The sequence below is a fragment of the Enterococcus sp. DIV0806c genome (genome assembly GCF_051710905.1).
Lineage (GTDB): Bacteria > Bacillota > Bacilli > Lactobacillales > Enterococcaceae > Enterococcus_B > Enterococcus_B mundtii.
Window position 1 is genome coordinate 692,057 of record NZ_JBIOLO010000001.1, and the last position, 57,671, is coordinate 749,727.

Annotated in this window: 53 protein-coding genes, 1 riboswitch and 1 other annotated feature (1 of these 55 cut by a window edge); of the genes, 39 read left to right on the top strand and 14 right to left on the bottom strand. The window is 38.9% G+C overall.

Features of this window, described 5'->3' with window-relative positions:
• Nucleotides 1–1,023: the 5' portion of a M13 family metallopeptidase gene (locus tag IGK77_RS03245; protein WP_074800582.1), read on the bottom strand. 885 nt of this gene lie to the left of the window's left edge; 1,023 of the gene's 1,908 nt are visible here — the first part of the coding sequence; its start codon is at nt 1,021–1,023; its stop codon lies beyond the left edge, outside the window.
• A 275-nt stretch (nt 1,024–1,298) separates the two neighbouring features.
• On the opposite strand from IGK77_RS03245, the gene IGK77_RS03250 reads away from it, so the two are divergent.
• The 4 genes from IGK77_RS03250 (at nt 1,299) to IGK77_RS03265 (ending at nt 4,895) form a co-directional block, all read left to right on the top strand.
• Entirely contained in the window at nt 1,299–2,114 is an 816-nt protein-coding gene (locus tag IGK77_RS03250; RefSeq protein ID WP_438712951.1) for a dihydrolipoamide dehydrogenase, read from the top strand.
• A gap of 77 nt (nt 2,115–2,191) precedes the next feature.
• Entirely contained in the window at nt 2,192–3,172 is a 981-nt protein-coding gene (locus IGK77_RS03255) for a ribose-phosphate diphosphokinase (RefSeq protein WP_074800588.1), read from the top strand.
• Nucleotides 3,173–3,332: 160 nt separating this feature from the next.
• Nucleotides 3,333–4,472, top strand: coding sequence for a cysteine desulfurase family protein (locus tag IGK77_RS03260; RefSeq protein WP_074800722.1), 1,140 nt, complete (start codon nt 3,333–3,335; stop codon nt 4,470–4,472).
• Between the two features lie 75 nt (nt 4,473–4,547).
• The gene (locus tag IGK77_RS03265) at nt 4,548–4,895 is read left to right on the top strand and encodes a DUF1831 domain-containing protein (RefSeq protein WP_010736189.1); all 348 of its coding nucleotides are present in this window, start codon (nt 4,548–4,550) and stop codon (nt 4,893–4,895) included.
• A 142-nt stretch (nt 4,896–5,037) separates the two neighbouring features.
• Here the strand turns inward: IGK77_RS03265 and IGK77_RS03270 are convergent, their stop codons facing one another.
• The gene (locus tag IGK77_RS03270) at nt 5,038–5,817 is read right to left on the bottom strand and encodes a hypothetical protein (RefSeq protein ID WP_438712954.1); all 780 of its coding nucleotides are present in this window, start codon (nt 5,815–5,817) and stop codon (nt 5,038–5,040) included.
• A 91-nt stretch (nt 5,818–5,908) separates the two neighbouring features.
• Between IGK77_RS03270 and IGK77_RS03275 the strand changes: the two genes are divergently transcribed.
• Nucleotides 5,909–7,180 carry an MFS transporter gene (locus IGK77_RS03275; protein WP_081355933.1) on the top strand — a complete coding sequence of 424 codons (1,272 nt, stop codon included), beginning with the start codon at nt 5,909–5,911 and terminating at the stop codon, nt 7,178–7,180.
• 92 nt (nt 7,181–7,272) lie between these two features.
• Nucleotides 7,273–7,884, top strand: a complete 612-nt coding sequence (locus IGK77_RS03280) for a metallophosphoesterase (RefSeq protein WP_074800599.1) — start codon at nt 7,273–7,275, stop codon at nt 7,882–7,884.
• A gap of 135 nt (nt 7,885–8,019) precedes the next feature.
• Here the strand turns inward: IGK77_RS03280 and IGK77_RS03285 are convergent, their stop codons facing one another.
• Nucleotides 8,020–9,948: a hypothetical protein gene (locus IGK77_RS03285; RefSeq protein ID WP_074800602.1), complete on the bottom strand. Its 1,929-nt coding sequence runs from the start codon at nt 9,946–9,948 to the stop codon at nt 8,020–8,022.
• A 944-nt stretch (nt 9,949–10,892) separates the two neighbouring features.
• Between IGK77_RS03285 and IGK77_RS03290 the strand changes: the two genes are divergently transcribed.
• The 3 genes from IGK77_RS03290 (at nt 10,893) to mnmA (ending at nt 13,205) form a co-directional block, all read left to right on the top strand.
• Nucleotides 10,893–11,180 carry a hypothetical protein gene (locus IGK77_RS03290; protein ID WP_074800608.1) on the top strand — a complete coding sequence of 96 codons (288 nt, stop codon included), beginning with the start codon at nt 10,893–10,895 and terminating at the stop codon, nt 11,178–11,180.
• Nucleotides 11,181–11,260: 80 nt separating this feature from the next.
• Nucleotides 11,261–11,884 (top strand): hypothetical protein, encoded by a 624-nt coding sequence (locus IGK77_RS03295; RefSeq protein WP_071866653.1) that lies wholly within the window; start codon nt 11,261–11,263, stop codon nt 11,882–11,884.
• 199 nt (nt 11,885–12,083) lie between these two features.
• Nucleotides 12,084–13,205, top strand: coding sequence for a tRNA 2-thiouridine(34) synthase MnmA (gene mnmA / locus IGK77_RS03300; protein ID WP_066025126.1), 1,122 nt, complete (start codon nt 12,084–12,086; stop codon nt 13,203–13,205).
• Nucleotides 13,206–13,256: 51 nt separating this feature from the next.
• Here the strand turns inward: mnmA and IGK77_RS03305 are convergent, their stop codons facing one another.
• Nucleotides 13,257–14,519, bottom strand: coding sequence for a multidrug efflux MFS transporter (locus IGK77_RS03305; RefSeq protein ID WP_074800615.1), 1,263 nt, complete (start codon nt 14,517–14,519; stop codon nt 13,257–13,259).
• Nucleotides 14,520–14,666: 147 nt separating this feature from the next.
• On the opposite strand from IGK77_RS03305, the gene IGK77_RS03310 reads away from it, so the two are divergent.
• From IGK77_RS03310 to IGK77_RS03320, 3 genes are all read left to right on the top strand, one after another.
• Nucleotides 14,667–15,233, top strand: a complete 567-nt coding sequence (locus IGK77_RS03310; RefSeq protein ID WP_074800618.1) for a TetR/AcrR family transcriptional regulator — start codon at nt 14,667–14,669, stop codon at nt 15,231–15,233.
• Between the two features lie 124 nt (nt 15,234–15,357).
• Nucleotides 15,358–15,735: a DUF1033 family protein gene (locus IGK77_RS03315; RefSeq protein ID WP_074800622.1), complete on the top strand. Its 378-nt coding sequence runs from the start codon at nt 15,358–15,360 to the stop codon at nt 15,733–15,735.
• Nucleotides 15,668–17,743, top strand: coding sequence for a DNA topoisomerase III (locus tag IGK77_RS03320; protein ID WP_074800625.1), 2,076 nt, complete (start codon nt 15,668–15,670; stop codon nt 17,741–17,743). Before IGK77_RS03315 ends, IGK77_RS03320 begins: the two co-directional genes overlap by 68 nt.
• 1 nt (nt 17,744) lies before the next feature.
• Here IGK77_RS03320 and IGK77_RS03325 read toward each other — a convergent pair whose 3' ends face one another.
• Nucleotides 17,745–18,230, bottom strand: a complete 486-nt coding sequence (locus IGK77_RS03325; RefSeq protein WP_074800628.1) for a prolyl-tRNA synthetase associated domain-containing protein — start codon at nt 18,228–18,230, stop codon at nt 17,745–17,747.
• Between the two features lie 92 nt (nt 18,231–18,322).
• Nucleotides 18,323–18,553 (top strand) — a binding site (T-box leader).
• A 91-nt stretch (nt 18,554–18,644) separates the two neighbouring features.
• On the opposite strand from IGK77_RS03325, the gene IGK77_RS03330 reads away from it, so the two are divergent.
• From IGK77_RS03330 to IGK77_RS03375, 10 genes are all read left to right on the top strand, one after another.
• Nucleotides 18,645–19,286 (top strand): amino acid ABC transporter permease, encoded by a 642-nt coding sequence (locus tag IGK77_RS03330; RefSeq protein ID WP_071866648.1) that lies wholly within the window; start codon nt 18,645–18,647, stop codon nt 19,284–19,286.
• Between the two features lie 20 nt (nt 19,287–19,306).
• Nucleotides 19,307–19,942, top strand: a complete 636-nt coding sequence (locus IGK77_RS03335) for an amino acid ABC transporter ATP-binding protein (protein ID WP_010736165.1) — start codon at nt 19,307–19,309, stop codon at nt 19,940–19,942.
• Between the two features lie 18 nt (nt 19,943–19,960).
• On the top strand, nt 19,961–20,773 hold the full coding sequence (locus tag IGK77_RS03340) for an amino acid ABC transporter substrate-binding protein (RefSeq protein ID WP_074800632.1): 813 nt from the start codon (nt 19,961–19,963) through the stop codon (nt 20,771–20,773).
• A 205-nt stretch (nt 20,774–20,978) separates the two neighbouring features.
• Nucleotides 20,979–22,421 (top strand): glycoside hydrolase family 1 protein, encoded by a 1,443-nt coding sequence (locus tag IGK77_RS03345; RefSeq protein ID WP_065096128.1) that lies wholly within the window; start codon nt 20,979–20,981, stop codon nt 22,419–22,421.
• Nucleotides 22,422–22,595: 174 nt separating this feature from the next.
• Nucleotides 22,596–25,034: a DNA translocase FtsK gene (locus tag IGK77_RS03350; protein WP_074800635.1), complete on the top strand. Its 2,439-nt coding sequence runs from the start codon at nt 22,596–22,598 to the stop codon at nt 25,032–25,034.
• Nucleotides 25,035–25,561: 527 nt separating this feature from the next.
• On the top strand, nt 25,562–25,972 hold the full coding sequence (locus tag IGK77_RS03355; protein ID WP_086335207.1) for a ribonuclease G: 411 nt from the start codon (nt 25,562–25,564) through the stop codon (nt 25,970–25,972).
• A gap of 15 nt (nt 25,973–25,987) precedes the next feature.
• Nucleotides 25,988–26,401, top strand: a complete 414-nt coding sequence (locus IGK77_RS03360) for a hypothetical protein (RefSeq protein ID WP_074800641.1) — start codon at nt 25,988–25,990, stop codon at nt 26,399–26,401.
• A gap of 120 nt (nt 26,402–26,521) precedes the next feature.
• Nucleotides 26,522–27,595, top strand: a complete 1,074-nt coding sequence (rlmN, locus tag IGK77_RS03365) for a 23S rRNA (adenine(2503)-C(2))-methyltransferase RlmN (RefSeq protein ID WP_010736158.1) — start codon at nt 26,522–26,524, stop codon at nt 27,593–27,595.
• 85 nt (nt 27,596–27,680) lie between these two features.
• On the top strand, nt 27,681–28,223 hold the full coding sequence (gene aac(6'), locus IGK77_RS03370) for an aminoglycoside N-acetyltransferase AAC(6')-Ii (protein WP_071866643.1): 543 nt from the start codon (nt 27,681–27,683) through the stop codon (nt 28,221–28,223).
• Nucleotides 28,224–28,556: 333 nt separating this feature from the next.
• Nucleotides 28,557–30,224: a peptide ABC transporter substrate-binding protein gene (locus IGK77_RS03375; RefSeq protein WP_010736156.1), complete on the top strand. Its 1,668-nt coding sequence runs from the start codon at nt 28,557–28,559 to the stop codon at nt 30,222–30,224.
• 92 nt (nt 30,225–30,316) lie between these two features.
• Here the strand turns inward: IGK77_RS03375 and IGK77_RS03380 are convergent, their stop codons facing one another.
• Complete coding sequence (locus IGK77_RS03380) at nt 30,317–30,661, bottom strand: DUF3899 domain-containing protein (protein ID WP_071866642.1); 345 nt, start codon at nt 30,659–30,661, stop codon at nt 30,317–30,319.
• 80 nt (nt 30,662–30,741) lie between these two features.
• Here IGK77_RS03380 and opp3b point away from each other — a divergent pair, with 80 nt between their 5' ends.
• From opp3b to IGK77_RS03405, 5 genes are read left to right on the top strand one after another with little or no spacing between them, the layout of a single operon-like run.
• Nucleotides 30,742–31,683 carry an oligopeptide ABC transporter permease gene (gene opp3b / locus IGK77_RS03385; protein WP_019722500.1) on the top strand — a complete coding sequence of 314 codons (942 nt, stop codon included), beginning with the start codon at nt 30,742–30,744 and terminating at the stop codon, nt 31,681–31,683.
• A complete protein-coding gene (locus IGK77_RS03390; RefSeq protein WP_019722499.1) occupies nt 31,684–32,727 on the top strand; it encodes an ABC transporter permease in 1,044 nt (347 codons plus the stop codon).
• Nucleotides 32,728–32,732: 5 nt separating this feature from the next.
• Entirely contained in the window at nt 32,733–33,815 is a 1,083-nt protein-coding gene (locus tag IGK77_RS03395; protein ID WP_019722498.1) for an ABC transporter ATP-binding protein, read from the top strand.
• A complete protein-coding gene (locus IGK77_RS03400) occupies nt 33,790–34,743 on the top strand; it encodes an ABC transporter ATP-binding protein (RefSeq protein WP_074800646.1) in 954 nt (317 codons plus the stop codon). Before IGK77_RS03395 ends, IGK77_RS03400 begins: the two co-directional genes overlap by 26 nt.
• 12 nt (nt 34,744–34,755) lie before the next feature.
• Nucleotides 34,756–35,763 carry an RNA-guided endonuclease TnpB family protein gene (locus IGK77_RS03405; protein ID WP_074800649.1) on the top strand — a complete coding sequence of 336 codons (1,008 nt, stop codon included), beginning with the start codon at nt 34,756–34,758 and terminating at the stop codon, nt 35,761–35,763.
• 142 nt (nt 35,764–35,905) lie between these two features.
• Here the strand turns inward: IGK77_RS03405 and IGK77_RS03410 are convergent, their stop codons facing one another.
• On the bottom strand, nt 35,906–36,727 hold the full coding sequence (locus tag IGK77_RS03410) for an NUDIX domain-containing protein (protein ID WP_074800652.1): 822 nt from the start codon (nt 36,725–36,727) through the stop codon (nt 35,906–35,908).
• Between the two features lie 91 nt (nt 36,728–36,818).
• The gene (locus IGK77_RS03415) at nt 36,819–37,097 is read right to left on the bottom strand and encodes a hypothetical protein (protein ID WP_010736143.1); all 279 of its coding nucleotides are present in this window, start codon (nt 37,095–37,097) and stop codon (nt 36,819–36,821) included.
• A gap of 277 nt (nt 37,098–37,374) precedes the next feature.
• Between IGK77_RS03415 and metG the strand changes: the two genes are divergently transcribed.
• Both metG and IGK77_RS03425 read left to right on the top strand, forming a co-directional pair.
• Nucleotides 37,375–39,384, top strand: coding sequence for a methionine--tRNA ligase (metG, locus tag IGK77_RS03420; RefSeq protein WP_010736142.1), 2,010 nt, complete (start codon nt 37,375–37,377; stop codon nt 39,382–39,384).
• Between the two features lie 339 nt (nt 39,385–39,723).
• Complete coding sequence (locus IGK77_RS03425; protein ID WP_074800657.1) at nt 39,724–40,485, top strand: Fic family protein; 762 nt, start codon at nt 39,724–39,726, stop codon at nt 40,483–40,485.
• A 41-nt stretch (nt 40,486–40,526) separates the two neighbouring features.
• Here the strand turns inward: IGK77_RS03425 and IGK77_RS03430 are convergent, their stop codons facing one another.
• Nucleotides 40,527–41,120: a hypothetical protein gene (locus IGK77_RS03430; protein WP_074800659.1), complete on the bottom strand. Its 594-nt coding sequence runs from the start codon at nt 41,118–41,120 to the stop codon at nt 40,527–40,529.
• Between the two features lie 168 nt (nt 41,121–41,288).
• On the opposite strand from IGK77_RS03430, the gene IGK77_RS03435 reads away from it, so the two are divergent.
• The 5 genes from IGK77_RS03435 to IGK77_RS03455 all read left to right on the top strand — a co-directional run bounded on the left by IGK77_RS03435 (nt 41,289) and on the right by IGK77_RS03455 (nt 45,841).
• Nucleotides 41,289–42,611, top strand: coding sequence for an APC family permease (locus tag IGK77_RS03435; protein ID WP_010736139.1), 1,323 nt, complete (start codon nt 41,289–41,291; stop codon nt 42,609–42,611).
• A 136-nt stretch (nt 42,612–42,747) separates the two neighbouring features.
• Nucleotides 42,748–43,524, top strand: a complete 777-nt coding sequence (locus IGK77_RS03440; protein ID WP_071866637.1) for a TatD family hydrolase — start codon at nt 42,748–42,750, stop codon at nt 43,522–43,524.
• On the top strand, nt 43,517–44,086 hold the full coding sequence (rnmV, locus tag IGK77_RS03445) for a ribonuclease M5 (RefSeq protein WP_071866636.1): 570 nt from the start codon (nt 43,517–43,519) through the stop codon (nt 44,084–44,086). Before IGK77_RS03440 ends, rnmV begins: the two co-directional genes overlap by 8 nt.
• On the top strand, nt 44,079–44,963 hold the full coding sequence (rsmA, locus tag IGK77_RS03450) for a 16S rRNA (adenine(1518)-N(6)/adenine(1519)-N(6))-dimethyltransferase RsmA (RefSeq protein ID WP_074800662.1): 885 nt from the start codon (nt 44,079–44,081) through the stop codon (nt 44,961–44,963). The genes rnmV and rsmA overlap by 8 nt, the downstream gene beginning before the upstream one ends.
• A gap of 251 nt (nt 44,964–45,214) precedes the next feature.
• Nucleotides 45,215–45,841, top strand: coding sequence for a hypothetical protein (locus IGK77_RS03455; protein ID WP_019722490.1), 627 nt, complete (start codon nt 45,215–45,217; stop codon nt 45,839–45,841).
• 93 nt (nt 45,842–45,934) lie between these two features.
• Here IGK77_RS03455 and IGK77_RS03460 read toward each other — a convergent pair whose 3' ends face one another.
• Nucleotides 45,935–47,044, bottom strand: a complete 1,110-nt coding sequence (locus IGK77_RS03460) for an ABC transporter ATP-binding protein (protein ID WP_010736134.1) — start codon at nt 47,042–47,044, stop codon at nt 45,935–45,937.
• A 564-nt stretch (nt 47,045–47,608) separates the two neighbouring features.
• On the opposite strand from IGK77_RS03460, the gene IGK77_RS03465 reads away from it, so the two are divergent.
• The 4 genes from IGK77_RS03465 to IGK77_RS03480 all read left to right on the top strand — a co-directional run bounded on the left by IGK77_RS03465 (nt 47,609) and on the right by IGK77_RS03480 (nt 49,484).
• On the top strand, nt 47,609–47,842 hold the full coding sequence (locus IGK77_RS03465; protein WP_074800664.1) for an AbrB/MazE/SpoVT family DNA-binding domain-containing protein: 234 nt from the start codon (nt 47,609–47,611) through the stop codon (nt 47,840–47,842).
• Nucleotides 47,843–48,169, top strand: coding sequence for a type II toxin-antitoxin system PemK/MazF family toxin (locus tag IGK77_RS03470; protein ID WP_074800667.1), 327 nt, complete (start codon nt 47,843–47,845; stop codon nt 48,167–48,169). It abuts the gene before it with no gap.
• A gap of 62 nt (nt 48,170–48,231) precedes the next feature.
• Nucleotides 48,232–48,663, top strand: a complete 432-nt coding sequence (mgsA, locus tag IGK77_RS03475) for a methylglyoxal synthase (RefSeq protein ID WP_071866633.1) — start codon at nt 48,232–48,234, stop codon at nt 48,661–48,663.
• Between the two features lie 153 nt (nt 48,664–48,816).
• A riboswitch (THF riboswitch) is annotated at nt 48,817–48,914 on the top strand.
• Nucleotides 48,915–48,950: 36 nt separating this feature from the next.
• Nucleotides 48,951–49,484 carry a folate family ECF transporter S component gene (locus tag IGK77_RS03480; RefSeq protein ID WP_071866632.1) on the top strand — a complete coding sequence of 178 codons (534 nt, stop codon included), beginning with the start codon at nt 48,951–48,953 and terminating at the stop codon, nt 49,482–49,484.
• Nucleotides 49,485–49,561: 77 nt separating this feature from the next.
• Here IGK77_RS03480 and IGK77_RS03485 read toward each other — a convergent pair whose 3' ends face one another.
• The 4 genes from IGK77_RS03485 to IGK77_RS03500 all read right to left on the bottom strand — a co-directional run bounded on the left by IGK77_RS03485 (nt 49,562) and on the right by IGK77_RS03500 (nt 55,412).
• Nucleotides 49,562–51,337 carry an ABC transporter ATP-binding protein gene (locus tag IGK77_RS03485; RefSeq protein ID WP_074800669.1) on the bottom strand — a complete coding sequence of 592 codons (1,776 nt, stop codon included), beginning with the start codon at nt 51,335–51,337 and terminating at the stop codon, nt 49,562–49,564.
• Nucleotide 51,338: 1 nt separating this feature from the next.
• Nucleotides 51,339–53,054: an ABC transporter ATP-binding protein gene (locus IGK77_RS03490; RefSeq protein ID WP_074800674.1), complete on the bottom strand. Its 1,716-nt coding sequence runs from the start codon at nt 53,052–53,054 to the stop codon at nt 51,339–51,341.
• A gap of 399 nt (nt 53,055–53,453) precedes the next feature.
• On the bottom strand, nt 53,454–54,095 hold the full coding sequence (locus IGK77_RS03495; RefSeq protein ID WP_010736127.1) for a lytic polysaccharide monooxygenase auxiliary activity family 9 protein: 642 nt from the start codon (nt 54,093–54,095) through the stop codon (nt 53,454–53,456).
• 375 nt (nt 54,096–54,470) lie between these two features.
• Entirely contained in the window at nt 54,471–55,412 is a 942-nt protein-coding gene (locus tag IGK77_RS03500; protein WP_074800677.1) for a helix-turn-helix domain-containing protein, read from the bottom strand.
• A 210-nt stretch (nt 55,413–55,622) separates the two neighbouring features.
• Here IGK77_RS03500 and IGK77_RS03505 point away from each other — a divergent pair, with 210 nt between their 5' ends.
• A complete protein-coding gene (locus tag IGK77_RS03505; protein WP_071866627.1) occupies nt 55,623–57,359 on the top strand; it encodes a fibronectin type III domain-containing protein in 1,737 nt (578 codons plus the stop codon).
• The last annotated feature ends 312 nt before the right edge of the window (nt 57,360–57,671 follow it).

Consider the following 57,671-nt stretch of genomic DNA (forward strand, 5'->3'; position numbering starts at 1 on the left):
ATCTTTTTTCGCTGCTTCGCCAAAATACTTGTTTCCGTAGTAATCGCCCAACACATGATCAAACTGTCCAGAAGCAAGGTAGTAAGCTGCTTTCTTTTGGGGCATTGCTTCATCGGTTCCTGATAAAGTCCGAGAGAAGATCCCGCTGACTTGACGGAAATCTTCAGATAGATAACTGCTTAATGAACGCACCGTTTTTACGATCATCCAGCTTTTAAGTAGTCGGAAATGTGGTGTCGTCAAAAGTTCAGCTAAATGTTCAAAGTAGACAGGGTCAGTAATGATCACTTGGTCTGGACGTGTGCCGATCAAGCCAGTAGTCAAGGTAGTTAAGTCAAGAGCATCGGTATATGCCGTAAATTCATTAAAGGCACGTGGGTTGTACATTTGGCTATAATCTGCATTTTCTTCCGCGCTTTTAACATGGGGCGCAATCAATTTATCGAATTGGATCGCTTGTTCGACGATTGCTTCTGCCTGACTTCTTTCTCTGCCTGTCATTTCTAAAAGTTGGACCATCATATCAAAAAAGACGGACAATAATTGAGCACCATTTGGATGTTCTGCTTCATAATAAGTTTTATCTGGTAAAAATAAAGAGGGTGGTGAAGCAAAAAAAGCATTGACCTGCGCATTTTTCATATCTGCATCCACATCTAAGACAACAGGCAACGGTAAGCTGTCCAATGTCCATTCGGGAAATTGCTGATTTAATTCGTCAAAGGAAGTGAGTTGCTCGATCCTTTCGAGGATTGGTTGTAAAGGTGTCGCACCTAATTGATCTCTATATTCATAATCATTTGCTAGTTGATAATAAGCAAGGAAGTGACGCATTTTATCAGATGTAACTTTTGTTGGATCAGCTAACATCTCACCTGTATCTCGCATCATTAGTTGATCAATGCCATCAACTAAATCCTGAAACCCACCAGTTGCTGGCTTATCGGCAGGAATTGTTGCTGTTTTTAACCATTCTTCATTTACTGCTTCAAAAAAATCTTGTTTCAAACGTTCTTGGTTCATTGAATCATCGCTCCTTTTTAGTTCCGTGTGCCCATTATCTAACAAAAAAGCAGAATAAACAAATGGAACGTAAAATCTATTTTCGAGTAATAAAATGTGTAATCGATTTCTTGGATGAGAGAGGTGCAAAAACACTCGACATCTGAATCAAGAAAAATGATCAGATTGAGCAATCAACCATTAGTCGATCTGATTTATTTTTTTAGGACTATCCATTATAATGAGGAAGGAGGTGATCAGTTCTGAAAAAAGCAAGTGGGAAATGGCAAGAAGTCTTGCTCAATGGAAAAACCGAGAGAATCAGTGAGTTTCGTCTGCTAAAAAGGAAACACGAAAATGGACACTATTTAGCAGTGATTTTTGAAAATGAGAGTTATTTGATTGTTGATCCTCAAGGAAAACCAGTCGAATTTATTACAGCGGTAAACGCCTATTCAAAAAGTATTTCAACATCCACTATGTGGCAAGAAGCCAGTATAAATGCAGAAGGAATTGACGATGAGCTGATCGATAAATTTTGGGCAAAGTGGGCGCAACAAGCGCCAACGACTCATTTAGTTGATTATTGGGTAGGCTTGCCAGAGCAACGTTTCTTGACTTATAAAAAGTGGCGAACAACGTCTGGTTATCTTTGTGGCACTTATGCGGCAGCAGTGTTACTTGCCTACTATCAAGATTATTGTATGCCCAATCTGATTCCTTCAGATATTCGCCGAAAAGATTCCCGCGATGCGAAAGAATTGATCCAAAAACTGCGTAAAACGATCCAACCTTTAGGCTTGCCTACCGTACCTATCCAAGTAAGTACAGGAATCTCAGCCTTTTTTAGAACACAACAGCAACCGATTTATGCCAGAAGTACAGTAGTCGGTTCTTGGCAACGAGCAACAAAGCGGATTCGCGAAGGAAAACCTGTGATGATCGGTATTTTAAGATTGCTAGGCAGTACCTACGGCAATCATTGGGTCACTGCTTATGCTTACTATGAATCAGCTTCTGGTGAGCGTTATTATAAAGTCCATGATAATTGGGGAAACACAAATAAAGTGATTCCTGCAAGTTGGGGAAATGGAACAGTCTCACTTCCTTGATTATTTTCAGAAAATACCAGAAATACGGAACAAAATATGTTAAACTATCGAAGAATAGAGAAGTTTGGGAGGATGTCATGAGTAAAAAGTATCAGGACGACACGTTGAAAATCTTTAGTTTGAATGGGAATCGACCGTTAGCAGAAAAAATCGCCAAAGTATTTGGAACAGAGTTAGGGAAAAGTGTAGTCAAACAATTTAGTGATGGAGAAATTTCAATCAACATTGAAGAAAGTATCCGTGGCGACCATGTCTACATCGTTCAATCGACCAATGCACCAGTCAATGATTACTACATGGAATTATTGATCATGATCGATGCGATGAAACGTGCAAGTGCCAAAACGATCAATGTGGTGTTGCCTTATTATGGTTATGCGAGACAAGACCGGACAGCGAAGCCCCATGAACCAATTACAGCAAAATTGATTGCGAACATGCTTGAAGAAGCAGGAGCGACTCGTGTATTGACCTTAGATCTGCATACGGTGCAAGTACAAGGATTCTTTGATATTCCAGTAGATAACTTATTTACAATGCCATTATTTGCCCATTATTACCGTGAACTTGGTCTGGTCGGTGATGACATTGTCGTTGTTTCACCAAAGAACAGTGGTGTCCAACGCGCGCGTAGCTTATCAGAGTATTTGAATAGTACGTTAGCAATCGTTGATCATGCGGACGAAGAAGTCGAAGGAACAGCAGCAAGTTACGTGATCGGAAATGTTCAAGGAAAAACGTGTATACTGGTTGATGATATTTTAAATACTGGATTGACATTCGCTCGAGCAGCCAAAGTCTTGAAAGAATATGGCGCCAAAGATATCTATGTTTGTGCTTCTCATGGCTTGTTGTCAGAGCCTGCAAAAGAGATCTTGGACGAAGCGCCAATCAAAGATATCTGTATCACTGATTCTGTCTATACACCAGAAGACCGTCACCCAGAAAACTTGACGATCGTCACTTGCTCAAACTTGATGGGTGAAGCTGTCAAACGTATCCATGAAAACACGCCAATGAGCCCATTGTTCCGTTTGGAAGAGAAGAGCTTTAGATAAAAAAGTGAAACACCATAAAATGACGGAATTTAGGTCATTTTATGGTGTTTTTTGCTAGGAACTTGGACATATCTACTAAAAAAATCCTCTTTTTGCCTAAGTTTATTTTTGGTAACTGGCTATTTCTATGCTAGAATGTGCCTAGCTCTATTTGAAAGGGATGAATACATTGGGCAATATTTATTTAGATCATGCAGCGACGACGCCGATGCATCCGTTGGTAATCAAAGAAATGATGGATATCATGGAAGGGACATTTGGCAATCCTTCGAGCATTCATGGATTTGGTCGGATGGCTCATGAAAAATTAGAAAATGCTAGACAAATCGTGGCAGATAGTTTGCACGTCCGCCCGCATGAGATTATTTTTAACAGTGGCGGAACGGAAGGTGATAATACTGCGATTCTTGAAACAGCATTCTCACGTCAAAATGAAGGGAAACATCTAATCACTACAGTTATTGAACATCCAGCAGTCTTAAATACGATGAAGTATCTTGAAAAAAAAGGTTTTGAGGTTACATATCTACCAGTTGACCAAAAAGGAAATATCTCGATTGCTGATTTCCGTTCGGCTTTAAGAGAAGACACGATTCTAGTCTCGATCATGTACGGGAACAATGAAATCGGCAATTTATTACCAATCAAAGAAATCGGTGGAATTTTACGAGAACATCCAGCCTATTTTCATACGGATGCTGTTCAAGCTTATGGTAATCAAACGATTCATCCTCAAGAGTTAGGAATCGATCTTTTGAGCATATCTGGTCATAAAATCAATGGACCGAAAGGAATCGGTTTTTTATATAAAAGAGATGGCGTAAATATCCCACCTTTGCTTTTAGGGGGAGAACAAGAAGAAAAACGCCGTGCCGGTACAGAAAACTTAGCGGGGATCTGTGGATTAGCAAAAGCGATAGAAATATTAACGCTGGAAGAAAGAGAAGCACGTAACAAAAAATGCTTGGGCTTCCAACAACTGATTTTAGATAAATTGGCAGAGAATGAGATTGAATATGCGATCAATGGTGATTTGACGAATAAATTACCTCATGTACTGAATTTACGTATTCCAGGGATCGTCAACGATCTATTATTGATGAAATTGGATCTACAAGGCTTTGCGATCTCAATCGGTTCGGCATGTACTGCTGGAAATATCGAACCTTCTCATGTACTAGAAGCCATGTATGGAAAAGGAACACCATTCTTGAAAGAATCCATCCGCATCAGTTTTGGCTATGGGAATACAGAAGAAGAAGTCCAACGATTTGCTGATGGTTTAGTCAAAGCAATCTAAGCGCTAAAAAACCTAGTAAAACGAGTTAGAAACTTTTATAATAAAGAGGAAACTAAACTTACTGAGGTGAAAAAGATGGCATTTGAACAAACAGCGTCCGTACTCGGTTCTCCAGTTAGCTACCGTTTACATCCAGATGCAAAAAGATACACATTACGCGACAATGGCTTTACAGAAACAAATGGCGGGAACTATCAATTGATTCGTCCGCTTGATGCAACACCACAAAGCAAAGAGGGTTTTAAATTAAAAATCACGGTTGCAAAAGACATCAAGACAATGAAGATGTCGATCACGACAGCCAATGGCTTGCGTGCAGTCGATATTTTTAAAGATCCAAAGCAAAAAATGAGTCAAGATAAGTTTTATTTCTTGATGGATAGCATGATCAGTCGTGGACTATTTGAAAAAGTAGAAGGCTAAGTACTCATGTGACACAACAAAGAAAAACAAAAAAGTACCCGAACACTAGGAAAACAAGTGCATGTATCGTCTTCATGTGACGGCGAGCATGCGTAACTGTCCTTCCTAGCGCTTGGGTACTTTTTTATTTATCGGTCAATGATCATTCAACTTTTGACCATTCATCTAAGGTTTTTCCTTGGGCATCTTTTAGTTCTAACCAACTATTTGTTCCGCCATAATACAGTAATAGGCTAGCTTCATTCACACTTTTGACGATGATATCCTCCACAACTTTCCCATCTTTGATCTGCTCTTGGTAGTCAGCCCGCATCTTATCTCCATATTTCGCGGCATAACTACCCGAACCATCTTTATTCAAAGGGGCATCAAGTAATAACGTAGCGCCAGCTTTGATCAACATCTCATTGCGACTGATCCAGTAAAGGGTTGCCTTGCTACCACGAAATTCCACAGTAAAAGGAATCTCGCTGATTTGTTTTGTCCACCGATGACGCGCTTTGGCAGGTTTCTTTTTCGTTGCAGTAAGCGGAGCAAATCCGTAGCCGAAGGTCGTCAACACAGTCGTTACTTTTTTAATATTTGTTGCTAATTTCTTCGTTGCTTCAACTGGGATTTTTTCTTTGAAATCTTTGTCTTTTTCTAATGTTAGACCAGCTTCGGTGGCTTGATTATTCATTAGATACATAAAATAATCTGCTTCAAGATCCCATGGTAAATGGATAGTGATGACTTGGTCAAAGGATTTTGGGCGGATCTTTGTACCAATTGCCAGACACTTTTTATCTAAGTAATAAAGATAAAAGGAATTTTCTATTTCTTTTACTGGCTTTGAACAAATAGAGAGTTGGATTTGTTCTTCCTCTAATTGGATCTGTGTTTCAGAAGCGGTGATCGTGGTGTGAAAACTAACCTTAGTCATAGGTGTATCCTCCCGTTTTTTTCTACAGTGTACCATGTTTTTCAAGCAATAATAAAATAATCATAATTATAAAAAAATATAAGACAAATGAATGGTAAAATACAGAAAGAATACAAAATTTGGAGGCGTTATGCAGAAATACTGGAAAAAGAATATTAATTTATTTTTGATGGGACAATTTTTATCAGGAATCACAAGTATGGTCGTTCAATATGCTATTATTTGGTATTTGACGCAAGAAACAGGTTCTGCAACTATTTTAAGTTTTGCCACATTATTAGGAATGCTGCCGATGGTTCTATTAAGTCCATTTGTTGGGCCGCTGATCGATCGCTGGGATAAGAAAAAATTATTGATTTATACGGATATCATTGTTGCGATATTTGCACTTATTTTATCCATTGTAGGAACAGTGATGTCGACCTTTCCGCTCTGGTTAGTGTTTGTCTCTTTATTTATTCGTTCGGTCGCACAGACATTCCAAATGCCGACGATCCAATCAATTTTACCAACAATGGTTCCAGAAGAAGAATTAACAAGGATCAACGGGCGATTGGGGATGGTGCAATCAGCGAATTATATCGTTGCTCCTGGATTAGGTGCTTTTTTATTTGCTGCGGTACCGATGAATGCTTTGATTCTTTTGGATGTATTAGGCGCCATTCTTGGTGTAGGACTGTTGATTCTTGTGGTAATTCCCAAGATGGACATCCAAGGAGAAGCGGTTCATTTGTTAGCTGATACTAAATTTGGAGTAAAGAAACTATATGAGAAGCGAGGGTTATGGCATATTATGCTCAATGGGGCAGTTTTCATGCTGTTGTTCATGCCTGCCGCAAGCTTATATCCACTGATGACGATGGGTTATTTTAATGGCACAGTTGGGCAAGCGGGATTGATCGAAGTCATTTACGCCGTTGGAATGTTAGTCGGAGGCGCAATCATTGGTTTTTCTGGTCATTTTAAGAATCGAATGCAGCTAGTGATCATCTCCTATATCGTCTTAGGGGTATCCATCACAGCGAGTGGTTTATTGCCAGCAACCTCACAAGGATTTATTTACTTTGTTCTGTTGAATGCCATTGCCGGTTTGGCTACGCCTTACTACAATACATTAGTCATGGCGATGATCCAACAAAGTTTTGAGCCAAGTATTTTAGGAAGAGTGTTGGGTGTGTTCAATTCACTGATGTCTCTGCCTGGTCCAATCGGTTTGATCTTTGCTGGACCACTAGCAGATGCCATTGGTGTGGAGAAACTATTTGTGATTGCTGGTGTCGGTACATTACTTTGCGCAATTGCACTGTACCTGGTTCCTTCAGCCAGAAACTACGATTTAGAATTACAAAGTAAACATAGCTAAGACAAAGCAATAGATTTCTTTTTTTAAGATAGGCATTGATTGCCTATTTTTTTGTTTTCACATACGATATTTATAAAGGAGAGTGAGCTTAGATGAATTATTTTATCAGCGATATGCATTTTTTCCATGAACGGTTGCTCGGTAATAGTGATTTTTCGCCGAGACCATTTAAAAATATTGCCCGCATGCATCATCAATTAATCACTAGTTGGAATGCAGTCGTAAAGGAATCCGACCATGTTTATCATCTAGGAGACCTCGCGATGCACCCTAAGTATGAAAAAGGTAGCGCAGAAATTCTTTCCTTAGTCAAAGAACTGAATGGCACGATCCACTTTATCAAAGGGAATCATGACAGTCGGGCCTTTTTCAACTACTTGGAACAACATGATCCGTGGAAAAAGGAAGGAAAGCAAAAATTTCACTTTTATGATGTAGGTGTCATCATAAAATTCAATCACCAACAATACTATCTGACCCATTATCCATTGTTGCTCGGAGGCAACGATAAAATACGCAATCTTCATGGACATATCCATCACTACAGCGTACCCATCGGCAACGACGTCAATGTAGGAGTAGATGCGCCAGAGCGAGAACTGTTGGCAAAATCATTACCTTTTGGCACTCCCTTATCTGAAAATAATATTGAAGCAATCTATCAGAAAAAACAAGAAGAACTGGAACCGTTGAAGAAAATGTAACCGCAAGTACGAGATCGTAGTAAAAGCGGTCAGTCGATAGATAGTTGAAAAAGCATTCAAATACTACTCGTAAGGAGAGTACTTGAATGCTTTTTATTGTCGGTAGATGAGTTAGCTAAAGAAATGTTACTTTTTCTATATAATACAGTTCACCCATTTTCCTTGATCATTCAGCCCTTTACCCACGGAAGCAGTCCCATCATTCAAACGTTTAAGATCATTCGTGATATTTGTTGAGTAGACGATAAGAACCTCTTCTTTTGTATATTGATTCAACCAGTCAATCGCGTAATCCACAGATTGGTTGACACCGATATGATAGTAATAGTTTTGGTAAATCGTTTTGGCTTCATCAATCATGGTAAAGTCATGGTTCAGTCCATACCCGTTTCTCTGAGAAGCAGGTGTAGTGAAAGAGCCATGGAATCGTAGATAAGTAGCGGAGCGATAGGTGCCATTTTCTAGCTTGATCAATGCATGGAAATTATTAAAGAAATAATACCAAGTCGGACGGTTCTTCGTGTAGGATACATCATAATTCAATGGATTCGGATAGGCTAGATCATAATTTTCATAGACACTTAAATTCTCCGTGTAATCAAATTTTCTTTGAGTAAATGCTGGAGGAGTATGTACTACTTGACTAACTAAATAGCCATATGAAGGATGTGCTTTTTGATCGATTTTTGAATAAGTCGGATTATAGCGTAGGTGATTACTATCCGTCGTGATATCTTTTGAATAAACAATATCAAAGCTACACTGAGTATAGCGATTGATCCAATTCATCACGTAATTTGGGATATCCGCAAGTTCAATACCATTAGGTACAACAGGGATATTTTTATCTGCATATTTTTGCTTCGCTTCATCAGTCAAAGCAAAATTGGTGAACAAATCTAATTGTGCTACGACATTTCCACTGGCATTTCTACCGAGTGTAAGAGATTTGTTGGTGTAGGGACGTTGGTTGTTTTGGTCGATTGCTAAGAAATGATAGTCGTTTTCAAGGTAATAGAGGTTAGAGTTTCTACTGAAAATAAAGTCTTCACCTTCCATTGGGGAACCGGCCCCAGTCCAAGTGATGTTTTTTGTGTAATCAATGTGTTCGGGAAACGAAGGACTAATAAATTCAACTTTATTGGAATATTTTATTTCATCTGGTGACACAACGTTCCATTCAAAAGGATAAGATTCTGCCTCTAAATCAATTCCTTTGAAATTCGGGTCAAATCTATCTGTCACTTCATCAAGCTGACCATCTGGGGTTGCGTTCATATAGCCGGCCCAGACAAGCATAGAACAGTACCAATTTTGTCTGCTAGATGTGCGATCTTTATTAGGAAGAATCATATCAAGTTCATACTCTTTTGCCAATTGATTTTTCATGAATGCAGTAGCAACTTTTTTTTGTAAATAAGTAGCCTCTGATACTCTTAATATACTAGCCTCTGTATAGGAAAAACGTTCATCGTCTATAACACCATAAACGACTCCTCCAGCCTTGTTGGCTAGATCACCATTATATTTAGTCGCTTCAATCGTACGAATATATTTGAAAGTCTCATGTTTTCCATTTATAACGTGAGTTTCTTCAACGATGTCTTCTACAATCATTACATGATGAAGGAAAATGACTCCAAAGCTTGGAACTTCAGCTCTATTTTTTTCAAAAATAATGTCTCCAGGCTGGATCGTATTCAACAAGTCATAAGTACCATATTCAGGCTTTTTTTCAAAAGTAATATTATCTAGAGAGTTTCCAATATTAAAGGACCAAAGTGGTGGGATTTTAGCTAATCGCTCTGCTTCCTCGACTAAATACATATCATTGACTGAACGTGCATATTCTTTCAATTGATTCTCATCTAAATAAGATGCTTGGTTGTAATAATCAGCTGAAAATTCCTCGAAAGTCTGCTCGAAGGAAGCGTATTCATTTTCGAAAAATTCATAATAATCCTCTAAAGACTGATAAGAGTCCGCTTCGGCATGTACCTGCATACTTGAGAATTGAAGTGAAACGATTAATAAAAAAGTTGTGAAAAAAAGTTTGATCTTCATGATATTTCCTCCTTAATTTTATGATAAAATAATAACATACAAACATTTATAAAAACACCTATTTTTTTAATTTTTTATGTTTTTTTATATGGGTTTATGGAAAAACTTTTATCTAATTATATTTGTTTTTAAAAGTTTACGTGAAGAATTTTTATTATTGATTTGTAAATTAATTTATTTATTTTAAAGTTATTTTAAATTTTATTTTAAATAACTTTTTATTGGTTTTTGATTGTTAGATGTATAATTTTTCTATTAATCCAAAAATAACTTCGATTATTTCAAATGAAGCGAAGAAAGGAGTAGCTTATGAATGGATACAAAATCGGCTTGTGTATGTCAATGTCCTTATCTATTCTGTGTATTATTGGTTCGCTGATTGATGGACGTGGACCCATTGGATTGTTGTGAGTTTTTTAACAATTATTACAGGATTTTTTGGAGTCTATGTTACAACTAAAATCACTATGGATAAACATCTAAAATCTTTTTTGTTCGTCGCGAATTATTTATTTGCAACGAATCTTAATGTCAGATATGTGTGTGTTTATAAGGTAGACATATAATTAAAAATAGTAAAAGGAGCGTATAAATGTCTTTTCTAAAAAATAAGTCTTGTACAAAAAAATCAGTAGTTCTATTGATATTGTCAATTTTTCTTGTATTTATTACGTGTATCTTTGCTAGTCCCATCTTGTTTGATTCATTTAAGTATCAACCGCATCTGTTTATAGTTATAATTTCGATTTGTTGGGTCATCAATGGAGGGAGTATCGTATTTGCGCTAGGAATCGCAGACAGATACTTGAAAAGGACGTTGATTACGTTAAATTTTGTGTTTGGCTATGTCTTTTTATCTACGATTTTCCAATTTTCTTTGAATTTTTGAAGCTATTTCTGTTTTTAGTGAGAAATATTGATGTTGATAAGGAGGAGAAAGAAGAATGAAACGTGCATTGAATCTAGTCGTTTTATGTTTGTCAATGCTTGCATGTATCAGTGGTCTATTTTATATACATATTTATTTAAGTGGAGAAATTGAAGGGATTCTTTTTGCATTAGGTTTGAGTTTTCCGGGTTTGATTGGTTTTTATTGTTCGACAAAAATAAAAAAGACGAAGTTGAAATGGTTACTGCTAGGGCTGAATTACCTTTTCGCTACTTATAGTACTGTCTTGATTATCGTAATTTATTGGTTACAAGTCTTCGGGATAGAGTTTTTTACAAGTTAGTACATTTTATTTTATGTATTAATTGAACAATTCAAAAAAATTTAGAAATTTTATCGTATGTTTTAAAAGGAGTGAGTGGAATGTTTGTAAAAAAAAGTATGCCGAATAAATATATTTCGTTCTATCTATTGGCGCTTTGTTTTCTATTAGGAAGTTTAGTTTTTGTTTTCAAATTTTTTTGGTTATTTGGAACAGTCCAATATTCTTGGTGGATCATTAGTGGAATCAGTTTGTTTTACTCAACTAGAATCCCCTCAGCATTCTTAAAAAGAGTGCTCATTGGGATTCATCTTGTTTTGATGTATGGTATTGTACTAGGAACTTTATTAGGTTTTGTCAGCTTTGGTAAGGTGGAGTATTTATTGTTCCCTGTTGCGTACGTATTGATTGTGGGCGCGCTTCATGAGTTAGAGAAAAAGAAAGCATTCTTTATCATGGGCTTGATCATCCCGATGTCTATTTCTACACTCGCATTTATTTATGCTCATTATTTGATTATTTTTCAAAGTCATTCATTCGAAAGTTATTATTTGATTCCTTTGCTTATGTTGATGGTGATCTCTGGCTTGATTGGATTATACGCCGCAACAAAGCTTGAAACTAGCCGGCGAAAATTTTACTTATTGTTTATCAATTATTTGTTTTCTACATATTTCAATGTTGTGCTGTTACTTTTGTTTTTGGTGAATGTAGTAAGAAACTAAATCATGAATAAAACGCCTCTCATAGCAAAGTTTTGGTATCTGAAAAGTACAGAATGGGCCAACTAAAAAACGTCGCTTTTTTAAATTGAATATTTAGGGGTGAAATTTTCAGAAAGATGACGTATAATGTAAAATACTGAAAAGTTGCGACCTTCAACTCGTAGATGTTTCAGAATCTAATTGAAATGATGGTGATACCATGACAGACAACAGCAAAACACGCGTTGTCGTTGGGATGAGTGGCGGTGTTGACTCATCTGTAACAGCACTTTTGTTAAAGGAACAAGGCTATGATGTAATCGGGATCTTTATGAAAAACTGGGATGATACCGATGAAAATGGTGTCTGTACGGCGACGGAAGATTATAAGGATGTAGCGAAAGTGGCTGCCCAAATCGGGATTCCTTATTACTCGGTCAATTTTGAAAAGGAATATTGGGACCGTGTATTTGAATATTTCTTAGCAGAATATCGTGCAGGACGTACCCCGAACCCAGATGTAATGTGTAATAAGGAAATCAAATTTAAAGCATTCTTAGACTATGCAATGGACTTAGGAGCGGAATATGTTGCTACTGGCCATTATGCGCAAGTCACACGTGATGAAAATGGCGTGTCACATATGTTGCGTGGGGTCGATAATAACAAAGACCAAACGTATTTCCTTAGCCAATTGTCACAAGAACAATTAGCAAAAACGATGTTTCCGTTAGGCGGTATGGAAAAATCAGAAGTACGTGCGATTGCGGAACGTGCCGGTTTAGCAACTGCGAAGAAAAAAGACTCAACTGGTATTTGTTTTATTGGCGAAAAGAACTTCAAACAATTTTTAAGTAACTATTTACCAGCTAAAAAAGGCAATATGGTGACCCTTGACGGTGAAGTCAAAGGGGAACACGCTGGTTTGATGTACTACACGATCGGACAACGTCAAGGCTTAGGTATCGGCGGCGGTGGCGATTCACAAGAACCTTGGTTCGTGGTGGGTAAAGATCTTGCGACGAATACATTATATGTTGGACAAGGGTTCCATCATCCTGCATTGTATGCAACCAGTTTGGATGCAAGCGAAATCCATTTTACAACAAATGAACCAATGCCAAAAGAATTCAAATGTACAGCGAAATTCCGTTACCGCCAACAAGATGTACCGGTAACTGTACGCTTATTAGAAAATAATCGGGCAGAAGTCATCTTCGACGAACCCGTACGCGCAATCACACCAGGACAAGCCGTTGTTTTTTATGACGGAATGGAATGTCTAGGGGGCGGATTGATCGATCATGCGTATCAAGAAGCGAAAGTTTTGCAATACGTCTAAGATAATCTAAAAAAGCCACAGGATTTTTTTACGAATCCTGTGGCTTTTTTGCTATTTATTGACGAAAGCATGACCATTGCTTGTTTCTTCCTGTTTATGGATCTCCTTCGTATTATGGCGAACCAGCACAAAGTTTGCAAGTACCAGTAAGGAGGTGGATAAAAAGACACCACGATAACCGAAGATACTTGAAACGCTTGAACCAATCAATGGGCCAACGACATTTCCGGTGGCTTGGAAGGATTGGTTGTAACTAAAGATTCTTCCGGCAGCTTGTGGGGGAGAGTATTTAGTGATCAATGCTTGGACCGCAGGAAGGAGGCAAGCGTCTGAGATCCCGATCAAAAATCGTAGTCCTGCAAGTTGCCATACATTCGTTACGAAAGCCATTGGGATGTAGACGATCAAAGCGAAGCCTAATCCGATGGCTAAGATTCGTTCACTTCCGATCCTATCGCCTAAGCGTCCGAAACGAGGAGCGGCTATCAGGGTGGCTATGCCGGGAATAGAAGCAATGATCCCGCTGATTAACGTGACGTTGCCGTGTCCATGTAACAATTGACGGATATATAAACTAATGATTGGACTGATCGAATTGTTTGATGCTTGGATGATCATTGTCGTAATGAACATACCGATGACGACATGTGGGTATTTCAGGTCACGGAAAATTTGTTTAGCAGAAACCAACTCGCTTTTTTCTACGGGAATAAATTGTTCATGGACAAAAAATAAACTAAGTAAGAAAACGAAGAACAAAATTGTCCCAGTAATAAAGAAGGTAGGGCGATACCCAAAAGCAGAAGCAGAAAGTCCACCGAGTAAAGGACCGAGCAATGTTCCGGTCACAGAGCCAGTCGCCAAAGTGCCAAGTACTTGTCCACTTTTTTCTCTTGGAGTACCAGTGGCGACTAAAGCTGTAGCGTTACTGATATAGCCGGAAAAAATCCCCTGCAACAGACGTAATGCGACTAATTGATACACGCTGGTTACTAGACCCATCAAGGAAATCACTACCGCCATCCCTAGAGAAGCGCGCAACAGCATCAACTTTCGGCCTTTTTGATCGGCAAGTCGTCCCCACCATGGAGAAATCAAGGTAGTAACAAGGAATGTAGAGGAGAAGGTCAAGCCACTCCAAAAGTTCAATTGTGACGTACTGTAATTTCCTAACGTATCTATGTAAAGCGACATAAAAGGCATCACTAGACTAAACCCAATCCCTGCCATAAATGTACCAAACCACAAAACAACTAGGTTTTTCTCCCAAGTTTCTCTTTTTCTGAATACTGCCTCTTTTACTCTTGACACCACAATTAAAGCCTTCTTTCTGAAAATTTTCATCTACAATCATTTATTATAAACTACAACGTGTAGTTTATCAACAACAAGTCTTTTTTCTCTTCGCCTTTCATGGTAAACTTAAAGGGATTGAGTTTATTCCATAAGAGGGGAAATCAAATGAAAAAACGAACGCTGTCACAAGAGAAAATCATCGACTGCTTTCGAGAATTGGCAGAAGAGATGACTGTACAGCAAATCACTTTCCAACATTTAGCTAAGGCATTGAATATCAAATCACCGTCGCTTTATAACCACTTCAAAAATATTCGGGAAGTGAAAACGGCATTGACTGCGAAACTTTTAACGGAGCTGAATGATCAATTACGCCGAGTGTTAGTTGGGAAAAGTAAGGGAGAAGCGATCCAAGCGTACGCGCAAACCTATCAGTCATTTGCATTTGAAAATCAGGCAGTCTATGAACTGCTGATCAGTGTACCGCATACAAACGAAGAGATTTTGTTAGAAGGAATACATGAAACGAACCAAATCATTTTGCAAATATTTGACGCTTTTTCTTTATCGAAAGAAGAAAAAGTTCACCGAAGTCGAGAACTGCGAAGCATGATCCATGGGTACCTTTCGTTACGTTTTTTAGGGTACTTTACCAATGAACCGGATGTTTCTCCAGAAGAAAGTTATGTCTGGATGATCGATGACTTTATCGCGACTTTACCAATTAAATAATATCTCTAATTTAAATTAATTTTCTGAACATTCATAAAATGCCCCTTTTAAGCAAAATTTCTTGCAACTTTTTGGGAAAGTGACTAATATGTTTTTAAGATGACCTGAGAAAAGGAGCGCATGTATGTATCAAGTAATTACAATGTTCGGTGACAATGAACCTTGGTGGTTCTTTGAAGATTGGCAAGAAGATATTCAAATGGAGGAAACTTTCTCCTCTTTTGAAGAGGCACAACAGAACTATGAAGAAAAATGGCTAGCCATTAAAAACAATTATGAGTATATCCATGCCAAAAATAATTTTCTTAGCGCTTTTTGGAATGATGGCGATGAGCGCTGGTGTGAAGAATGTGATGATGATTTACAGCAATACAAAGGACTTGCTTTGCTGAAAGATTATCAACCGATCACTTTGGAAAGCAGAAAGGATTTTTATGAAACAACTAATTCTAGCGGAAAAGCCAAGCGTTGCGAAAGACCTAAGCAAGGTGCTTGGTGCTAATCAAAAACACAAAAACTATTACGAAGGACCCAAGGTGATCGTGACTTGGGCCCTTGGTCATTTATTAGGTCTAAAGATGCCAGAAGATCTGAATAAGGAATGGCAAAGCTGGCAGATGGAAACCTTGCCGATGATCCCTAAAAAACTAGGGATCAAACCATTACCAAAAACTGGTCATCAATTGAAAGCCATCAAGCAATTGGCTAGTCGTAAAGATGTTTCAGAAGCAGTGATCGCGACAGATGCCGGACGTGAAGGAGAACTCGTTGCACGTTGGATCTTGGAATATGTTCACTTCAATAAGCCGGTGAAACGTTTGTGGATCTCCTCTCAAACGGACAAAGCGATCAAGACAGGTTTCAGCCAATTGAAACCAGCTAAAAGCTATGATGCGCTTTATGAGTCTGCTTTGGCTAGGGCAAAAGCAGATTGGTTGGTCGGATTGAATGTGACACGTGCGCTGACAGTAAAATATCAAGACAATTTATCAGCGGGTCGGGTACAAACACCAACCTTAGCTTTAGTGCGTAATCAGGAAAAGAAAATCGAATCATTCCGACCACAAACGTATTTTACGATTTCATTGACAGTCGGCAATGAACAAGCAAAAATGGTCCAAAAAAACCAATTTGCTTTGAAATCCCATGAAGAAGCCCAAGCGTTTGTTAAAACCCTTAGTCAGAGTAAGGGAACAGTAGTCAACATTGAAGAAAAAACAAAGACAGAAAAAGCTCCTCTGCCTTATGATCTAACGGAGATCCAACGAGAAGCCAACCAACGTTATGGCTATTCTGCAAAGAAAACGTTGGGTCTTGTCCAAAGTTTATATGAAACGCACAAGATCGTCACGTATCCACGAACAGATAGTAAATATTTGACGAATGATATGAAAAGTACGATGAAAGAAAGACTTCAAGCCATCAGCGATTTTGCACCAGAAGTGAAAACTTATTTGAAAAATGGTGCAGTGGTTCGTCAAACAAGTGTCTTCCAAGATAATAAAGTAACAGATCACCATGCCTTGTTGCCGACGGAAAATCGTCCACGCTATGAAAAATTAAGCAACGAAGAACAAAAAATCTATCAAATGATCGTGACACGTTTCTTAGGCTTGTTTGCAGAACCATATAAAATCAGTCAAACGAAAATCACTGTCGTATTTGGTAACGAACAATTTGTTTTCCGCCAAAATCGGGTGTTGGAAGCTGGCTGGAAAACGTCTGCGGAAAGTCATGTGGATTCGTTTGACTGGAAAAAGGACATGCGCATCCAACCTGATTTTACGATCAAAAAAGAATTGTCAGCACCGCCGAAACCTTTGACGGAAGCAAGTCTTTTAGGCCTAATGGAAAAACACAGTTTAGGCACACCCGCGACTCGTGCGGAGATCATTGAAAAGTTGATCAAATCCGAATTAATGGAACGGACACCGCAAGGCTTACAAGTCTCACCGAAGGGCAAGCAGTTGTTAGAACTGGTCAATCCATCGCTTGTGACACCAGATTTGACTGAAAGTTGGGAAAGAGATCTAGAAGCGATCGCGCTTGGAAAAAAACAAGCCAACGTCTTTTTACAATCCATCGAAAAAGAAACGAAGCGACTTGTTCAAGAAATCAAAACAAGTAAGCAAGAATACCAAGACTTTTCGATTACCCAAAAGAAATGTCCGGATTGTGGCTCGAATCTTCGTGAGAAGAACACAAAAGATGGCAAAATCTATGTGTGTACGAATCAAGATTGTAGCTATCGTCGTCGGAAAGATCCGAAAGTCTCTAACCATCGTTGCCCACAATGTCACCGAAAAATGGAGATCATTGAAGGCAAGAATGGGGCTTACTTCCGTTGTAAATTTGACGGGACGACAGAGAAAATGCTAGGGAAAAAAGAGCAGAAGAAAAAAATGACAAAACATGAAGAACGTCGTTTGATGAAGAAATATTCTCAAGCAGAAGAACCGGAAGAAAGCCCATTAGCAGCAGCCTTAAAAGCTGCGATGAAGGATAATTAAGTTACAAGACTTCATACCTTGGCAGATGATCCACATGAGCGAGTAGTCGTTCAAAATCTGCAAAGGGAAATATGATGGTGCTGGTGTTGCTATTTGGATGAAAGCCGACGGTATCTTTGCGATCGATCGAGGAGTCAATTACTACTTGGATCTCGTTTTCTAAATCGTTGACTAAGGCAAATGGATTGACGGTGCCTGGCGGAACATGCAACAACTGTTTGACTTGTTCTTCTGACACAAACGATAATCGTTTTTCATTCAACTGTTCTGCCAATAATTTCAAGTCGGCTTGTTTTTCATCAGGTAAGACGACAAAATAAATTTGTTTGCCTTTCTTTGATTTGACCAAAAGATTTTTGACTTGTGGACCTGGTAAAGTAAAAGATAGATTTTTGACAGAAGTAATGGCTGGATGATTCACTTCTTGGTAATTGATTGCCAATAGATCAAGCAATTCATAGGCCTCTTGTTTCGTGGCATGACACATAAAAAACAATCCTCCATTCATTTTTTATTTATTTTAGCACAAAAAAGATTGACAAATAAAAATGAATCAGGTAAATTACTCATTAAGTTAAATAAAAGACATCGAAAAGAAGAGTAGCAATTAAGTGTTTGAAGAGAGTCTCTGGTTGGTGAGAAGAGGCAATAACTGATTGTGAAACACATCTTGGAGTCGATTTTCTGAACAGCCAGTAAGAAAATCCGGGAAGCCCGTTATAGCTGCGGTCGTTGTTAGACGACCAGATAAGGTTAGTTTTGCGAGAAACTAATAAAAAAAGGTGGAACCACGTATTTTGCGTCCTTTGGTCTTCGGATCAAAGGACTTTTTTTGTTTTTCATGTGGTTGGAAGGGACAGCTAACAATGTACCCCTTTAAAGAAAAGAGGAGGAAAAGAAAATGAATGATTTATTAGAAGTGATGCCACAGTTGTTAGTAGGGGCGCTGACAACCTTGAAATTATTTGCCTTTACCTTGATTGGTTCTTTGCCATTAGGCATTATTTTAGCCTTAGGGTTGTCGTTACATTTTAAACCGATCCGTTATTTCCTACAAACGTATGTCTGGATCATGCGAGGAACACCGCTATTATTACAATTGATTTTCGTGTTCTACGGCTTGCCAACGATCGGGATCGTGTTTGATCGCTTCGAAGCTGCTTTGATCGCATTCATTTTAAATTATGCTGCCTATTTTGCTGAGATTTTCCGCGGTGGTATCCAGTCGATCCCTAAAGGGCAGTATGAAGCAGCTCAAGTCTTACAGTTGAGTCCTTTCCAAACAGTGACAAGAATCATTATTCCGCAAGTAACAAAAATCGTGTTACCTTCTGTCGGCAATGAAGTCATCAATCTAGTGAAAGATTCTTCGTTGATCTACATCTTAGGTTTAGGTGATGTGATGCGAGCTGGTAAGATCGCGATGGAGAGAGATGCAAGTTTACTTCCATTGCTTGGCGTGGCACTGATCTATCTCGCACTAACAGGAGTGCTGACGATCGTGTTGAAGCAAATTGAAGAAAAATTAAATTATTACCGCTAAGAAACGAGGAGGGAACAGCGATGATTGAATTAAAAAAGATTAGTAAATCATTTGGTGACAAACAAGTGATCAAAGATTTTGATTTAGTAATACCGGAAGGACAAACATTAGCGATCGGCGGACCGTCAGGAGGCGGTAAAACAACGATGTTACGGATTTTAGCCGGTTTAGAAAAAGCTGACAGTGGTGAGTTTTACCTAGATGGCACGAAATTTGACCCTTTTGAATTGAAAACAGAAGAACAAGTGGTAGGCGTCGTGTTTCAAGATTTCCAGCTTTTCCCACACTTGAGTATTTTTGACAATATTACTTTAGCGCCTAAAATGGTGTTGAAACAAAGTAAAGAAGAATACACGAAAAAGGCGGAGGAATTAGCGGACTCATTAGGGATTCGTGATTTATTAGGAAATTATCCTTATCAATTATCTGGAGGACAAAAACAACGTGTGGCCATTGCTCGTGCCTTAGCGATGAACCCACGAGTGTTAGCTTATGATGAACCGACAAGTGCATTAGATCCGGAGTTACGCCAACAAGTAGAGAAGTTGATTCTTTCATTAAAAGAAGAAGGCGTGACCCAAATCATCGTGACCCACGATTTAGTCTTTGCTGAAAACGTTGGGGATCAATTGATCAAAGTTATGCCAAGTAAGTAGGAAAGCGGTGGGGAGAAAATGAAAAAATTCAGCTTTTTGATTTTATCTTTGATTGGTTTTTTCTTTTTAACTGGCTGCACGAATGAGCGGACAGCGACAGAAAGCTGGTCAAGAATCAATCAAGAAAAAAAGATTATCGTAGGGCTAGACGATAGCTTTGTACCAATGGGTTTTCGTGATAAGGATGGCAAACTGACAGGATTTGATATTGAGTTAGCGAAAGCTGTCTTTGATGAATATGGCATTACTGTTGAGTTCCAACCAATTGACTGGTCAATGAAGGAATTCGAATTAAACAACGGAACAATTGATCTGATCTGGAACGGGTATTCAAAAACGCCAGAACGTGAAGAAAAAGTCTTGTTTACAAAACCATATATGAAAAATGATCAAGTGTTGATCACACCAAAAACTTCTGGCATTACAAGCTTTGAACAAATGCAAGACAAAATCTTAGGTGCACAAAACGGTTCTTCTGGTTATGATATGTTTGTCAGACATCCAGAAATACTCAAAGACTATGTGAAAAATCAAGATGCAGTTTTGTACGCCAGCTTTAATGAAGCATTGATCGATTTGAAAAGTGGCCGTACAGATGGTGTGTTGATCGACAAAGTCTATGCCGAGTATTTTTTGAACATACGAGACGAATTAGATAATTTCAATGTGATCAAAGGGGACTTTGATGGAGAAGATTTTGCTGTCGGTGCGCGAAAAAATGACGAAATACTTGTGGAAAAAGTCAATGATGGCATAGCCGAATTGGTTGAAAACGGAAAATTTAAAAAGATCTCAGAGAAGTGGTTTGGTGAAGATGTCACACCAGAATAGGTGACAGGATGACAGGAAGGATCGAATCATAGGGGAAGTCAGAATAGTGGAACAGCATCTGCTGCTCCACTATTTTTGTTTGTTTTTGACTTATTTTTAAAATGACTAGACTTTTGTTTGTAAATGTCAAAAATCTACTTGGTAATGAAAAGGGTTTCGTGTTATTCTAAAGAGGTAAAGATTGAACTAGGAAAGGAAGATGTTCATGGAACACCAAAAATTAACAGCATTTCCTGATGATTTTCTTTGGGGATCTGCTTCAGCTGCCTATCAAGTAGAAGGTGCATGGCAAGAAGGCGGAAAAGGTGAGTCCGTTTGGGATCGCTTTGTTCGTATTCCAGGTAAGACATTTAAAGGAACAAATGGCGACTTAGCTGTTGATCATTATCATCGTTATAAAGAAGATATTGCCTTAATGAAAGAACAAGGTTTGAAAACGTATCGCTTCTCTGTGGCTTGGACACGTATTTTTCCAAATGGCCGCGGCGAGATCAATCAAGAAGGCTTAGCTTTCTATATGGATTTGATCGATGAATTGATCAAACACGACATTGAACCAATGTTGACATTGTATCATTGGGATCTGCCACAAGCGTTGCAAGATGAATACCAAGGGTGGGAATCTCGTCAGATCATCGAAGATTTTACGAACTATGCAAAAACCTTATTCGAAGCATTTCGTGGCAAAGTCCACTATTGGGTGAGTTTGAACGAGCAAAATATTTTCACTTCACTCGGTTATTTATTAGCGGTACATCCTCCAGGAGTGACTGATCCAAAACGAATGTATCAAGTGAACCATATTGCCAACTTAGCTAATGCAGCAGTGATCAATGCATTCCATGAAATGGATATGCCTGGGAAAATCGGACCAAGTTTTGCGTATACGCCAAACTATCCGATCGACAGTGATCCAAAGAACATTTTGGCTGCTGAAAATGCGGAAGATTTGATGGCACATTATTGGATGGATGTTTATATGTGGGGCAAATATCCAATCGCTGCGATGAAATTCTTGGAAGAACAAGGGTGGGCGCCAACGATCGAAGAAGGTGATGAGGAGCTATTAGCCTCTGCGAAACCTGACTTTTTAGGCATCAACTACTACCAAACAGCAACGAACGCCTTTAATCCATTAGATGGTGTCGGCGCTGGTAAGATGAATACTACAGGTAAAAAAGGCTCATCAGAAGAAACCGGCGTGCCTGGCATGTACAAAAAAGTAGAAAACCCATTTGTCGAACGTACAAATTGGGATTGGGAAATCGATCCAGAAGGTTTACGTATTGCTTTGCGACGAATCACGAGTCGCTATCGTATCCCTGTGTTGATCACGGAAAATGGTTTAGGTGAATATGACAAATTGACAGAGGATAAAAAGATCCACGATGACTACCGTATCAACTACTTGGAGAGTCATGTCAAAGCCATCAAAGAAGCTATTTCAGATGGTGCAGAAGTCTTGGGCTATTGCACATGGTCATACACAGATTTGCTGAGCTGGTTAAATGGCTACCAAAAGCGCTATGGCTTCGTTTATGTAGATCAGGATGAAACACAAGAAGGGTCACTTGATCGCTACAAAAAAGATAGCTATTACTGGTACCAACAAGTGATTCGTGAGAATGGCGCAAATATAGGTGAGTAGAGGGTATCTTTTGTCCATTCCCTCAATAAAAAGATGAATAATGGAAGAAGAAGAGAGGACTTTAGTCCTGCTCTTCTTTTTTATCATGAAAGAAAATCAGCAATCGAGCAAACAAAACTTTTGTTCGCTTGCTTTTTTTTGTATAATGGAACTTGATGAAAAGAGGGATAAATCATGGCAAAGAAAAAACGTCCTGCTAAAAAGAAAAGAAAAACAAAAAAACAGAAACAGCAGCAGGAGCAAATGATTGCGATCGGTGTTGGCTTTGCTTTTATACTATTTGCCGTCTTTGGCTTTTTGAAATTAGGCTTTTTAGGCATTTTAGTGGCGAATGGCTTTCGCATAGTCGCTGGAAATACGTATCAGATCCTCTGTGTATTATTAGCAGTTTTAGGATTTTGGATCATGGTCAAAAATAGAGAATTCACGATGGGTAAGAGTCGTCGTTGGCTGGGAGTCGGTCTGTTTTATTTAGGTATCTTACTCTTTTTACATGCCAATCTTTTTGGAAAATTGGACAGCGGAGAACCCAATATCATTGGAACGACTTGGGATCTACTATCGGCAGATATTCGTCAAAGCCAAATCACCACGAATGTCGGTGGCGGTATGTTAGGCGCATTTATTTATAATCTGACATTCTTTTTGATTGCTCAACCGGGAAGTTATTTCGTAGCTGTTTTATTGATTCTTGGCGGAGCAGTATTATTTAGTAATGTTGAGAGTCATCAATTATTGAATGCCTTACAAGTCATGGGAGATAGATTCCAAGAACTGTTAGAAGGCGACCCAGAAAAACAGGCACGTAAACAAGCTGCGAAAGAAGAGCGGCAAAAGCAACGAGCAGAAGCGAAGGAAGCGAAACGTCTTGCTGCGAAAGAAGCAGCCGAAGCTGAAGCTGCGGAAATGGAACAAAAGCGAGCCACTCGTCAAAAGAATCAAGTCCAAAAGGAAACTTCTCCTATTTATGAAGAAAGTGAACCTGAACAATTGAGTTTTGTGCCGATTGACAGTTTCCAAGGAAATGTCCAACCTCCTGTTATGGAACCTCCTAAACAGGATGAAATGACCCAAGCACAAGAGTCGTCCGAAGATGAGTTATTTGAAGATGATGGCACTGCATTAGAATTTGAGATCGAAGCAGAAGAAGAAAATCAAGCATACGAACTACCTTCAATCGATTTATTAGACTCTGCGCAAACCGTGGATCAAAGTGATGAGTACAAGAAAATCGAAAAGAACATTGGCGTGTTAGAACAAACTTTCCAAAGTTTTGGTGTCGATGCGAAAGTCGTCAAAGCGAGTTTAGGACCATCTGTGACGAAGTTTGAGATCCAACCAGCTGTTGGAGTAAAAGTAAGTAAAATCGTTAGTTTAACGGATGATATTGCCTTAGCTTTAGCCGCAAAAGATGTTCGTATGGAAGCACCGATCCCTGGGAAATCATTGATCGGGATCGAAGTGCCGAACAGCAAGATCAGTATGGTTTCGTTTAGAGAGATCATCGAAGCCCAACCGGATCATCCAGACAAGCTATTGGAAGTCCCTCTAGGACGAGATGTTTCGGGTCGTGTCCAAACGGCTGATCTATCGAAAATGCCTCACTTGCTGGTTGCTGGTTCGACTGGTAGTGGGAAGTCTGTAGCCATAAATGGGATCATTACAAGTATTTTGATGCGAGCAAAACCTCATGAAGTCAAACTAATGATGATCGACCCGAAAATGGTTGAGTTGAATATGTATAATGGTATTCCGCATTTATTGACGCCAGTTGTGACCAATCCTAGAAAAGCAGCACAAGCGTTGCAAAAAGTCGTTCAGGAAATGGAAGAACGTTATGAGAAGTTTGCTGCAACTGGTGTGAGAAATATCTCTGGGTACAATGAATTTGTCCAACAAAAAAATCTGGAAAATGGAACCAAACATCCGACCTTACCATTTATCGTCGTCATTGTTGATGAATTGGCGGATCTAATGATGGTTGCAAGCAACGAAGTCGAAGATGCAATCATCCGTTTAGCGCAAATGGCTCGTGCCGCAGGTATCCATATGATCTTAGCGACACAACGCCCAAGTGTGGATGTTATCACCGGGATCATCAAAGCCAATGTGCCTTCACGAATTGCGTTTGCTGTTTCCAGCGGAACAGACTCACGAACGATCATTGATTCTAATGGGGCGGAAAAGCTCTTAGGACGAGGGGACATGCTCTTCTTACCAATGGGTGAGAACAAACCGATCCGTGTTCAAGGCGCCTTCATTTCAGACCATGAAGTGGAACGTGTGGTTAACTTTGTCACCGATCAACAAGAAGCCAATTACGAAGAAAAAATGATGCCAACGGATGAAGTTGAATCAGCTGGTTCAGCTGAACAACCTCAAGATGAACTATTTGAAGAGGCAAAAGCATTAGTTATCGAAATGCAAACCGCTAGTATTTCTCTGTTGCAACGTCGTTTTAGAATCGGCTACAATCGGGCAGCTCGTTTAGTCGATGAATTAGAGGCCCACGGCGTCGTAGGCCCTTCAGAAGGCAGTAAGCCTCGAAAAGTTTTTATTGAGCAAGTGGAAGAGTCAATGGAGCAACCATTATCTGAAAATCAGGAAATATAAAATGAAAGCAAGAAATCTGTTCTTATCGAATGGATTTTTTGCTTTTATTTTGCGTTTAGTCCAAAAAAATATCTTTCATGGAAAAAAACAGGCAGTAACAAAACGATTTTTATAAAATTATTCATGTTAAAAAAATGATAAGCTTAAAGTCACAATAGTTTTTTAGATGAAAGGAGATTCACTGAATGAACGATGAGAAAACCAAAAAGGTTGAACAAGTATCAAATGAAGCTTCCCAAAAAATGACGAACGAACAATTGACAGAAACAATGAATGAAGTGCCCGAAAAACCTGTCAATGCGCTACAGGAAGAACCAATCAGCGAACCGAACGAAGAACCAATCAGCGAACCGAACGAAGAACCAGTGAAAGAACTAGTCGAAGAACCAATCAGCGAGCCGAACGAAGAACCAGTGAAAGAACTAGTCGAAGAACCAATCGAAGAACCGATCAAAGAACCGATCAAAGAACCAATACAATCAACAAGCCAAACACAAAAAACAACGCTTGATGAACCCCAAGTCGGCTTGGCAAATTCTGAGTTTCAAAGGGGCAATCAGGAAGTACCGCAAGAAATCAAAAAATGGAACTGGGGAGCATTCTCTCTAAATATCATTTGGGGAATCGGGAACAAAACGTATCTTCCATTACTGTGTTTGATTCCACTATTTAATCTTGTTTGGGTGTTTATTTGCGGATTCAAAGGCAATGAGTGGGCATGGAGAGATGGAAACTATACGGATGTAGAAACATTCAAACAAGTCCAAAAAACTTGGAGTCGAGCTGGCATAGCGATGTTTATTATTCAAATTGTGATCATCCTTTTATATCTTGTTTTCGTCGTATTCATTCTTTCTAGCTTATGGTATATTCGTGATTCTTTTATCCGGGATTCTTATAACTATGATCCTTACATTTATGATGGTTATTACTACTAGAAAGGAGAAAACAATATGCATCAAAAAATGATCAAAACTATTTTTATATTGAATATCGTTCAAACAGTGATTTATCTTTTTGGTTTCTTTAACCGAGTAGCAGAGCAGTCAGGTCTGGTTCCTCTCGTCTATGTGACACGTCTATGGGGGAATTTTTATGGAATTATTTTTTGGTCGATCCTAAGTATGATTTGCGTGATCGGCTTCACTTTAACCTTATATTTATTGCTTTCAAAAGCAGTAGATTCTAAAAAAACAGTCGGGTTGATCATTTCTGCTATTGGTTATGGTTCCCCACTGCTATTCAGTTTTTTCTTGATCATTCCAGCAACCTTGTTGATTTTAGGGCTTATCTTTATTAAATGGATGATTTTAGATCCAGAAAAATCAGTAGAAGAATACGATGAGTTGCATGATACTCATGCATGACCTAAATAAGATTTAGTACAAGTTTTTAACGATTATTTAGTTTCTTTTGTGAACTATTGCATTAATATAGGGAATCAGTTATAGTATGTAGCGATACTTTGAAAAAAAGAGGGAATAATCGTGGAAAAACAATCCATTTATGGCTTAACAAATAAAGAATTGACTGCTTGGTTTTTAGAACATGGTGAAAAGAAATTCCGTGCATCACAAGTATGGGAATGGCTCTATCAAAAGCGCGTCACAAGCTTTGAAGAAATGACAAATCTTTCAAAAAGTTTAATTGAAAAACTATCAGAAAACTTTGAGATCAATCCATTGAAACAAGTGATCGTGCAAGAGGCAAGTGATGGGACAGTCAAATACTTGTTTGAGTTGCCAGATAAAAATATGATCGAAACGGTGTTGATGAGACAAGAATATGGCTTATCTGTGTGTGTAACTACACAAGTCGGATGTAACATTGGCTGTACTTTTTGTGCCAGTGGTTTATTAACGAAAAACCGAGACTTAACAGCCGGTGAGATCGTAGCGCAGATCATGATGGTCCAACATTACTTTGATGAACGTCAACTGGGGGAACGAGTATCCCATGTCGTGGTGATGGGGATCGGTGAACCGTTCGACAATTACGACAATGTGATGGATTTCTTGCATATCATCAATGATGCCAAAGGTTTAGCAATCGGTGCTCGTCACATCACGGTGTCAACCAGTGGGTTGGCAAACAAAATCAAAGAATTCGCTGAAAATGGATTACAAGTCAACTTAGCGATATCATTACATGCACCAAATAATGAAGTCCGTACGTCTATGATGCGTATCAATCGCCGTTTCCCAATTGAAAAATTGATGGAAGCAGTGGATGAGTACTTGGAGAAAACCAATCGCCGGATCACGTTTGAATACATCATGCTGAATCAAGTAAATGATCGTCCAGAACACGCGCAACAACTGGCTGATCTGTTGAAAGACAAGAAAAAATTAACTTATGTCAATTTGATTCCTTACAACCCAGTAAGTGAACATGATCAATATTCAAGAAGTCCAAAAGCGGATGTATTGAAATTTTATGATGTGTTGAAAAAGAACGGCATCAATTGTGTGATTCGCAAAGAGCATGGGACAGATATTGATGCAGCTTGTGGGCAATTGCGTAGCAAACAAATGAAAAAAGAAAAAACTGTAGCAAAATAAATATTCTTAAAGTTAAGTTTTCTTTCCTTCTCTTTTTCTCGTTTGGCTGATAGAATAGGCTGAAATTGGAATGGAGGGGAATAGGATGATCATCAGTGAATTTGATCGTAGAAATATCGGATTGAAGGATCAGTTAGCTGACCTTTTGCGTTTGACTTGGCCGAAGGATTACGGTGAACAACCAATGAAAGAAGTCGAGCAACTACTAGCGACGGATCGAATCGCCGTCTCAGCGGTTGAACAAGATCGTTTGGTTGGTTTTATCGGTGCGATTCCGCAGTATGGAATGACTGGTTGGGAAATTCACCCTCTAGTAGTAGAAACTTCTTATCGAAAGCAGTATATCGGTAGCCGCTTAGTTGATTATGTTGAGAAAGAAATCGCCTCTAAAGGTGGTGTGATGGTTTATTTAGGAACAGATGATACGGATGGAGACACAAGTCTTAGTCATACGGATCTTTTTGATCATCCGTTAGATAAACTGAAATCAATCGAAACCTTCAACAAGCATCCTTATACATTTTATGAAAAAATGGGCTATCAAGTCGTTGGAGCGATTCCTGATGCAAATGGGATCAATCAACCAGATATCATCCTGGCAAAACGACTTGGAGAAATAAACCAATGAATGAAGCACCAAAATGATTTTTTTTAAATCGAATAAAACATGCGAGCCTCCCCTAGTGTGGAGGCTCTTTTTTGTGGCAAAAACCGAACATTCATATCGAACGTTCCTATAACGACCATTTTTTTATGATTATTTTATTCGAAAGAGGATTAGATAAAAATCCTTGATTTATCTCATTTTTTCAGAAAAAAATAATAAAACGTTCATGGAAAAGTCATTATTTTTTAGAAAAAGCGAAAAAAACTGTTGCAATTTTAATAATTATTCATTAAACTCATAAACAACTCAGAAAATACTAATTATTCTGAAAATTTCGATAAAGGGGTACGGAAGATGAAAAAGAATTTAACTTTTGGTGTTGTGGCCTTATGTGGGCTTGTACTTGCTGGTTGTTATGGTGGCAGCAGTGCAGATACAAGTGGTAGTGGTTCTTCAAGCAGTGGATCAGCAGATGGAGGAGGCGTCTTCAACTTAGTAGTACCTCAAGAAATGCCGTCGGCCGACTTATCGGTTGCAACAGATACAATCAGTTTTACTGCACTAAATAATGTGTATGAAGGAATCTATCGTTTAGATGAAGATAGTAAACCTCAACCAGCCGGTGCGAGTGAATTGGCTGAAGTTAGTGAAGATGGATTGACTTATAAAGTCAAATTGCGTGAAGACGCAAAATGGTCAAATGGGGAGCCTGTCACAGCAGCTGATTATGTTTACGGTTGGCAACGTACGGTAGATCCAGCGACGGCATCAGAATATGCGTATCTTTTTGCACCAGTTGAAAATGCTGAAGCAATCACAGCAGGCGACAAAGACAAATCAGAATTAGGCATCAAAGCAGTTGGTGATTATGAATTGGAAATCAAATTAGCCAAACAAACACCATACTTCCAATACTTACTTGCTTTCCCTTCATTCTTCCCACAAAGTCAAGCAGTGGTTGAAGAACATGGAGATGCGTACGCATCATCAAGTGACAACGCAGTATACAATGGACCATTTACTTTAGCTGATTTTGATGGACCAGGTACTGATACTGAATGGACGTACAAGAAAAACGAAGAGTACTGGGATAAAGATGCAGTTAAATTATCAGAAATCAAAGTCAGTGTCGTAAAAGAATCTTCTACTGCATTGAATCTATTCAAAGATGGACAAGCAGATGATGTCATCTTATCAGGCGAGTTAGCACAACAAAATGCGAATGATCCAGCTTATACGTCAGTCAAAGAAGCACGTACAAGTTATATCGAGTTCAATCAAAGAGAAGATGATTCACCATTCAAAAATGTGAACTTAAGAAAAGCCATTTCTTATTCAATCAATCGTGAAGCATTAGTGAAACAAGTTATGGGTGATGGTTCAGTTGTTTCAACAGGTTTGATTCCTGCAGACATGACTAAGAACCCTGAAACAAATGAAGATTTCGCAGCAGAAGCCGGCGAATTAGTATCATATGATCAAGACAAAGCAAAAGAATATTGGGAAAAAGCGAAGAGTGAATTAGGAATCGACTCATTAGAATTTGAATTGATGGCATCAGATGATGACTCAACGAAAAAAGTGATCGAATATATCCAAAACTCTATCCAAGAAAACCTTGACGGTGTGAAAGTAAAACCTACACCAGTACCATTCTCAGTTCGTTTGGATCGTTCATCATCTGGTGATTTTGATACAGTATTAGGTGGTTGGGGCGCAGACTATGCTGACCCAAGTAGCTTTACTGACTTATTTGTAACAGGCAATTCATACAACCGTGGTCAATGGTCAAATGCAGACTATGACAAAGCCGTTGAAGCATCTGCTTCTAAAGATGCAGGTGACGAACAAGCGCGTTGGGCTGACTTACAAGAAGCGAATAAAATCATCGCTGAAGATATGGGTGTCGCACCAGTTTATCAAAAAGCTGAAGGTCATTTAGTTAATCCAAAAGTCAAAGGTATCGTTCATCATGCTGCTGGCGCATCATGGGATTACAAATGGACATATATTGAAGAATAATCTGTCCTAAAAAGAAAAAAGAGCGTCTGGGATGTTTGACAAATCCCAGACCTCTCAATTTTCTGATCCTAGTTATTCTTTTGGCCGTTCATTTAGACAAGTGAGATGAGCGCAAAGACAATCGAAAACACAAGCAAAATTCCAGCGATGATCAGCCAAAAGGTATACATACCGTAGCTGACCGAAGATAGGGAAGTAAATTCTGGTTTTTCCTTCCGGTTTCTTGTTCGTGCTAAGTGAAACGAACGTTGAAAGTGATCAAAGAAACCTGAGGAGAACACCCATAAAAATCCGCCGATAATCAAAAACGGCAACGCACATAAAAATAAATCATTGGATAATTGAAGAAGGGTCAACTGATCAGTCAAAACATTTTTAAGTAACACGAGGACGATCACTAAACCGGCAAACAAATAAGGACGATATTTTTTTTTCATTATTTTGCTCCTTTATCATTGGTTCATTAAATAATGTAGCGAAACATTGATCAGAAGTCAAAAGCTAGGGGGAAACATTCGTGAATAGTTATATAAAATATGTATTAAAACGCGTCTTCTTTATGGTGATCACACTATGGTTGATTGCAACCATCACATTCTTTTTGATGCAATTATTGCCTGGTACACCTTACACAAACCAGGAACGTTTAAGTCCTGAAACAATTGAGATGTTGAACAAACAAGTTGGTTTGGATAAACCAGTCATCGTTCAATATGGGATCTATCTTTCTAATTTGATCCAAGGAGATTTTGGTATCTCTTTCCAATTCAAAAACCAACCAGTTGCTAACTTATTAGCAGGACGAGTAGGACCTTCATTACAGCTTGGTCTACAAGCAATCATTTTCGGAACTTTCTTTGGAACGATCCTAGGAACAATCTCAGCAATGAAACAAAATACATGGGTCGATACGTCTTCTACATTAGTCGCGATCTTAGGACGTTCTATCCCTAACTTTGTTTTTGCTGTATTGTTACAATACATTTTTGCCATCCAATTTCGTGTATTGCCGATCGCAAAATGGGATGGGTTCATGTATACGATCTTACCAACGATTGCACTAGCCATGTCGCCATTAGCCGACTCTGCCAGATTCATCCGAACAGAAATGGTCGAAGTCTTGCATAGTGATTATGTCGAATTGGCTCGAGCAAAAGGCTTGAGTCGTTGGGAAATTGCCTTTAAACATGGTCTACGTAATAGTTTGATCCCGTTGATGACCTTGTTAGGCCCATTAGCAGTGGCTTTGATGACCGGTTCATTAGTTGTTGAAAATATCTTTGCTATTCCGGGGATCGGTGAGCAATTCGTTAAGTCGATCACAACAAATGACTATCCAACGATCATGGCTGTTACGATCTTGTATTCATTTATGTTAATCTTAGTTATTTTAGTCGTGGATCTATTGTACGGACTAGTTGATCCGAGAATCCGAGTTTCTGAAGGGAGTCGAAGCTAGATGGAACTGATACCAAAACGCTACGAAACAATTGCAGAAATTCCTGCAGATGAATTTTTACCGTTACAAAAAAACACAGAAGAAGAACGTGAAAAAATCGAAGCTCCTTCACTGAATTTTATCCAGGATTCTTGGCGTCGATTGAAGAAAAACAAAGCGGCAGTTATTTCCATGGGATTATTGATTGTGATCATCTTTATCTCGATCATCACGATTTTCGTTTCACCCCATGATCCAACCGCTCAAAATGTCGATTACATCAACTTACCACCACGTATTCCTGGTATCAATATCGACGGACTAAACGGAAAAGCAATGGTTGCTGGTGAGTTAGTCGATAAATATGCGCAAGCCAATGTTCCTGCAGATGTGAACTACTTTTTAGGAACAGATGGTCTAGGTCGTGATGTGTTAAGTCGTTTGTTCATGGGAACACGTATCTCTCTACTGATTGCCTTCATCGCTGCGTTACTAGATGTAACGATCGGTGTTGCCTATGGTTTGATCTCTGGTTTATTAGGTGGTCGTGTGGACAATGCGATGCAACGTTTCTTAGAGGTCTTATCTGGTATTCCTAACTTAGTCGTGATGATTTTGATGTTGGTCGTCTTTGAACCAGGGATCTTCTCGATCGTGGCAGCGATGGCGATCACGAACTGGATTCCGATGGCTCGGATCGTCAGGGCGCAAACATTGAAATTAAAAGACCAAGAGTATGTGTTAGCAGGAATGACATTAGGTGAATCCAAATGGAAGATCGCCTTCAAGCATATCTTGCCAAACATTTCGAGTGTGATCATCATCCAAATGATGTTCAGTATCCCATCAGCGATTTTCTTCGAAGCTTTCTTAAGTTTCATCGGCCTAGGCTTGACACCACCTTCTGCTTCATTGGGAACGATGTTGAGTGATGGATACAAAACATTCTTATACTTGCCGTACCTATTATGGATTCCGGCAGCAACTTTATCGGTGATCATGATTGGTTTCAACTTATTAGCAGATGGCTTACGTGATGCCTTTGATCCTAAAATGAAAGAGTGAGTACGATGACGAAAATTCTTGAAGTAAAGAACTTACAAATCTCCTTTGATACCTATGCTGGAAAAGTCCAAGCAATCCGAGGCGTCGATTTTCATTTGAACAAAGGTGAAACATTGGCAATCGTTGGCGAATCCGGTAGTGGAAAATCTGTAACGACTAGAAGTATCATGCGTTTACTGTCAAGTAACGCATCGATTGATTCTGGTGAGATCTTATTCAAAGGACAAAACATTGTTGATAAAACAGAAAAAGAAATGCAAAAGATTCGTGGGAAAGAAATTGCGATGATCTTCCAAGATCCGATGACTTCATTAGATCCAACGATGACGATTGGTAAACAAGTAGCAGAATCTTTACGTAAGCATAATAAAGTATCGAAAAAAGAGGGGCAAAAAGCCGCTTTAGAATTATTGAATCTTGTAGGGATCCCGGAGGCTGAGAAACGCATCCATAGCTATCCTCATCAATTTTCAGGGGGACAACGGCAACGGATCGTGATCGCGATCGCGTTGATATGTTACCCAGAAATCTTGATTGCAGATGAACCAACGACAGCCTTAGATGTGACGATCCAAGCACAGATTTTAGAGTTGTTGAAAAAAATCCAATCAAAAATCGACACGTCGATCATTTTTATCACCCATGATCTTGGTGTCGTAGCGAATGTTGCTGATCGAGTAGCAGTGATGTACGGTGGAAAAATCATTGAAGTGGGGACATCTGAAGAGATTTTTTACAATCCACAGCATCCGTATACATGGGGCTTACTTGGCTCTATGCCTACATTGGAAAGTGGCAATGACCGCTTATATGCAATCCCAGGTTCTCCACCGGATTTATTGAATCCGCCAAAAGGAGATGCCTTCTATCCACGAAATGAATTTGCATTGAAAATCGATGCGGAACAAGCACCACCGTTTTTCGAACTATCACCAACACACCAAGCAGCTACTTGGCTATTAGCCCCACAAGCGCCAAAAGTGACACCGCCAGAAGAGATTCAACGGCGCTGGGCGATTTTTCAAGAAAAGCAAAAAGCACATGGCCAAGGGGGATTGAACAATGAACAAAAAACTGCTCGAGGTTAAAGGCTTAAAACAGTATTTTAATGTAGGAAAGAAAAATGAAGTCCATGCGGTGAATGATATCAGTTTTCACATCTATGAAGGAGAAACATTCGGCTTAGTTGGCGAATCTGGTAGTGGAAAGTCAACCACAGGTCGGACGATCATCCGTTTGAATGAACCAACGGGTGGCGAGATTTTATTTGATGGACAAGATGTGACGAAATTAAAAGGCAAACAAGCCATGACAAAGTTTCGTCATGAAGTCCAAATGATTTTCCAAGATCCATATGCTTCATTAAATCCAAGAATGAAAGTACGAGATATCATTGCAGAAGGAATCGATGTCAATGGACTAGCTAAATCACCCGAAGAACGTGCAGAAAAAGTCAACGAGTTACTAAAAACAGTTGGCTTAAATCCCAGCCATGGCACACGCTATCCTCATGAATTTTCAGGGGGACAACGCCAACGGATCGGGATTGCACGAGCATTAGCAGTCAATCCGAAGTTTATCATTTGTGATGAACCAATCTCTGCTTTAGACGTATCGATCCAAGCCCAAGTGGTCAATCTTTTACAAGATTTACAAAAAGAGCAAGGATTGACTTACTTGTTTATCGCGCACGATCTATCCATGGTGAAACATATCAGTGACCGTATTGGTGTGATGCACAATGGCTTGTTGCTTGAGATGGGAACCAGTGAAGAAATCTATAATCATGGAGTGCATCCTTATACGGAAAGCTTACTATCAGCGATCCCATTGCCTGACCCTGATCATGAACGCCAACGTCGCCGGATCAAGTATCAACCTGAACCAGACGATGGACAAATCCGTACGTTACGCGAAATTTCTCCTGAACATTTTGTATATGCAACAGAACAAGAAGTTGCTTATTATGCGAAAAAATTAAAACGGCAGAAAGAAGCCTTGCTAGTCGCAAACTAGGGGGAGAAGCCGATGCTAAAAGCCTTTAAATTTCGAATCTATCCCACTGATTCACAAAAACAGTGGTTGATCCAAACATTTGGTTGTGTGCGTTTCACTTACAATCATTTATTAAAAGCCAGACAGGCGTATTATTTAGAAACACAAGAGATCGATTATACGCTGACACCAGCTTCTTTAAAAAAGCAATATCCGTTTTTAAAGGAAGTCGATAGTTTAGCCTTAGCGAATGCCCAATTAAACTTGGATCGTGCATTTCGTAATTATTTTAAAGGACGCGCAAGCTTCCCCAAACTAAAAAATAAAAAAAGTATTTGGCAGTCGTATACGACGAATAATCAAAAAGGAACAATCTATTTAGAAGAAACATACCTCAAATTGCCAAAGCTAAAAGAGAAAATTCGCATCCATGCACATCGTCCGATTGAAGGAACGATTCGTTCAGCAACGATCTCATCTCGATACAACGAGATCTTTTATGTCTCCTTGCTCTGTGAAGTTCCCCAAAAGACGATGAAAGCGTCAAATAAATGGATCGGGATAGCCTATGATCCAGATCGTCTAGTGGAGATGTCCACACCGCTTGACATCACGATCCCTAAATTCAAACAAGTGGATCAACAGCTCCTGCGGGCAAAGAGAAAGCTTGTGATCAAAGGACGATCAGCACAGCATCGACGAACACACGTTGAAAGAGTAAAAAATTATCAAAAGCAAAAAAGGAAAATCAAAGACCTTTATTTAAAACAAAAATTTCAACGAGAAGACTATTTGGAACAAATTTCAGGAACGGTGATCCGTCATTATGATTATTTGTTTGTCGAATCGATTTCAGCAGATTGTCCGGAAGGTGATTTTTCTATCCAAGACTGGCACAAGCTATTAGCAAAGCTCCAATATAAATCGCAATGGTATAGCAAAAAGTTAGTATTGATCGATATGAAAGAACAAACAAATCCTTCCACAAACAAAAAGAGTCTGGAATTAGTTGAAATCGGGAAGCAAGTCCTTTTTGAATAAAAAAACTGGTAGGGGCGCCAGGGTTCGCCTTGCTAATAAAAAACATCTATTGTTTTTGTTTCTAGGAATTTCTTTCAGAGAAGCTCACTAATTATGACAAACCAAAAAAGAGGAGAAGAGCATTCATGCCCTTCACCTCTTTTTATTCTGTATGTCCAGGTTTTAATTGATAGATCTTTGAGGGACGTCCGATACCGACAGGGCGTTCACCGATTTCATCGAAGTATTGTAACATGGCTTTTTTGAAATTGGAATGATCGATCATTTTAAAATCGATCCCTAAGAATTTAGCGAATACTTTGCGTGCTTCAGTGATCGTGAAGTCTTTTCCTAGAACTTGAAGCACTTGCGGTTCATGTTCCATTTTATTGACGACACGGTTGAAGGCTTTGACAATGATCTCGCTATGGTCAAAGGCTAATGTGTCTTTGCCAGAAGACTCGCTCGTCGTCAAGTCCAGAGTGATTGCTACATCCCCACTCGATAGATGCAGTTTGTTTGCATTGCGTTCAAGTGAAAACCACTGCACTTCTTTGGCATCATCTCCAGCGATCAAAGGTTCTTCACCGATAAAGGCGAGATAGCTGACTGTCACGACCCAGCCACGAGGATCACGATTCGGTGTACTGAAGGTATGCAGTTGTTCAATGTTTTCTTCGGATATGATGACGCCTGTTTCTTCTTTTGTTTCTCGCAAGACGCTGGCACCTGTGGATTCGTTTTTTTGGACGAATCCTCCGGGAAGTGCCCAAGAATTTCGGTAAGGATGGCTTTTACGTTGGATAAGTAAAACTTTTAATTGATCTTCTTCTTTGTTGTAGCAGAGTAAAACGATATCGACTGTCAAGGAAGGTTTTTCATATTCAGGACGTTCTTGGTCTTGGTACCAAGATAAGAAATCAGTTTCAGAGGCCTTTTGTTCATAATATGTTTTTTCTTCTTCTTTTGAATGAAAATGTTCCACTTTCTCACCTCCTGTGATGTTAAGGTACTTTTTACTTTATTGTAGCAGAATCTCCCTGAAAACCAAAGATTTCTAGACAAATAAATCGAACTCAGAGTTGAAAAAGGAACGGTAAGAGTAGATTAAATAGGAAGAAAAGCAAATAAAAAGGGAGAAGCTTCTGTTTTTCTTCTCGAATCGCGAAAAAGCCACAGAGGACGATATACCCTGCTAGGATCACTCGAAGGATCAAAGTGAGCAAAAGAAACGTATTTAATTGTCCATGCAAATTGAAATAACCATACAGATGTAAATAGTAAAAACTAAATAATAAATGGATGAGAGAAAGTAAAGCAATGCTGATAATCATTCGTTTGTGTTTTTTTGTCATTAGTCTCAAAACCTTTTCTTATATGATATTGCTTATTATAGCATGTTTGTAAAGTAAAAATGAGAGAGTAGATGATCCTGAAGAAAAAGGAGTGAGAGTGTGGGTAGAGAATGAAGTGGATCATCACGATAACGTAGGTTCTTTATAAATGTTTTCTTGAAGGGAAAGGACATCTTTACATTTCGGGAGTTATCAAAAAAAGCTAACAGCGTATTCATTTTATGGTATACTAGCAAGGAAACGAATTCGCACCATGCGATAAAGGAGGAAGTACCCCATGGCAGAAAAGGAAACTTTTTATATCACTACGCCCATCTATTATCCAAGTGGCAAACTGCACATTGGCAATTCTTATACAACGATTGCATGTGATGCTGTTGCACGTTATAAACGTTTGATGGGCTTTGATGTGTTTTATCTAACTGGGGTAGATGAACACGGACAGAAAATCGAGAAAAAAGCAGAAGAATTAGGCGTAGAGCCACAGGAATATGTAGACAAAATGGCTGCAGATGTCAAAAAACTGTGGAAAACATTAGATATCAGCTACGATAAATTCATTCGCACAACTGATGATTATCATAAAGCAGCAGTTCAAAAAATCTTTGATCGTTTGCTTGAACAAGGCGATATTTACTTAGGTGAATATGAAGGTTGGTATTCTGTCTCAGATGAGGAATTCTTTACAGAAACTCAACTTGCAGAAGTATACAAAGATGAAGACGGCAAAGTGATCGGTGGGAAAGCGCCAAGTGGTCATGAAGTCGAGCTAGTCAAGGAAGAGTCTTATTTCTTCCGTATGAGTAAGTATGCAGATCGCTTGTTGGAATACTACGAAGAACACCCAGAGTTTATCCAACCTGAATCACGTAAAAATGAGATGATCAATAACTTCATCAAACCTGGTTTAGAAGATCTAGCAGTTTCACGGACGACGTTCAGCTGGGGAATCAATGTCAAAAATGATCCGAAACATGTAGTGTATGTCTGGATCGATGCGTTGTCGAACTACATCACCGCACTAGGTTACGGTTCAGAGGACGATCAATTATTCCAGAAATATTGGCCTGCAGATGTCCATATGGTTGGAAAAGAAATCGTTCGGTTCCATACGATCTATTGGCCGATCATGTTGATGGCATTAGATATCCCATTGCCGAAGAAAGTCTTTGGACATGGCTGGTTATTGATGAAAGACGGCAAGATGTCTAAATCGAAAGGTAATGTCGTTTATCCAGAAATGCTTGTTGAACGCTATGGCTTAGATGCTTTGCGTTATTACTTATTGCGTGCAGTACCATTTGGTTCAGATGGCGTATTTACACCAGAAGACTTTGTGTCACGTGTGAACTACGATTTGGCGAACGACTTAGGGAATCTCTTGAATCGAACGATTGCAATGATCAATAAATATTGTGATGGCATGGTTCCTGACTATGCGTCATTAGTGACACCGTTTGACAGTGAGCTATCAACAACTGCTGCGAATGTGGTAGGTCGTTATCATGATGCAATGGAAAAAATGGAATTCAACACTGCATTAGCTGAAATCTGGGTATTGATTTCTCGTGCCAACAAATATATCGATGAAACAGAACCTTGGGTCTTAGCAAAAGACGAAGAGAAGAAAAAAGAGTTAGAGAGCGTGATGATCCACTTAGCTGAATCGCTACGTATCACTGCGATCCTCTTGCAACCGATCATGACAGAAACACCAACTAAAATCTTCAATCAATTAGGGTTGGATGCCGAGACGATGAACCTTGAAGGATTACACTTCGGTGAATTCCCATCTGGGACAAAAGTCGTTGCAAAAGGTACACCGATTTTCCCACGCCTAGAGCTGGAAGAAGAAATTGCGTATATCCAAGCAAAAATGTCAGAAGGTACTCAAACAAATGAGGACTCTGTCAAATGGGACCCAGAAGAAACAGAGCTTGTTTCGACCAAAGAAAAACAAATCAAGTTCGATGTATTTGAAAAAGTCGAATTAAAAGTAGCAGAAGTCATCAATTGCCAAAAAGTCGAAGGGGCAGATAAATTATTGCAATTCCGTCTAGATGCAGGAGATGACCAAGACCGTCAAATCTTGTCTGGTATTGCCGAATTTTATCCTGATCCAAGTGAATTGATCGGCAAAAAATTAGTGATCGTTGCTAACTTGAAACCACGCAAAATGCGCGGGCTGATCAGTCAAGGAATGATCCTTTCAGCAGAAGCAGCTGATGGTTCACTACAAGTGATCGAAGCACCAAAAGGTATGCCAAACGGTTCTGAAGTTGGCTAATCAATGACTGTAAGAACTATTCTAAGCAAATAAGCTTAGAATAGTTCTTTTTTGATAGGCTTACTTTTCGTGGATCTATAAAAATAAAACTAACGAGGTTGTGCGAACACCGTTTATTTGTTTTTAGGGGGTACGAAAGGACGAATCTCCTCGGCTTTTTTATAACTTTGATTGAGTGACAAATTTTTTGGAACTGCAGTATTAAACCATTCATTCATGTTACAATAAGAAAGAAAAGTGAGTAAGTAAACGATCCAAGCCGAATGAGCAGGTCATTGGCTTAGCTAGCGCTTGATAAGAAATAGGATAACTATGCTATCTATTGGAAGGAGACGAAAGATGAATGTGGCTGAGTTAGATTTAGTTACCCGATTTGTACTGGAAAAAAAAGCAAATCTGCATGGCGGAATTTACCATTTGACGCAAGTAGAAATGGCGTATAACTCCAATCGAATAGAAGGGTCGAGAATTTCTGAGAAGCAAACCGCCTTAATATTTGAAAATAATATTCTCCCTCCTGCTGAAAGTGGCGAGGCAACGAAACTAGATGATATCAAAGAAACAGAAAATCATTTCAAAGGTTTCGATTACGTGATCGATCATATCGAAGAACCGTTATCGAATGATTTTATCAAAGAACTACATCGAATTTTGAAACGAGGAACAACTGATGAAAACAATCCGCTAACACCTGTCGGAGAATTTAAACTTGTTCAAAATATGATTGGTTTTGGTTATGATGAGGTTGAAACCACAGCACCCGAGGAAGTAACTGAAAAAATGACGGAATTACTTGCTCACTATGAGAACTCAAAAAAACAAAGCTTAGTTGAAATTGCAGATTTTCATGTGAAATATGAACGCATCCACCCATTTGCAGATGGCAACGGACGTACGGGACGTTTGATCATGTTCAAAGAATGCTTGAGGCACAATATCATGCCTTTCGTGATCAAAGATGTTGATCGTGAGTTCTACTACAGAGGTTTAAGTAATTGGGGAACCGAGAATAATTATTTACTTGATACTTTAGGTATAAATCAAAATATGTATGAACAGTTTTTAAAAAAAATGAAATTCACAGGATCGGTGCATCAATAAAATAGATTTATAGATAATTGAAAAAAGTCGAGCGATGATAATCATCGTCCGACTTTTTTTAGTTTTAGCCGTTGTTTGACTTTCGTTGGCAACAGCGCTGCGACGATTGAAAATGGAATACATAGAATATACCAAGCAATCAGGCGGCTATTGCCGTAACGTGCATAAATCTTGGTCAATAGCGAGTGAAGGATCACCAGCCCTAGGAGCAAGCTGATCGCAAAGAACCATCTTGTATCCCAATCAGTCAAGTGGCGCAAGGCGTTCATAGCTAAAGGATAGCCGTAGAAAAAAATCCCGACCATCGTGACGCGCCAATTTTTGACGATCGTTTGAACATTCAATAGTAAAAAGAGGACCGATAGTAAAAAAGCAATGGGCGGAAACAAGCCGACGAGAAAGGAATAGACGATTCCCCACAACAACATCCCAGGCCCTTTGATCAAGGCGGCAATGAGAAGAAAACCAGCCATCAATAGCAATTGCTGTGTCAATGTCGCAATCGTCAACCAGCCAAATAAAATCAACAATAACCAATGTAGCTTGGATTGTTTTTGTTCTTTTTGTGGAAAGAAAGTAGTACCTTTATCTTTTAGATAAGATGCTAGTTTTGGATCGATCGATTGAAAATCCATAGGGTACCTCCTTACATTTCAAGTAGCTTCATTCTATAAGAAGCAAGACAAGAATACATCCGTCTTTAGAGGGATATTTTCACTACAAATTTCTGAAAAGAATGGTAAAATGAAAAGTTCTCGGTTATACTGAAAAAAATAAAAAAGAAATACGAAATGAGGAAGAGGATGAAGGGGAAATTAAAACGCGAGATCAATTTGTTTGGTGCATTATCCACAGTAATGGGAACTGTGATCGGCGCCGGCGTCTTTTTTAAAACAGCAGCGGTAGTGGCAAGTACACAATCAACAAGTTTGACGTTACTCGCGTGGTTGTTAGGGGGATTCTTAACGATCTGTGCGGGGCTAACAGTCGCTGAATTAGCCACTGCCATTCCTGAAACAGGTGGAGCGGTCAAGTATATTGAAGCAGCTTACGGTAAGTTACCAAGTTTTTTGTTAGGCTGGGCACAAAGTTTGATTTACTTTCCAGCCAACATTGCGGCATTATCGATCATCTTTGCAACACAGCTGATCAATCTCTTACAGCTATCTCCTGATTATTTATTAGTGATTGCTATTATTACAGCACTTTCTATCACTGGATTGAATCTGTTAGGGACCAAAGTTGGTGCGTACGTTCAATCGATTACATTGGTAGTCAAGTTGATCCCAATTGCAGTGATCATTATTTGGGGGCTTCTGACACCAGGACAGGGTACTGTTCAATTATTTCCAGTAGAAGCCGGACAAGGTGTTTCATGGGCAGAAGGACTTAGTGGTGCTTTGTTGGCGACACTTTTCGCTTACGATGGCTGGTTAGGTGTCGGAGCCATGGCTGGAGAAATGAAACGTCCAGAAAAGGATCTACCAAAAGCGATTATTTTAGGATTGAGTTTTGTGACATTCGTTTATCTATTGATCAACTTCGTCTTTTTAAAAACATTACCGATTGATCAAATTGCTGGGAACTTGAATGCTTCATCGGATGCGTCAGCGGTCATCTTCGGTGAACTAGGAGGGAAAATCGTTACGATCGGTATTTTGATCTCTGTCTACGGCGCACTGAATGGTTATACGTTGACTGGGATTCGTGTCCCATATGCAATGGCATTAGAAAATGAGTTGCCGTTCAGTAACCAGTTGACAAAGCTCTCAAAAAAATTCACCGTTCCTTATGTACCTGCATTGTTCCAACTAGCGATTGCATGTATAATGATGAGCTTGGGTTCATTTGATTTTCTGACAGATATGTTGATTTTTGTCATGTGGCTATTTAGTTTATTGATTTTTATTGGCGTATTTATTTTAAGAAAGAAAGCACCAGAGATGCCTCGTCCATATAAAGTACCATTGTATCCTGTGATACCGATCATTGCGATTTTAGGAGCCATCTTTATTTTAGGGATGACACTGATCACACAAACGAATTTGGCATTGATCGGAATCTTAGTCACATTATTAGGTGTACCTGTGTTCTACTACAAAAAAAGACAAACTGAAAGTAACTAACTGATAATGAAAAGACAAGAAGTGAATCAAGTCATTTCTTGTCTTTCTTTGTACGATATCTCATGTTTTTTAGTCTTTGAGACTTCTTTAACGCCTGCTTATATGCTAAAGTAATGAATGAAAAGGAGAGATAAAGATGATATTTGATTCTCATACTCATTTGAACGCGGAACAATTCAATGATGACATTCCTGAAACGATCCAGCGTGCAGAAGAACTAGGTGTGACTAAAATGGCCGTCGTAGGCTTTGATACACCGACGATCGAAAAGTCCTTGATGCTTAGTCAAGATTACCCAAACATTTATAGCATCATTGGTTGGCATCCTACCGAAGCTGGTAGCTATACGAAAGAAATCGAAAATAAACTTCAAGAACAATTGACTTTACCAAAAGTGGTTGCTTTAGGGGAAATCGGACTGGATTATTATTGGATGGAAGATCCAAAAGAAGTCCAAGATAAAATTTTTAGAAGACAGATCGCCATCGCAAAAGAGATGAACTTACCAATTAGTATCCATACGAGAGAAGCATTGGAAGATACTTATAAGGTTTTAAAAGAAGAGGACATTCGCGACATTGGTGGGATCATGCACAGCTTTAGTGGTGATTATGAATGGGCACAACGTTTCCTTGATTTAGGGATGCACATTTCTTTCAGTGGTGTCGTCACTTTCAAAAAGGCGTTAGATGTGCAAGAAGCAGCGACAAACGTTCCATTGGATCGTCTATTAGTGGAAACGGATGCTCCATATTTAGCGCCAATGCCCTATCGAGGAAAAAGAAATGAACCAGGGTATACTCGTTACACAGTCGAAAAGATCGCTGAACTTCGTCAACTACCAATGGAAGAAGTAGCGGCACAAACATGGAAAAATGCCCATCGTTTATTTGGATTATCAGAGCATGACTAAGTTAAAGATCCAAGAAATCATTGTTGTCGAAGGGAAAGACGATACGAGAAGGCTACAAGAAGTGGTTGAAGCCGACACGATAGAAACGATTGGTTCAGCGATCAATGAAGAAATCTTGATGCAGATCGAACATGCACAGGAAACTAGGGGAATCATTATTTTTACGGACCCAGATTTCTCAGGTGAGAAGATTCGTAAAACAATCATGGAAGTGGTACCACAAGCAAAACATGCATTTTTGCCAAGGAACCAAGCTGTACCGAAAAAAAAGGGAAGCTTAGGAGTCGAACATGCGAGTGACGAAGCGATATTAGAAGCGTTGAAAAAGGTCGTTACGCCAGTCGATGATGAGACCCAAGTACCAGAGATCACTAGACAAATGCTTGTTGCGTATGGATTGATTGCCGGACCACAAGCAAAAGAAAAGCGTGAGATGCTAGGCGATGAATTACGCATTGGCTATACAAACGGAAAACAATTGGAAAAACGGTTGAACATGTTCCGAATTACGTTAGCTGAGTTTAAGCAGGCAATGAAAAAAGTGGAGGATCATTATGAGTGAATATCGGGATATTGCAACACCCACTAGAACAAAAGAAATTTTATTGAAGCACGGCTTCTCCTTTAAAAAGAGCTTAGGACAAAACTTTTTGACAGAGCCGAATATCCTTCGAAAAATCATTGAAACTGGTCAAATCGATCAGCAGACTAATGTCATTGAAGTAGGACCAGGAATTGGTGCATTAACAGAGCAAATCGCGCGTCATGCCAAACAAGTAGTCGCATTTGAAATCGACGATCGATTGATTCCTGTCTTGGCAGATACCCTTTCACCATATCCGAATGTAACAGTCATCCACCAAGATATTTTGAAAACTGATTTGGCAGAGGCAGTCAATACTCAATTCAACGAGCAGTTACCATTGAAAGTGGTGGCTAATTTGCCTTATTATATTACGACACCAATCATGATGCACTTTCTTGAATCAGACGTAGTGGTTGACGAAATGATCGTGATGATGCAAAAAGAAGTAGCTGATCGTATTTCAGCTAAACCCGGAACAAAAGCATATGGCTCTTTATCGATTGCTGTGCAATATTATATGGAAGCAAGTTTGGCGTTTATTGTGCCAAAAACAGTATTTGTACCACAACCAAACGTGGATTCAGCCATCTTGAAATTGACAAGACGCGCAACACCAGCAGTTTCCGTAACGGACGAAAAAGCCTTTTTCCGTCTGACAAAGGCTGCGTTTCAACAGCGTAGAAAAACTTTATGGAATAACTTGCAACATGCCTATGGGAAAGACGAAGAAACAAAAAGTTGGTTAACTGAAAGTCTAACGGAGGCAGGAATCGATCCGAAAAGACGAGGAGAAACACTTTCTTTAGGAGAATTTGCTGCTTTGAGCAATGCCATGGAACATCTAAAAAAATAAAATGAGGAATAGAAGGCTGAAAAAGTCTTTTCGCTCTAAGCATGAAGGCATCACTTGAGAAAACCATTTTGGGTATTCTTCAAGTGGTGCCTGACTATTTTAGGACATAAGGTCCAAAATCAAATTATTCGATTTTAGAGAGGGTGGCATTTCAGATGTCCTGTTTCTCTTTATGTGTCTTGACACATTAGAAAGTTAGCGGTACAATAGGTCAAAATAAATGTGTCAAGACACATCAAGGGAGTAAAAAAATGAAAACAAATTCTGTAAGAAAATTGACAATTTCCGCTTTATTGATCGGGATGGGCGTTCTTATTCCGATGATCATGCCTAAGATCGTAATTCCGCCTGCTTCATTTACACTAGCTTCACATGTGCCATTATTTATCGCAATGTTTTTTTCACCCGGTGTAGCTGTTGCAGTGGCGCTAGGTACAACATTTGGTTTCTTCTTGACGACACCTGTGATTATTGCGCTTCGTGCATTGTCTCATTTGGTATTTGCTCTAATCGGTGCATGGTATTTACAAAAAAAACCAGGGATCGTCTTAAAAGACGGGCAATTCACATTAATGAACTGGCGTTTTCAAGGGTTTAACTTATTGATCGGCGTGATCCACTCGATCATCGAAATGCTAGTGGTGAGTGTATTCTTCTTCATTGGGAATATGCCGGAAACATACTATGCAGAAGGCTACTTCTATACCGTATTCATCTTGATGGGGATCGGTGGCTTGATCCATAGTTTGGTGGATTACAATATCGCTTACTTCATTGCCGGAACATTGAGTAAATTCTTTGATGTGCCAGTTTTCACTGCTGCCAAGAAACAGCAAAAGAAAGAGATCGTACAAGGAACGATCAAAAAAGTCGTTTAGCAATGCCACAGATAAAGACTGAAAAATAACCAAAAAAAGACCCAAGATCGAACGATCGATGGGTCTTTTTTTGGTTATCAAGTTCTGTTTCGTTTATGGGATCGTGATGACATCTTCTGTATCTTTATCAAAGAAATGGCCTTTGTTGATATTGAAGGCAAGGTCGATCATTTCTCCTGGTTTATGGAAGTCACGCGCGTCAACTTTTGAAATGAACTCAGTTGTTCCAGTGCGAGTATAAAGCATGGTTTCTGCACCAAGTAATTCAGATACAACGACTTCTGAATTGACAACAGTTTCTGGTGAGGCATCCAAGACAACTTGTTCACTATGGATATCTTCTGGACGGATACCAAAGACAAGTTCTTTTCCTTCATAACCTTTTTCAACTAGCACTTTATTTTTACCTTCAGGGATTCTCAATTTTAGTCCATGACCATCTGAGATAACGCCTTGGCTTAATTTTACATTGAAAAAGTTCATGGCAGGTGAACCAATGAAACCAGCAACGAACATGTTGACTGGTGTGTCATAAACTTCTTTCGGTGAACCGATTTGTTGGATAAATCCATCTTTCATGATGACGATGCGGTCTGCCATCGTCATCGCTTCTGTTTGGTCATGGGTAACGTAAATGGTTGTTGTTTCTAAGCGTTGATGCAACTTCGCGATTTCGGCACGCATGGCTACACGTAGTTTGGCATCCAAGTTTGACAATGGCTCATCCATTAAGAAGACTTTCGCATCACGTACGATGGCACGACCTAAAGCGACACGCTGACGTTGACCTCCTGAAAGAGCAGCAGGTTTACGTTTTAAGTATTCAGTCAAACCAAGGATCTCCGCAGCATTTTCCACACGTTGTTGGATGTCTGCTTTATCGTATTTACGCAATTTCAAACCAAACGCCATATTGTCAAATACCGTCATGTGAGGGTATAAGGCATAGTTTTGGAATACCATCGCGATATCACGGTCTTTAGGAGCAACATCGTTCATTACTTTACCGCCGATATTCAATTCTCCTTCGGAAATATCTTCAAGACCAGCGATCATTCGTAGAGTTGTTGATTTCCCACAACCGGAAGGACCAACGAATACGATAAATTCGCGATCTTTGATTGCCAAGTTAAAGTCAGTAACAGAATAGTTTTCTGCATTGTCATATTTTTTGTATACATTTTTCAGAGCCATTTCTACCATCGTACAAACCACGCTTTCTTTTTTCTTTTATTTGATGTGTTTAGTATAGTTGAAAGCGCTACCTATATTCAATGTCACAATGAACAAGAATTCGTGGCATCTTTCGTCAATGTGTACAAAATAATTGGAAAGTGCGTGGAAAGTGAGACAAAAATAAAATTCATTTTTGTTTCTATCCTTAAAAGCGAATAAACGGTGTTCCAGAAGTAACTCCTTCGGAAATAAGCCGAGAAACCCAAAAATTTGAAAAACAATTTTCGGGTTTCTCGGCTTATTTCTCGGAGCTGAACACTTCTGTCACAACCTCATCACCTACAAAATAGAATAAATGATGTTCATGAAGCAGATCCTTCAATAATGAGAGCAAACTCCAGCAATATGGCAATTTATTTTTTTTGTTTTTACTGCTCGAGTTATCAAAGATTTACCGTGTATTCACTATCTTAGAGCAATACTTTGTAGATATTAAGAGATATAAAAAAGGAGGCAACCAAGAAAACAAAATTTGATTTTCATGTTAAATTAAGTTAAACTCAATTTAACATAAGCTGGGAGATGATAATAATGGAAACGACTGTTAGAAAGATTGGAAATTCTGTAGGAGCGATTTTTCCCAAAGATATTTCTCCAGAAGTTGGAAAAACATATACGATTATTAAAATAGGTGAAACATATGTATTAAAGCCCAAAAAAGAAGATATTTTCAAGACTCCAGAGGCATGGGCAGGCTTTAGAGATTCAATCACCCAAGAAGATAAAGAGTGGGATGAGATGAACCTTGAGGGGGAGGAACTATAAATGGATTATCCAAAGCAAAAAGATATTGTATGGCTGGATTTTGATCCAGCTAGAGGAAAGGAAATACAGAAGCGAAGACCAGGTTTGGTAGTAAGTAAGAATAACTTCAACCAATACACTGGTTTTTGTTTGATTTGCCCAATCACATCAACTGAAAGAAAATTTGATACATATATTAAGATCAAAGAACCACAAATCATTTCTGGACAAGTTGTTACACATCAGTTGCGTTCAATTGACTACACCGCTAGAAACATAATAAAAATTGAACAATGTGATATTCTAACATGGGTGGATGTACTAGAAGTCCTTGATATGTTTGTATAGGGAGTTGTAAAATATCAAATCACAAAAAAATTTGTTACACTGATAAAAAGGGGCGATGACAGATGAAGATAGCATTGATTGCACATGATCGTAAAAAAGAGTTGATGATCAAATTTACAACAGCTTATAAAATCATACTTGAACAACATGAACTATTCGCGACAGGGACAACTGGTCAGCGGATTGCAGAAGCCACAGGATTATCGGTCCATCGGTTCAATTCAGGACCTTTAGGCGGCGACCAACAAATTGGCGCGATGATCTCAGAAGATGAATTGGATCTAGTGATTTTCCTTCGTGATCCTTTAGCAGCTCAACCTCATGAACCTGATGTCACTGCGTTGATCCGCTTGGCTGATGTGTATGATATTCCTTTAGCAACAAATATTGGGACAGCAGAAGTTTTGTTACGTGGGCTTGAAGCCGGATTTTTGGAATTTCGACAAGTCATTCATGAAGAAGGAAGTAAGATCCCTTTTCCTAATAAGATCTAAAATTCGGGTTTTATGAAGATAGAGACAGTTGATCAAGGCGAATGTCTGTTACATCACGAACTAAGCAATCGTTTTCGCGTAGAATATTAGCTTTTTTATTTACAGTTCTTCCTTTTCTATGCTATAGTTTGTCTGGGATAAGTTCCCACTATTAACAGAGTAGAAAATAAAGCGTTAAGTGCTTAGAGGATGGGATGTTGCCTCTAGGACGAAGGACGTAAGTTCGCGGTTTTATTTTCGCATTCGCTGCATGAAACATGTAGCAGCTCTTAAAGGAGATGCTAGAAATGAAGAAAAATCGTTTAGATGCTCGTATGATTACGATCATGGGACTGCTGATCGCATTGATGGTCACGTTGTCTCGCTTAGTTTCATTTGAAACACCATTACTCAAAATCAGTGTAACGTTCATTCCCCAAGTAATCATGGGTATTTTATTTGGCCCATTTTGGACAGGGATCGGTTCTGTGTTAGCTGATATTGTGGGTATGGCATTATTTCCTAAATCTGTCTTTTTCATCGGCTTCACGTTGAATGCTTTTATTGAAGGAGCGATTTATGGGTTCTTTTTCTATCGCAAAGAGATCACTTGGAAAAATGCAATCTTAGCCACGCTCAGTGTGACAGTGTTCGTTAGCTTGATTCTGACACCATTATGGTTGGTCATCATGTATCAAGTACCGATGAACTGGGTATTCTGGGGACCACGTTTATTAAAAGCCATTATCTGGTTGCCGATCCAATCGACGATGATCTACGTGATTGGGCGCGCCATGCCATATAAAAGAATTTTGCGGAGTTTAACGACGCATACAAAATAAAAAACAAGCAGTCTTCCCATCCCAGAAGACTGCTTGTTTTTTGCATAGATCAGAAAAATCATCTGATTCGATGTTCACTATTTTTCAACCGATCCAGTAAATTGCGCTTGATAAAGTTGACGATAGCTACCATCTTCGATTTTCAATAATTCATCATGTGTCCCCATTTCAACGATTGCCCCTTGATCCATAACGAGAATCTGATCGGCATTTTTGATCGTGGACAAGCGATGGGCAATCACAAAACTAGTTTTTCCTTCCATCATTTTTAGGAAGGCATTTTGGATTTTCTTTTCTGTCAATGTATCCACTGAACTTGTTGCTTCATCAAGTATCAACATAGGTGGATTACTGATCATCGTACGAGCAATCGTCAGTAATTGACGCTGCCCATCGGAGATTTTTAATCCCTGTCCACCAATGCGTGTATCTAGTTTTTGTGGCAAGCGTTGGACAAATTCATACATATAGGCTGATTTTAGGGCCTCATTGATTTCTTCATCACTGGCGTCTGGTTTTCCGTAACGTAAATTTTCTCGTAACGTACTGTCGAATAACCACGTATCTTGTAAAACCATGCCAAAGCTTTTGCGTAGGGAATCACGGGCGATTTGGGTAATATCATAATCGTCGATCGTGATCGTCCCGGAATTGACATCGTAAAACCGCATCAATAAATTCACTAATGTGGATTTACCAGCTCCCGTTTTACCAACGATTGCCACTGTTTGACCTGGCTTGGCAACAAAGCTGAAATTCTCGATCAACCGTTGTTGTGGTTCATAAGAGAAAGAAACATGTTTGAAAGCGACCTCGCCTTTGATCGTTTGAGGATCAAGTTGATACGCAAAAGGTTCATCTGGCGTTTCTTCCGGTTGATCGATCAATTCAAATGCTCGTTCTAAACCAGAAAATGCGGTTTGGATCTGTGTCGTGATCCCTGATAATTCAATAAAAGGTTTTGAAAACTGACTTGAATAGATCGTAAAACTTGAAATGATCCCGACAGTAATCGTTGAATCACTTCGTAAGGCAAGTAAACCACCAATCAAACCAATGGAGAGATAGGCTAAGTGATCGACAAAACGAGAAGATGGGTTCGTTAATGAAGAAGAGAATTGCGCGCGCTGCCCTTTCTCATATAAGTCAGCATTCAAGGCACTGAATTGCTGTTGATTGACTTCTTCTTGTTGGAACGCTTTGATGATTTTTTGATTACCGATACGTTCTGTAACAAAACCTGAAATATTCCCAATGATTTTTTGCTGGTTATCAAAATCATTTTGAGAAGCGCGTGCCACTAACCAGCTGACTAAGAAAATGATTGGTGTCGAACAAATGACGACAAGTGTCAATAATGGACTCAAGCTGAGCATGAAGATCAGTGAGAGGATAATGATCGCCACTCCAGAAAATAATTGATTGAACGCCGCTGATATCGCAATGGAGATGTTATCCATATCGTTTGTAAAACGACTGACAATGTTTCCATGGGAATTTTGATCATAGTATCTTAGCGGTAAAAGATTTAAACGAGCAAAAGCATCTTTTCGTAGGTTAGCAACAGAGAGGTAAGCCAATCGGTTACTTAATACTTGGATCAACCATTGACTGATGACATTAAGTAAAACGATCCCGCCAAACATCACCAGAAGTTGGACCAATCGAGTAAAGTTGACTTGCCCCACACCAACCATTTGATCGATACTTTGACCGATCTGTAAGGTCATCACGACGGTAGCAACACCATTGACGATTCCCAACAAGACAGCTAACCAAATTTCACGTGGATGGGCCGTCAGATAAGGAACAAAACGTTTGAGCGTTTGCCACGATAGTTTTTTTGTTTTCATTTTATTCCTCCTCCTGTGATGCCACGATTTCACGATACTCAGAAGATTGACTAAGCAATGTATCATGTGTACCCTGGGCCACGATTTTTCCTTGATCCATGACGAGGATATGCTCTGCTTGTTGAATCGAACGGATGCGTTGAGAAATAATGATGACCGTTGTATTAAGGGAAGTTTGTAGTGCTTGGCGCAAGTTCAGATCCGTTTGATAATCAAGGGCACTCAAGGAGTCATCTAAGATCAATAAGGCAGGTTTGGCGATCAATGCACGAGCAATCGTCAATCGTTGTTTTTGACCTCCGGAAAAGTTTTTCCCGTTCTCCATGACTCTTGTATCTAATCCTTTGGGTAATTGGCGAACAAAATCTTCCGCTTGGGCAATTGCCAAAGCTTCCCAACACTCTGCGTCTGTCGCGTCAGGTTTTCCCCACTGAAGATTTTCCCGAATGGTACCGGTGAATAAGACAGCCGTTTGTGGTACTTGCGAAATCTGACTTCGTAATGTATCTAATGGCCAGTCACGAACGTCTTGTTCATCAAATAACACAGAGCCTTCACTAACATCATAAAAACGTGGGATCAATTGTGTCAATGTCGTCTTCCCACTTCCGGTCGGACCAATGATCCCTAAGACAGTTTGGCGTTTCAAAGTGAAATTGATTCCTTGTAATGACAGACCAGATTCTGGCGTATAACGAAAATCTACGTCTTTAAATTGTAGAATTGTTTCAGAATCCATGACTGGTTCACTAGGAGTCTCAGCATCTGTAATGGTATTTTCGGTATCTAAGACTTCTTTGACCCGCTGAGCAGAAGCTTCTGCACGAGTAAAGATCACGACAAGATTGGAAACAACGATCAAGGCTAATAACATTTGGTTCATGTAATTGATCAATGCTAAAACTTGTCCTTGTTGTAAGGAACCGATATTTACCTTGACCCCGCCAACAGTCAATAGACAAATGATCCCGACATTCATGATCAATGTCGTTGCCGGAGAGAGCAAAGCGGAGATATTGGAAACACGTAAATAATTTTTTGCTAAGACATCCGTGTTTTCATCAAACGTTTCGATTTCTTTATTAGTACGTGAAAATGCTCGGATCACACGAACCCCGCTTAAATTTTGGCTAACAGTCTCATTTAGACCATCCAACTTTTCTTGGACTTTTTGATAGAGGGGGATCGTCTTACGGATAATAAAGTATAAAATGATTGAAAAAATTGGTAATAAAGCTAAGAAGAATAGCCCGACTTGCCAGTCGATCACAAAAGCCATCACTACTGATCCAATACTTAAAAAAGGTGCTCGGATCAATAAACGGATAACCATTGCGAGTGCAAGTTGTAGCTGATTGATATCATTGGTCATGCGCGTGATCAATGTATCCGTCCCAAAATGATTTAATTCACTATGGGAGAAAGAGTTGATTTTTTTGATGAGTTGGTTTCTAAGTTCTGTTCCAAACCCTTGAGAGGCAATGGATGAATAATATTGACAAATAATGGCACAGATCAATCCAATCACCGACATGACGATCATCCAGATACCCATGTTGATGATCACTTCACGATTGTTCATTTTTAGCCCATTATCGATCAGCGAAGCCATCAGTAAAGGTAAAATCAATTCAAAGACTGCTTCTAAAAATTTAAATACAGGACCTAGGATGATTTGTTTTCGATAGTCTTTCGCATAGCGCAATAACTGAATCATAAAATTTCCTCCTAAAAACAAGTTACCCAATATTGTTCGCACGTCTATCGGCAAAAAACCGATTTATGATAAATAGATATCCTTAAAGCAACAAAAATATCTTGCAGCGAGAAATCTAACGATGATATAACTAGGTACTCTCATATTGTAGCTTATGAAATTTAGAATGAAAAGAGAACAAGCCTTTTCATAATCCGCACATTTTAGTAAAACTTAAGAAAATACACAATAGTGCGTAGTACATTGCCGCTCTTGCACCTCCTAAAATCGCATAAATCGTAAAAAAATAACTACAAAAAAAGCACCATCCACAAAAAATTGATGAACAACTCTCGTGGATGGTGCTTTTTTTTCGAGGCTAAACATTTCTGCCTCGCGACTTGCGGTCATTAATATTTTTTATTTTTGTAAGTCAGCTAAAACTGTTTCGCCTTTGACATCGACATCGATGACATTATAGAACCCATTTTTAGTATCAGCGACATCCCAAACAGCTAAGATCACATGATAGCCCAAACGGTCATTGGGAATGTTGATCGAATGTGTTGGATTAGTAGAAGCTAGTTGTCCATCATTGCCTACTTCACCAATGAATTCCAAGTCGTCTCTTGTCAACGCATCATTTTGATCCCAACCGGCTTTTGTCATGTAGTAATGCCATTTCGTTGTTGCATGATTGGCAGTGAATGTCCAAGTAAAATCATTTGCACCAGCTGTCAGTTGTTGTTTTGTCCACAATGAGGCTGTTTGTTGATCTAATAGGAAATCACCTACCGCACCATTTGCAGAAGCGATTTGTCCATCTTCAGGTCCAGCAGCTGGAAAGCCTTTTGGTGCTTCAAGGGATTGTGGCTCATTGATAACAGCTCCGTATTTTTTGAATGCAGCATTCCAGTTTGTATTTTTGTCAAGGCTCCCTTGGTATCCACGACTTGCTGGTTCAGAAACGTAACCATGAGCAGCAACATCGACAGAAGTAAGAGTGCTTGCCCCAATACCAGCTAAAATGAATCCTAAACCAATTAATGTACTTTTTTTCATGATGATTCCTCCAATAATTTTTCTTTATGTAACTTACAATCGGTATCATAACTGACATATTATTAAGGTGAAAATTATGTATGTTATTGCAACAAAAAAAATTCGTTCAGCACGAAAATGTTTTTTTTTTAGGAATAGTTCTATTTAGTCGTGTTTTTGATTATAGGGAAATGGTCGCTGGTAAAAACAACTGCAACTGAAGAAATCGCTTATGCACGGGAATAGAACAAGAAACGAAAGAATTTATTGGAAGTGGTGGAGTAAATGTAGAGAACGAATCAGATAAATGAAGGAGGCAACATTACTCTTCGTTACAGGGAGATAGTTAAAAACCATGCATCTTCTCATTTGGGGATGAGGAGATACACGGTTTTTTTAGGCAGTATTCGCTTGGCGTTGTGAAGAGAGGCGATCGCACGTACTTTTAACAACAACTTTTGTGTGGTGCTCATTGTGCGTTAAATCACATATCTCTGCGCACAATTTTTCTTTTAGATTGATCATATAGTCTTTACTCGTAGAAAGATCTAACCATTCAAAAAATGCAATACCCGTTTCCACTTCTTTTAAAGCTGTTTTTTGTCCATCAGCTAATTTATCTAGAGCAGTAAATACTTTGTAATGTGCAAGGTCGAGTGTTTGCTTATGTGTCGTAGCGATTTTTTTTAATTGAGCTAGAAATAATTTGCGTAATGTGATTGATTCACGGTTAAAAGAAAGACGGACACCGTTCAAAATAAAATTAGAAAGAAGCTCAGAATAATAGGTATTATCTATGTAAGCTTTCATCTTTGTGACACTGTTTTGGAACGAATAGGCAATATATTCATCATCAAAAATAAACAAACAATTTGAAAAAATAGTCAATTCAAAATGGCCCCAAGTATCAATCTTTTCAAGATACTTCTTAATGACACTGATTTCTTCTTTCATTGATGCGGTAAAAGATGTGCTATACAGATAATTTGAAATCAATTTTCTTTGGGCATAGATCAAACGATAATAAATGTTTCCTGTTTTTTCAAATTCATTAAGCAATTCTTGCTCTTGAGCAGATGTAATGGTTTTTGAAGTAATCAAATAATTCGTTAATTTTTGTTTATTTGACAATGAATTACTATTCAATAAAAATTGATATTCTTCAAGTGTGATATTCATCCGATCAAGATAATTTACTAATAGTTCAAAACCAATTTTTGTTCCGCGTGATTCGAAAGCTGCTAATGTTCCTCTTTGGGAGATACCTACAGTTAATTGTTCTTGCGTCAATCCACGATCTTTTCTTAATTTTCGAATTAGAGCAGCATGTTCTGTCATGTTCATTTCCTCCAGAAGCTGTTTTTTGTACATGGCTATAATAGCATAATGTAGTTATGTGGATGTTATGTTTTCATATATGCGCCATTTTGCTAAAAAAGTGCGATTTTTTTGTTTGAAAATTATTTTGTTGCAATACCAGACAAAAAAAATTTTGAAGAATAAGATATGTTTTAATCTGGTCTGTAATACAAATTTAGGAGGGAAAAAATGAATAAAAAAAGTTTATTATTCTCAGTTGGTCTTTTAGGTTGTTTGATTGGAGGCGGAACAGATGTGTTTGCAGCAGACGCAGCAGATACGATGCCAGATATCTCAAATCGCCAAGTTTCAGTAGGTTATTATCATAATTGGGTGCCTGAACAAGGTGCTGGTTACCAAGGGGGCCGTCCAGCAGATACTGATTTGGCAAAAGTAAATCCTTTTTATAATGTGATTGCTGTGTCATTCATGAAAGGGGAAGGTATCCCAACATTCAAACCTTACAATATGTCTGATACTGAATTTAGACAAAAAGTAGCAACTTTGAATGCTGAAGATCGTGTGGTACTCATTTCACTTGGGGGTGCAGACTCACATATTGAATTACATAAAGGAGAAGAACAAGCCTTTGCAGATGAAATCATCCGTTTGGTTGAAGTTTATGGATTTGATGGCTTAGATATTGATTTAGAACAAACCGCAGTAGATGCAGGCGACAATAAAACAGTGATCCCAGATGCGTTGAAAATCGTCCGTGCACATTTTGAGAAAGAGCAAAAACATTTTATTATCTCCATGGCGCCAGAGTTTCCGTACTTAAGAACACAAGGTAAATATGTTCCATACATTACTGCTTTAGAACAAGAATATGATTTTATTGCACCACAGTTATACAACCAAGCAGGTGACGGTATCAGTGTTGGAACTGAATGGATCGCTCAAAACAATGACAGCAAAAAATTTGAATTCTTATATGGGATTTCAAAAGCTTTCAATGAAGGAAGCGGTGGTTTTATCCAAATTCCAGCGAATCGTTTAGCTTTAGGTATTCCAGCAAACATTGATGCAGCAGCAAATGGTTTCGTAAAAGAGCCATCGAAAGTCTATGACGTATTTGAACAAATGGAAAAAGATCAAACACCATTGAAAGGTTTGATGACTTGGAGCATCAACTGGGATGAAGGAAGAAACTCTGCTGGAGTAGAGTACAATGAATCATTTGCGAAGTCTTATCAGGATTTATTCCAAGAAAAAACACCTGATACAGAAAAACCATCACAACCAACCAATCTAGCAGGAACAGCAACACATTCAACTGTCGCACTATCTTGGACAAATTCAACAGATGATCGTGGTGTAGCAGGTTATTACATTTATCGTGATGGCGAACAAATTGGTAGAGCAACAAACAATGCTTATACAGACACAAAATTGACTGCCAGCACAGAATACACTTATACAGTGAAAGCATTCGATGCAGCTGGTAACGTTTCAGAAGAAAGTAAAGCATTAGTGATTTCTACATTAGAAGAGCCACCAGCTGACTTAGAAGCTCCATCAGTACCATTGAACATTGCGGTTTCATCAATTAGTGACAAGAGTGTCTCTTTATCATGGACACAATCAACAGACAACGTGGGTGTAGTAGGTTACTATGTTTACCGTGACGGTGAGCAAGTAGGAGAAACAGCAACAAATACATTCAGTGACGCAGGATTAACAGCTAACACAGAGTATTCTTATACAGTGAAAGCATTTGACGAAGCGGGCAACATTTCAGAAGAAAGCAAAGCATTAGTTGTGACAACGGCGGATGCACCAGCAGTAGAAGCATGGGATGCAGATACAATTTATGATCTAGGTGATATCGTGACACACAAAGGCAACACATATCGTGCAAAATGGTGGACACGAGGCAATGAGCCTGGAACTGAACAATGGGGACCTTGGGAATTGATTGGCTAAACAATCCATACCCGTCTTTATTAATGAAGCAATCGTTGATGCTGAATCAATCAACGAATAAGTGATTTGCTCAGTATTGTTAAGATTTTCGTGCATGTCTAACGAGAATCTTAGCAATTGGGCAAACGCATGATAAAAATTCAATTATTTTTTATGTTTGTATAACAGAACATGGAAAAAACATATATTATAACAACTATTATAAAAATTCCAAGTCCTCTTTTAAGAGGGCTTTTTTTATTTTATCAAGTAACATGAATGAATTGAAATCATAACGTACAGGTAAAATGTTTATTAAATTTTTACACTGAG

Bases quoted from the DNA above. Each gene is read 5' to 3' on its own strand.
- IGK77_RS03255 (WP_074800588.1), top strand. From the start codon at position 2,192: ATGAGTAAAAAGTATCAGGACGACACGTTGAAAATCTTTAGTTTGAAT.
- IGK77_RS03260 (WP_074800722.1), top strand. From the start codon at position 3,333: ATGAATACATTGGGCAATATTTATTTAGATCATGCAGCGACGACGCCG.
- IGK77_RS03265 (WP_010736189.1), top strand. From the start codon at position 4,548: ATGGCATTTGAACAAACAGCGTCCGTACTCGGTTCTCCAGTTAGCTAC.
- IGK77_RS03270 (WP_438712954.1), bottom strand. From the start codon at position 5,817: ATGACTAAGGTTAGTTTTCACACCACGATCACCGCTTCTGAAACACAG.
- IGK77_RS03275 (WP_081355933.1), top strand. From the start codon at position 5,909: ATGGTAAAATACAGAAAGAATACAAAATTTGGAGGCGTTATGCAGAAA.
- IGK77_RS03280 (WP_074800599.1), top strand. From the start codon at position 7,273: ATGAATTATTTTATCAGCGATATGCATTTTTTCCATGAACGGTTGCTC.
- IGK77_RS03285 (WP_074800602.1), bottom strand. From the start codon at position 9,948: ATGAAGATCAAACTTTTTTTCACAACTTTTTTATTAATCGTTTCACTT.
- IGK77_RS03290 (WP_074800608.1), top strand. From the start codon at position 10,893: ATGAAACGTGCATTGAATCTAGTCGTTTTATGTTTGTCAATGCTTGCA.
- IGK77_RS03295 (WP_071866653.1), top strand. From the start codon at position 11,261: ATGTTTGTAAAAAAAAGTATGCCGAATAAATATATTTCGTTCTATCTA.
- mnmA (WP_066025126.1), top strand. From the start codon at position 12,084: ATGACAGACAACAGCAAAACACGCGTTGTCGTTGGGATGAGTGGCGGT.
- IGK77_RS03310 (WP_074800618.1), top strand. From the start codon at position 14,667: ATGAAAAAACGAACGCTGTCACAAGAGAAAATCATCGACTGCTTTCGA.
- IGK77_RS03315 (WP_074800622.1), top strand. From the start codon at position 15,358: ATGTATCAAGTAATTACAATGTTCGGTGACAATGAACCTTGGTGGTTC.
- IGK77_RS03320 (WP_074800625.1), top strand. From the start codon at position 15,668: ATGAAACAACTAATTCTAGCGGAAAAGCCAAGCGTTGCGAAAGACCTA.
- IGK77_RS03325 (WP_074800628.1), bottom strand. From the start codon at position 18,230: ATGTGTCATGCCACGAAACAAGAGGCCTATGAATTGCTTGATCTATTG.
- IGK77_RS03330 (WP_071866648.1), top strand. From the start codon at position 18,645: ATGAATGATTTATTAGAAGTGATGCCACAGTTGTTAGTAGGGGCGCTG.
- IGK77_RS03335 (WP_010736165.1), top strand. From the start codon at position 19,307: ATGATTGAATTAAAAAAGATTAGTAAATCATTTGGTGACAAACAAGTG.
- IGK77_RS03340 (WP_074800632.1), top strand. From the start codon at position 19,961: ATGAAAAAATTCAGCTTTTTGATTTTATCTTTGATTGGTTTTTTCTTT.
- IGK77_RS03345 (WP_065096128.1), top strand. From the start codon at position 20,979: ATGGAACACCAAAAATTAACAGCATTTCCTGATGATTTTCTTTGGGGA.
- IGK77_RS03350 (WP_074800635.1), top strand. From the start codon at position 22,596: ATGGCAAAGAAAAAACGTCCTGCTAAAAAGAAAAGAAAAACAAAAAAA.
- IGK77_RS03360 (WP_074800641.1), top strand. From the start codon at position 25,988: ATGCATCAAAAAATGATCAAAACTATTTTTATATTGAATATCGTTCAA.
- IGK77_RS03375 (WP_010736156.1), top strand. From the start codon at position 28,557: ATGAAAAAGAATTTAACTTTTGGTGTTGTGGCCTTATGTGGGCTTGTA.
- IGK77_RS03380 (WP_071866642.1), bottom strand. From the start codon at position 30,661: ATGAAAAAAAAATATCGTCCTTATTTGTTTGCCGGTTTAGTGATCGTC.
- IGK77_RS03390 (WP_019722499.1), top strand. From the start codon at position 31,684: ATGGAACTGATACCAAAACGCTACGAAACAATTGCAGAAATTCCTGCA.
- IGK77_RS03395 (WP_019722498.1), top strand. From the start codon at position 32,733: ATGACGAAAATTCTTGAAGTAAAGAACTTACAAATCTCCTTTGATACC.
- IGK77_RS03400 (WP_074800646.1), top strand. From the start codon at position 33,790: ATGAACAAAAAACTGCTCGAGGTTAAAGGCTTAAAACAGTATTTTAAT.
- IGK77_RS03405 (WP_074800649.1), top strand. From the start codon at position 34,756: ATGCTAAAAGCCTTTAAATTTCGAATCTATCCCACTGATTCACAAAAA.
- IGK77_RS03415 (WP_010736143.1), bottom strand. From the start codon at position 37,097: ATGACAAAAAAACACAAACGAATGATTATCAGCATTGCTTTACTTTCT.
- metG (WP_010736142.1), top strand. From the start codon at position 37,375: ATGGCAGAAAAGGAAACTTTTTATATCACTACGCCCATCTATTATCCA.
- IGK77_RS03425 (WP_074800657.1), top strand. From the start codon at position 39,724: ATGAATGTGGCTGAGTTAGATTTAGTTACCCGATTTGTACTGGAAAAA.
- IGK77_RS03430 (WP_074800659.1), bottom strand. From the start codon at position 41,120: ATGGATTTTCAATCGATCGATCCAAAACTAGCATCTTATCTAAAAGAT.
- IGK77_RS03435 (WP_010736139.1), top strand. From the start codon at position 41,289: ATGAAGGGGAAATTAAAACGCGAGATCAATTTGTTTGGTGCATTATCC.
- IGK77_RS03440 (WP_071866637.1), top strand. From the start codon at position 42,748: ATGATATTTGATTCTCATACTCATTTGAACGCGGAACAATTCAATGAT.
- rnmV (WP_071866636.1), top strand. From the start codon at position 43,517: ATGACTAAGTTAAAGATCCAAGAAATCATTGTTGTCGAAGGGAAAGAC.
- rsmA (WP_074800662.1), top strand. From the start codon at position 44,079: ATGAGTGAATATCGGGATATTGCAACACCCACTAGAACAAAAGAAATT.
- IGK77_RS03455 (WP_019722490.1), top strand. From the start codon at position 45,215: ATGAAAACAAATTCTGTAAGAAAATTGACAATTTCCGCTTTATTGATC.
- IGK77_RS03460 (WP_010736134.1), bottom strand. From the start codon at position 47,044: ATGGTAGAAATGGCTCTGAAAAATGTATACAAAAAATATGACAATGCA.
- IGK77_RS03465 (WP_074800664.1), top strand. From the start codon at position 47,609: ATGGAAACGACTGTTAGAAAGATTGGAAATTCTGTAGGAGCGATTTTT.
- IGK77_RS03470 (WP_074800667.1), top strand. From the start codon at position 47,843: ATGGATTATCCAAAGCAAAAAGATATTGTATGGCTGGATTTTGATCCA.
- mgsA (WP_071866633.1), top strand. From the start codon at position 48,232: ATGAAGATAGCATTGATTGCACATGATCGTAAAAAAGAGTTGATGATC.
- IGK77_RS03480 (WP_071866632.1), top strand. From the start codon at position 48,951: ATGAAGAAAAATCGTTTAGATGCTCGTATGATTACGATCATGGGACTG.
- IGK77_RS03485 (WP_074800669.1), bottom strand. From the start codon at position 51,337: ATGAAAACAAAAAAACTATCGTGGCAAACGCTCAAACGTTTTGTTCCT.
- IGK77_RS03490 (WP_074800674.1), bottom strand. From the start codon at position 53,054: ATGATTCAGTTATTGCGCTATGCGAAAGACTATCGAAAACAAATCATC.
- IGK77_RS03495 (WP_010736127.1), bottom strand. From the start codon at position 54,095: ATGAAAAAAAGTACATTAATTGGTTTAGGATTCATTTTAGCTGGTATT.
- IGK77_RS03500 (WP_074800677.1), bottom strand. From the start codon at position 55,412: ATGACAGAACATGCTGCTCTAATTCGAAAATTAAGAAAAGATCGTGGA.
- IGK77_RS03505 (WP_071866627.1), top strand. From the start codon at position 55,623: ATGAATAAAAAAAGTTTATTATTCTCAGTTGGTCTTTTAGGTTGTTTG.